44 protein-coding genes and 1 tRNA gene (2 of these 45 running past the window's edge) are annotated in these 57,671 nt (G+C 64.8%); 14 read left to right on the top strand and 31 right to left on the bottom strand.

Translation table 11 applies throughout. The annotated features are described in order from the left end of the window. From QW863_RS07880 to QW863_RS07825, 12 genes are all read right to left on the bottom strand, one after another. Positions 1–891, bottom strand: the 5' end (the start) of a protein-coding gene (locus QW863_RS07880; protein WP_315714566.1) for an ABC transporter ATP-binding protein. Its footprint begins 1,182 nt before the window's first position; only the first 891 of its 2,073 coding nucleotides appear in the window; the start codon lies at positions 889–891; the stop codon falls past the left edge of the window. 238 nt (positions 892–1,129) lie between these two features. Continuing rightward, entirely contained in the window at positions 1,130–3,193 is a 2,064-nt protein-coding gene (locus QW863_RS07875) for an FAD-dependent oxidoreductase (RefSeq protein ID WP_315714567.1), read from the bottom strand. A gap of 338 nt (positions 3,194–3,531) precedes the next feature. Then, positions 3,532–7,731, bottom strand: coding sequence for a DNA-directed RNA polymerase subunit beta' (rpoC, locus tag QW863_RS07870; RefSeq protein ID WP_315714568.1), 4,200 nt, complete (start codon positions 7,729–7,731; stop codon positions 3,532–3,534). Positions 7,732–7,862: 131 nt separating this feature from the next. Then, positions 7,863–11,981: a DNA-directed RNA polymerase subunit beta gene (rpoB, locus tag QW863_RS07865; RefSeq protein WP_315714569.1), complete on the bottom strand. Its 4,119-nt coding sequence runs from the start codon at positions 11,979–11,981 to the stop codon at positions 7,863–7,865. Positions 11,982–12,530: 549 nt separating this feature from the next. Next, positions 12,531–12,908 carry a 50S ribosomal protein L7/L12 gene (gene rplL / locus QW863_RS07860; protein ID WP_172108050.1) on the bottom strand — a complete coding sequence of 126 codons (378 nt, stop codon included), beginning with the start codon at positions 12,906–12,908 and terminating at the stop codon, positions 12,531–12,533. Between the two features lie 60 nt (positions 12,909–12,968). Beyond that, positions 12,969–13,487: a 50S ribosomal protein L10 gene (gene rplJ, locus QW863_RS07855; RefSeq protein ID WP_008963452.1), complete on the bottom strand. Its 519-nt coding sequence runs from the start codon at positions 13,485–13,487 to the stop codon at positions 12,969–12,971. Positions 13,488–14,200: 713 nt separating this feature from the next. Next, positions 14,201–14,848, bottom strand: coding sequence for an Isoquinoline 1-oxidoreductase subunit (locus QW863_RS07850; protein ID WP_315714570.1), 648 nt, complete (start codon positions 14,846–14,848; stop codon positions 14,201–14,203). Then, a complete protein-coding gene (locus QW863_RS07845; RefSeq protein ID WP_315714571.1) occupies positions 14,845–17,025 on the bottom strand; it encodes a xanthine dehydrogenase family protein molybdopterin-binding subunit in 2,181 nt (726 codons plus the stop codon). The genes QW863_RS07850 and QW863_RS07845 overlap by 4 nt, the downstream gene beginning before the upstream one ends. Positions 17,026–17,027: 2 nt before the next feature. Further along, a complete protein-coding gene (locus QW863_RS07840) occupies positions 17,028–17,492 on the bottom strand; it encodes a (2Fe-2S)-binding protein (RefSeq protein ID WP_315714572.1) in 465 nt (154 codons plus the stop codon). A gap of 164 nt (positions 17,493–17,656) precedes the next feature. Beyond that, entirely contained in the window at positions 17,657–18,607 is a 951-nt protein-coding gene (locus QW863_RS07835; RefSeq protein WP_315714573.1) for a 2-hydroxyacid dehydrogenase, read from the bottom strand. Between the two features lie 35 nt (positions 18,608–18,642). Beyond that, positions 18,643–20,355: a bifunctional protein-serine/threonine kinase/phosphatase gene (locus QW863_RS07830; RefSeq protein WP_315714574.1), complete on the bottom strand. Its 1,713-nt coding sequence runs from the start codon at positions 20,353–20,355 to the stop codon at positions 18,643–18,645. Between the two features lie 38 nt (positions 20,356–20,393). After that, the gene (locus tag QW863_RS07825) at positions 20,394–21,653 is read right to left on the bottom strand and encodes an MFS transporter (protein ID WP_315714575.1); all 1,260 of its coding nucleotides are present in this window, start codon (positions 21,651–21,653) and stop codon (positions 20,394–20,396) included. Between the two features lie 601 nt (positions 21,654–22,254). On the opposite strand from QW863_RS07825, the gene nirB reads away from it, so the two are divergent. From nirB to QW863_RS07810, 3 genes are read left to right on the top strand one after another with little or no spacing between them, the layout of a single operon-like run. Then, positions 22,255–24,714 (top strand): nitrite reductase large subunit NirB, encoded by a 2,460-nt coding sequence (gene nirB, locus QW863_RS07820; RefSeq protein ID WP_315714576.1) that lies wholly within the window; start codon positions 22,255–22,257, stop codon positions 24,712–24,714. Further along, complete coding sequence (nirD, locus tag QW863_RS07815) at positions 24,711–25,037, top strand: nitrite reductase small subunit NirD (protein WP_315714577.1); 327 nt, start codon at positions 24,711–24,713, stop codon at positions 25,035–25,037. Before nirB ends, nirD begins: the two co-directional genes overlap by 4 nt. Before the next feature lie 10 nt (positions 25,038–25,047). Further along, the gene (locus QW863_RS07810) at positions 25,048–27,732 is read left to right on the top strand and encodes a molybdopterin-dependent oxidoreductase (RefSeq protein WP_315714578.1); all 2,685 of its coding nucleotides are present in this window, start codon (positions 25,048–25,050) and stop codon (positions 27,730–27,732) included. A 132-nt stretch (positions 27,733–27,864) separates the two neighbouring features. Here QW863_RS07810 and rplA read toward each other — a convergent pair whose 3' ends face one another. The 4 genes from rplA to secE form a co-directional block, all read right to left on the bottom strand. Continuing rightward, the gene (gene rplA / locus QW863_RS07805) at positions 27,865–28,557 is read right to left on the bottom strand and encodes a 50S ribosomal protein L1 (RefSeq protein WP_315714579.1); all 693 of its coding nucleotides are present in this window, start codon (positions 28,555–28,557) and stop codon (positions 27,865–27,867) included. A 6-nt stretch (positions 28,558–28,563) separates the two neighbouring features. Beyond that, complete coding sequence (rplK, locus tag QW863_RS07800; protein ID WP_012045056.1) at positions 28,564–28,992, bottom strand: 50S ribosomal protein L11; 429 nt, start codon at positions 28,990–28,992, stop codon at positions 28,564–28,566. A gap of 235 nt (positions 28,993–29,227) precedes the next feature. Next, a complete protein-coding gene (gene nusG, locus QW863_RS07795; RefSeq protein WP_284423110.1) occupies positions 29,228–29,785 on the bottom strand; it encodes a transcription termination/antitermination protein NusG in 558 nt (185 codons plus the stop codon). After that, positions 29,785–29,976: a preprotein translocase subunit SecE gene (secE, locus tag QW863_RS07790; RefSeq protein WP_006611822.1), complete on the bottom strand. Its 192-nt coding sequence runs from the start codon at positions 29,974–29,976 to the stop codon at positions 29,785–29,787. The genes nusG and secE overlap by 1 nt, the downstream gene beginning before the upstream one ends. Positions 29,977–30,401: 425 nt before the next feature. Between secE and QW863_RS07785 the strand changes: the two genes are divergently transcribed. Beyond that, complete coding sequence (locus tag QW863_RS07785; RefSeq protein WP_315714580.1) at positions 30,402–31,637, top strand: ABC transporter substrate-binding protein; 1,236 nt, start codon at positions 30,402–30,404, stop codon at positions 31,635–31,637. An 89-nt stretch (positions 31,638–31,726) separates the two neighbouring features. On the opposite strand, the gene QW863_RS07780 is transcribed toward QW863_RS07785, so the two are convergent. After that, a tRNA-Trp gene (locus QW863_RS07780) sits at positions 31,727–31,802 on the bottom strand. Positions 31,803–31,952: 150 nt separating this feature from the next. On the opposite strand from QW863_RS07780, the gene QW863_RS07775 reads away from it, so the two are divergent. Beyond that, positions 31,953–33,188, top strand: coding sequence for a serine hydrolase domain-containing protein (locus QW863_RS07775; RefSeq protein ID WP_315714581.1), 1,236 nt, complete (start codon positions 31,953–31,955; stop codon positions 33,186–33,188). Between the two features lie 87 nt (positions 33,189–33,275). Here QW863_RS07775 and QW863_RS07770 read toward each other — a convergent pair whose 3' ends face one another. Both QW863_RS07770 and QW863_RS07765 read right to left on the bottom strand, forming a co-directional pair. Continuing rightward, on the bottom strand, positions 33,276–34,043 hold the full coding sequence (locus QW863_RS07770; protein WP_315714582.1) for an SDR family oxidoreductase: 768 nt from the start codon (positions 34,041–34,043) through the stop codon (positions 33,276–33,278). A gap of 174 nt (positions 34,044–34,217) precedes the next feature. Beyond that, positions 34,218–34,925 (bottom strand): histidine phosphatase family protein, encoded by a 708-nt coding sequence (locus tag QW863_RS07765; protein WP_315714583.1) that lies wholly within the window; start codon positions 34,923–34,925, stop codon positions 34,218–34,220. 147 nt (positions 34,926–35,072) lie between these two features. Between QW863_RS07765 and QW863_RS07760 the strand changes: the two genes are divergently transcribed. After that, positions 35,073–35,858 (top strand): SDR family oxidoreductase, encoded by a 786-nt coding sequence (locus QW863_RS07760; protein WP_315714584.1) that lies wholly within the window; start codon positions 35,073–35,075, stop codon positions 35,856–35,858. A gap of 958 nt (positions 35,859–36,816) precedes the next feature. Here QW863_RS07760 and QW863_RS07755 read toward each other — a convergent pair. After that, positions 36,817–37,773 carry an aminoglycoside phosphotransferase family protein gene (locus tag QW863_RS07755; RefSeq protein WP_315714585.1) on the bottom strand — a complete coding sequence of 319 codons (957 nt, stop codon included), beginning with the start codon at positions 37,771–37,773 and terminating at the stop codon, positions 36,817–36,819. Between the two features lie 302 nt (positions 37,774–38,075). Between QW863_RS07755 and QW863_RS07750 the strand changes: the two genes are divergently transcribed. Next, entirely contained in the window at positions 38,076–38,357 is a 282-nt protein-coding gene (locus QW863_RS07750) for a hypothetical protein (protein WP_315714586.1), read from the top strand. Between the two features lie 116 nt (positions 38,358–38,473). Here QW863_RS07750 and QW863_RS07745 read toward each other — a convergent pair whose 3' ends face one another. Both QW863_RS07745 and QW863_RS07740 read right to left on the bottom strand, forming a co-directional pair. Beyond that, a complete protein-coding gene (locus tag QW863_RS07745; RefSeq protein WP_315714587.1) occupies positions 38,474–39,532 on the bottom strand; it encodes a phosphotransferase family protein in 1,059 nt (352 codons plus the stop codon). Between the two features lie 280 nt (positions 39,533–39,812). Beyond that, entirely contained in the window at positions 39,813–41,048 is a 1,236-nt protein-coding gene (locus QW863_RS07740; protein WP_315714588.1) for an acyl-CoA dehydrogenase family protein, read from the bottom strand. 231 nt (positions 41,049–41,279) lie between these two features. On the opposite strand from QW863_RS07740, the gene QW863_RS07735 reads away from it, so the two are divergent. Both QW863_RS07735 and QW863_RS07730 read left to right on the top strand, forming a co-directional pair. Beyond that, positions 41,280–41,942, top strand: a complete 663-nt coding sequence (locus QW863_RS07735; protein ID WP_315714589.1) for a TetR/AcrR family transcriptional regulator — start codon at positions 41,280–41,282, stop codon at positions 41,940–41,942. A 51-nt stretch (positions 41,943–41,993) separates the two neighbouring features. Beyond that, the gene (locus QW863_RS07730; protein ID WP_315714590.1) at positions 41,994–42,227 is read left to right on the top strand and encodes a hypothetical protein; all 234 of its coding nucleotides are present in this window, start codon (positions 41,994–41,996) and stop codon (positions 42,225–42,227) included. A 269-nt stretch (positions 42,228–42,496) separates the two neighbouring features. On the opposite strand, the gene QW863_RS07725 is transcribed toward QW863_RS07730, so the two are convergent. Beyond that, positions 42,497–43,723, bottom strand: coding sequence for a CaiB/BaiF CoA-transferase family protein (locus QW863_RS07725; RefSeq protein WP_315714591.1), 1,227 nt, complete (start codon positions 43,721–43,723; stop codon positions 42,497–42,499). Between the two features lie 346 nt (positions 43,724–44,069). Here QW863_RS07725 and QW863_RS07720 point away from each other — a divergent pair, with 346 nt between their 5' ends. Continuing rightward, positions 44,070–44,636 (top strand): hypothetical protein, encoded by a 567-nt coding sequence (locus QW863_RS07720; RefSeq protein ID WP_315714592.1) that lies wholly within the window; start codon positions 44,070–44,072, stop codon positions 44,634–44,636. A gap of 120 nt (positions 44,637–44,756) precedes the next feature. Here QW863_RS07720 and QW863_RS07715 read toward each other — a convergent pair whose 3' ends face one another. Next, positions 44,757–45,497 carry an NUDIX hydrolase gene (locus QW863_RS07715; protein ID WP_315714593.1) on the bottom strand — a complete coding sequence of 247 codons (741 nt, stop codon included), beginning with the start codon at positions 45,495–45,497 and terminating at the stop codon, positions 44,757–44,759. Between the two features lie 106 nt (positions 45,498–45,603). Between QW863_RS07715 and QW863_RS07710 the strand changes: the two genes are divergently transcribed. Both QW863_RS07710 and QW863_RS07705 read left to right on the top strand, forming a co-directional pair. Then, positions 45,604–46,641, top strand: coding sequence for an SPFH domain-containing protein (locus QW863_RS07710; RefSeq protein WP_315714594.1), 1,038 nt, complete (start codon positions 45,604–45,606; stop codon positions 46,639–46,641). After that, positions 46,628–47,560, top strand: coding sequence for a sugar kinase (locus QW863_RS07705; RefSeq protein ID WP_315714595.1), 933 nt, complete (start codon positions 46,628–46,630; stop codon positions 47,558–47,560). The genes QW863_RS07710 and QW863_RS07705 overlap by 14 nt, the downstream gene beginning before the upstream one ends. Before the next feature lie 322 nt (positions 47,561–47,882). Here QW863_RS07705 and QW863_RS07700 read toward each other — a convergent pair whose 3' ends face one another. The 4 genes from QW863_RS07700 to QW863_RS07685 all read right to left on the bottom strand — a co-directional run bounded on the left by QW863_RS07700 (position 47,883) and on the right by QW863_RS07685 (position 53,166). After that, complete coding sequence (locus QW863_RS07700) at positions 47,883–49,844, bottom strand: alpha amylase C-terminal domain-containing protein (RefSeq protein ID WP_315714596.1); 1,962 nt, start codon at positions 49,842–49,844, stop codon at positions 47,883–47,885. A 20-nt stretch (positions 49,845–49,864) separates the two neighbouring features. Beyond that, complete coding sequence (locus QW863_RS07695; RefSeq protein ID WP_315714597.1) at positions 49,865–50,236, bottom strand: tRNA-binding protein; 372 nt, start codon at positions 50,234–50,236, stop codon at positions 49,865–49,867. 503 nt (positions 50,237–50,739) lie between these two features. Further along, positions 50,740–51,732, bottom strand: a complete 993-nt coding sequence (locus QW863_RS07690) for an AraC family transcriptional regulator (RefSeq protein WP_315714598.1) — start codon at positions 51,730–51,732, stop codon at positions 50,740–50,742. Between the two features lie 441 nt (positions 51,733–52,173). Then, entirely contained in the window at positions 52,174–53,166 is a 993-nt protein-coding gene (locus QW863_RS07685) for an AraC family transcriptional regulator (protein WP_315714599.1), read from the bottom strand. A gap of 662 nt (positions 53,167–53,828) precedes the next feature. Between QW863_RS07685 and QW863_RS07680 the strand changes: the two genes are divergently transcribed. Then, positions 53,829–54,203, top strand: a complete 375-nt coding sequence (locus tag QW863_RS07680; protein ID WP_315714600.1) for a hypothetical protein — start codon at positions 53,829–53,831, stop codon at positions 54,201–54,203. Between the two features lie 16 nt (positions 54,204–54,219). Beyond that, the gene (locus QW863_RS07675; RefSeq protein ID WP_315714601.1) at positions 54,220–54,552 is read left to right on the top strand and encodes a hypothetical protein; all 333 of its coding nucleotides are present in this window, start codon (positions 54,220–54,222) and stop codon (positions 54,550–54,552) included. A 291-nt stretch (positions 54,553–54,843) separates the two neighbouring features. On the opposite strand, the gene QW863_RS07670 is transcribed toward QW863_RS07675, so the two are convergent. The 3 genes in view from QW863_RS07670 to QW863_RS07660 are tightly spaced (at most 34 nt apart) and all read right to left on the bottom strand, a layout consistent with a single transcriptional unit that may run on beyond the window. Then, positions 54,844–55,818 (bottom strand): oligopeptide/dipeptide ABC transporter ATP-binding protein, encoded by a 975-nt coding sequence (locus QW863_RS07670; RefSeq protein ID WP_315714602.1) that lies wholly within the window; start codon positions 55,816–55,818, stop codon positions 54,844–54,846. After that, positions 55,815–56,804, bottom strand: coding sequence for an ABC transporter ATP-binding protein (locus QW863_RS07665; protein WP_315714968.1), 990 nt, complete (start codon positions 56,802–56,804; stop codon positions 55,815–55,817). Before QW863_RS07665 ends, QW863_RS07670 begins: the two co-directional genes overlap by 4 nt. A gap of 34 nt (positions 56,805–56,838) precedes the next feature. Beyond that, positions 56,839–57,671, bottom strand: the 3' portion of a protein-coding gene (locus tag QW863_RS07660; RefSeq protein ID WP_315714603.1) for an ABC transporter permease. Its footprint extends 85 nt past the window's final position; the window shows 833 of its 918 coding nt (coding positions 86–918); the start codon falls outside the window, past its right edge — the gene reads right to left on this strand; its stop codon occupies positions 56,839–56,841.

Below are 57,671 nucleotides of genomic sequence, written 5' to 3'. Positions count from 1 at the left end.
GGCTTGCGCCGCGATGTTCTCCTGGATCACGCCGAGCAGCGACGCTTCGTTCAGTTTCTGCTCGTAATTGGCCTGAACCGCCTTCGGCGTCAGGATACGCGGGCCGATCAGGGTGATCGGAAACACCAGCAGCGCGATCGCAGCGAGCTGCCAGTTCAGGAACAGCATCAGAATGATGCCCGCAATCAGCTCGAGGAACGGCAGCACAGCGCTGTTGGCGAAACTCTTCACGACGTTCTCGAACGCCGACATGTCGACCGAGAAGCGCGACAGGATCTCGCCGCGCTTGGTACGCTGGAAATAGGCGGCCGGCAGGTTCTGCACGTGATCGAACAGACGGGTGCGAACGTCCGAGATGACGCAGGCCGCGAGCCGCGCATCCCAGCGCTCGTAGAGCACGGCAATGATCGAGGTGAAGATGCCCGCAGCGGCGAGCACGCCGAGGATGCGATAGAGCGCCTCGAAATCCTCTTCGCCGAGCGCATCGTCGATCAGGAACTTGAGGCTGAGCGGCATGATGACGTTGAACAGCGTCTCGATCAGGACGCCGATCGACACGAAAGCCAGCATCTTCTTGTATCTGGCGAGCAGCGGCGAGACGAAGCCGTAGATGGTTGCAAGCGCACCTGCGGCCTCGCGGGCCGTGTAGACGACGAGATCCTCGTCGTCGTCATCATCGTCGAGGTCGAGGCCGGCCTCTTCACCGTCCTCCTCGTCATCGTCCTCATCGTCGCCGACGACGTCAGCCGTCTCTGTCGCCGACGTCTTCGCTGTTCCGGGTTTTGGAACGGCAGGCACGGCCGCCGCCGGCCCCCGCTTGTCCAAATCATCGGCAGGATCAGCTGCCGTTGCGGACGTCTGATTTCGCGGCGGTGAAGATTTGGGCGCCATTCAACGAACCGATCCTGCACGGCCAGTATGACCGTAACGGATTAAAGCGGCTCGGCTTTACCACCTGTGTCCGCCTGCCGCCAGCATTCTCGCCATACGGTGCCGCACCCGCCGCGACCAAGACGCGGCCCTGTCACGCAACCAGCACGGTCACAAGCGCCGCGGACGCAAGACAGCATCGAGATGCCGGTCAACGCCCGCGGCCCTGCCTCGAAGTGCCGGCGGCTGTGCCGCGAGCCTAGTCTTCGTCCTCGACCTTGTCGAAGAACGAATAGCGCAGGCTGTCGGCGTCGGCGTACCACTGGCCGGGCCCCTTGTTGGCCGCGAGCGTCGCTGCCCACACCTCGTCGGTGCAATCGCGGCGGTGCATGGCCAGATCGAACCCGTTGCCGAAGAACAGCTCCGACCACTCCCACCAGGTGCCGAGCTTCTTGACCCCGCGCAGCAGGTCGTAGCGGTCGACCAGCGCCGGAGCCATGTCCGAGGTGATCGAGCCGAACACGAGGCCGGTCTTGACGACGCGGTTGAGCTCGCGGATCGCGCGCGCAACCTGCTTGTCACCGAGATGGCAGAGGCTGGTCTCGAACACGAAATCGAACTCACCGGTCTTGAATGGCATATCGGTGATCGAGCCGAGCTTGTTGTATTTCCTCAGCGCCTTCGGCGTCTTGCCATGGATGTAGCGGTTGTTCTCGATGCCCCAGGCATCGATGCCGCGCTCGCGGAGCGCTCCCACCAGTTCACCGCTCGCGGAGCCGGCGACCAGGAGCTTGTAGCCTTTGCCCTTGCCGGCCCGGTTCCAAACGATCTTGATCAGGCTGGTCAGATAGTCCGGATCGGTGAACTGCGACCACGCTTCGCTGTACGGCCCCTGCCCGCGATAATTGTCGAAATAGTCACGGTCGATCTTGTCGGACAGCGGCGTTTCGGCCTGCGAGCGGGCGCGGCGCAGCCGCATCATTTCGGTCAGGATGATGTCGGTGGCGGCGTCCGACGAATCGAGCAGCCCGTTCAGGGTCGAGTCGAACAGGTAGTCCCCGACCACGACGATGCCGGGGTGCTCCTTCGGCTCAGGCCGGTGATTGGTCATGACGTCGCGTACCGGCAGACCGCCGGGCAGCGCGTTGACGGACGACAGCCAGCGGTGGATCTTGCCTTCCATGAAGTGTGCGCGCGCGTCGCCGAGCGCCGCAGGGAGCGACTTCAGCGCGGCATCGATCAGCTCCTGGTCCGAGAGGTTGGCGAAGGCGAGCGCATCCGAGCCCGCGATCAGCCAGTTGAGCACGCCGTGCTTGCCGACATCGTGGCGCGAGCCCTCGTTGTAGATGCAGCAGCCGCCGAACGCCTCCGACATGAACCAGGAGCCCGGAATCTTCTCGCCCCAGAACGGCTCGTCGAACAGGATCGAGACGCGCAGATAATGCGCGGGACGATCGAAATAGGCGATGTGCTTGACCATGGACTGGCGCAGCTTCTCGCCCTCCCAGCCGACCGTCGACAGCCAGGAATGCGGCAGGCACACCAGGACGAGATCGAACTCGCGCGTCTCCGGCCCCTTGCCGTTCATCATGTTGAGCCGGTAGCGACCCGCCTCGGTCTTGCCGATGCGGAGCACGCGATGATTGAGCTGGATGTCGGCATCGACCTCGGAGCGCAGGCACTCGATCAGTTGCTCGTTGCCGTTCTGAATCGAGTACAGGCCGATATAGTCGTCGATATCCATGACGAAGTTCTTGAGCGCATTGAGGCCGTTGGTGTTGTGGGCCTCGGTCGCGAGGTCGGAGCGCGACATCACCTTGAAGAAGCGCTTGGCCGTGGGATCCTCGACCTCCTCGTCGAGCAGCTCTTCGCAGGTCTTGTAGGCCCAGGGGTGCTCGTTATCGTGGGCGCCGACGCCCTCGTAATATTCGACCGGCGACATCACGTCGGTACAACGCTTGCGGAACGCCTCGACCGCAGCGGCCGTCTTCGGGCCGTATTTGCGGCGCAGCCCCGGCACGTCGTCGAGCAGCTCGCCGTCGAGTTGCACCTGCAGCGCATCCATCGGAATCGTCTGCAGCCCGAAATGCTGGATCAGCTCGCGCAGCGGATCAGGGCCGGTCATCGAGTAGTCGTAGATTTCTGCGACACCAGCCTCATACATCGCCGGTGCGGTATCGAACTTGCGCGTCACGATCTTGCCGCCGAGCCGGTCGGATGCCTCGTAGATCGTCACCTTGCAGAGATCGCCGAGTTTGCGCCTCAGATACCAGGCGCTCATCAGGCCACCCGGACCGCCACCAACAATCGCAAGGTCAAGCATCGAAGTTCCGCCATCTCCGGCTGTCAGCGACGTTGCCGGTCGTCCATACAGGGGTCCTGCCACCCTCGGGGCTCGATCGGCCATAGCGTAACCGGCCCGCAAAAGATTTGCGCCGGAGCAAATCGGCGCATCGCCACGGGAATCGACGGAAATCAGCTCAGCGGATCTGATGCTTCCAAAAGCGCCTCTGTCCCTGAAGGGAAGATGAACAACGGGGCAGCAGCGCGGCAACAGGAGAAGAAAATGTCAAAAAAAGGCCGGCAAACGCCGGCCTTTTCTACGCGCGATGAACGCACGGCAGACCCCGACACCGTCGGGGTCATGCCGCAACCGTCCGTTTACTCCGCCGGCGGCAGCGCGAGCGGCTGAGGCTCGGGCTGCGCCGGCACGATCGCCGCCTGCTTCTCGCGCTCGTCGAGAATCAGCTTGTCGCGCTTCAAAGCGACTTCGCGGATGCGGGCCATCGAGGCGCCGGTGCCGGCCGGGATCAGGCGTCCTACGATGACGTTCTCCTTGAGACCCTCGAGTGGATCGATCTTGCCGTTGACCGCCGCCTCGGTGAGGACGCGGGTGGTCTCCTGGAACGAGGCCGCCGAGAAGAACGACCGGGTCTGCAGGCTCGCCTTGGTGATGCCGAGCAGAACCGGAGTGCCTGTGGCCGGCTTCTTCGCCTCCTCCACGGCCTTCGCGTTCAGCAGGTCGAACTCGATCTTGTCGACCTGTTCGCCCGAGATCATGTCGGTATCGCCCTGGTCGGTGATCTCCACCTTCTGCAGCATCTGGCGGACAATCACCTCGATGTGCTTGTCGTTGATGAGCACGCCCTGCAGCCGGTAGACCTCCTGGATCTCGTTGACCAGATAGGCCGCGAGCTCCTCGATGCCCTTGATCGCCAGGATGTCGTGCGGCGCCGGGTTGCCTTCGACGATGAAGTCGCCCTTCTCGACGATGTCGCCATCCTGCAGATGGATGTGCTTGCCCTTCGGGATCAGGTACTCGCGCGGCTCCTCGGTCTTGTCGACCGGCTCGATCGAGATGCGACGCTTGTTCTTGTAGTCGCGACCGAACCGGATGGTGCCGGCGATCTCGGCGATGATCGCGGCATCCTTCGGCTTACGCGCTTCGAACAGCTCCGCCACCCGCGGCAGACCGCCGGTGATGTCGCGCGTCTTGGCGCTTTCCGTCGAGATACGCGCGAGGATGTCGCCCGGCTTCACCGTCGAGCCGACGTCGACCGACAGAATCGCGTCGACCGACAGCATGTAGCGGGCATCGCCGCCGCGGGCGAGCTTGAGCACCTTGCCGTCCTTGCCCTTGATCACGATGGCCGGACGCAGATCCGCGCCACCGCGCGTTCCACGCCAGTCGATGACCACGCGCTTGGCGATACCGGTGGACTCGTCGAGCGTTTCCGAGATCGACAGACCCTCGGTCAGATCCTCGAACCCGATCGTACCCTCGGCTTCCGTGAGGATCGGACGGGTGTAAGGGTCCCACTCGGCGATGCGCTGGCCGCGCTTGATCATGTCGCCGTCGTCGACATGCATGCGCGCGCCGTACTGGATGCGGTGCGTCGCACGCTCGGTGCCGTCGGGGTCGACGATCGTCACGACCATGTTGCGGACCATCGCGATCAGATGACCCTCGCTGTTGCGGGCGATCGCCTTGTTCTTGATGACCACCTTGCCTTCGAAGTTCGATTCCACGAAGGACTGCTCGTTCAGCTGCGCCGCACCACCGATGTGGAAAGTGCGCATCGTCAGCTGGGTGCCGGGCTCACCGATCGACTGCGCGGCGATGACGCCGACGGCCTCACCGTGGTTGACCGGCGTGCCGCGCGCCAGATCGCGGCCGTAGCACATCTTGCAGATGCCGTTGACCAGCTCGCAGGTCAGCGCCGAGCGGATCTTCACCTCCTGCACGCCAGCCTGCTGGATGGCGTCGATGTGGCTCTCCTCCATCAAGGTGCCGGCCTTGACCAGCACCGCGTTGGTCGCGGGATCGCGCACGTCGTCGCAGGGCACGCGGCCCAGGATGCGCGAGCCGAGCGAGGCCACGACCGTGCCGGCATCGACGATGGCGCGCATCTTGATGCCGAGATGGGTGCCGCAATCGTCCTGCGTGATGATGCAGTCCTGCGCGACGTCGACCAGACGACGGGTCAGGTAGCCCGAGTTCGCGGTCTTCAACGCGGTGTCCGCGAGACCCTTGCGGGCGCCGTGGGTCGAGTTGAAGTACTCGAGAACCGAGAGACCTTCCTTGAAGTTCGAGATGATCGGCGTCTCGATGATCTCACCCGACGGCTTGGCCATCAGGCCGCGCATGCCGGCGAGCTGACGCATCTGGGCCGGCGAACCGCGGGCACCGGAATGCGACATCATGTAGATCGAGTTGATGTCGGCATCCGCCCCCGTCGCCGTCTTCTTGGTGACGGAGATCTCCTTCATCATCTCCTTGGCGATCTCTTCGCTGGCCTTCGACCAGGCGTCGACGACCTTGTTGTACTTCTCGCCGTGGGTGATCAGACCGTCATTGTATTGCTGCTCGAAATCCTTCGCCAGCGTACGGGTGGTGTCGACGATCTTCCACTTGCCCGCCGGCACGACCATGTCGTCCTTGCCGAACGAAATGCCCGCCTTGAAGGCGTTGTAGAAGCCGAGCGCCATGATCCGGTCGCAGAAGATCACCGTCTCCTTCTGGCCGCAGTGACGATAGACCTGATCGATCACGCCCGAGATCTCGCGCTTGGTCATCAGCTTGTTGATGACCTCGAACGTGACGCGCGGATGCTTCGGCAGGAGATTGCCGAGCATGACGCGGCCCGCGGTGGTTTCGATCCAGCGCTTGGCGATCTTGCCGGTCTCGTCCATGCCCTCCCAGCGATACTTGATCTTGCTGTGGAGATGGATGGCCTTGGCGTGCAGCGCATGCTCGAGCTCGGCCATGTTGCCGAACGCCATGCCCTGGCCGGGCATGCCCTCGCGCATGATCGAGACGTAGTAGAGGCCGAGCACGATGTCCTGCGACGGCACGATGATCGGCTGACCGTTGGCCGGATGCAGGATGTTGTTGGTCGACATCATCAGGACGCGCGCTTCCAGCTGCGCTTCGAGCGACAGCGGAACGTGCACGGCCATCTGGTCGCCATCGAAGTCGGCGTTGAAGGCCGAGCAGACCAGCGGATGGAGCTGGATCGCCTTGCCCTCGATCAGCACCGGCTCGAACGCCTGGATGCCGAGGCGATGCAGCGTCGGCGCGCGGTTCAGGAGCACCGGATGCTCGCGGATGACCTCGTCCAGGATGTCCCAGACCTCCGGACGCTCCTTCTCGACCAGCTTCTTGGCCTGCTTGACCGTCGTCGACAGGCCCTTGGCGTCGAGCCGCGAATAGATGAACGGCTTGAACAGCTCGAGCGCCATCTTCTTCGGCAGGCCGCACTGGTGCAGGCGCAGCTCGGGACCGACCACGATGACCGAACGGCCGGAGTAGTCGACGCGCTTGCCGAGCAGGTTCTGACGGAAGCGACCCTGCTTGCCCTTGAGCATGTCGGCGAGCGACTTCAGCGGACGCTTGTTGGCGCCGGTGATGACGCGGCCGCGGCGGCCGTTGTCGAACAGCGCATCCACCGCCTCCTGAAGCATGCGCTTCTCGTTGCGGATGATGATGTCGGGCGCGCGCAGCTCCATCAGCCGCTTCAGGCGGTTGTTGCGGTTGATGACGCGGCGATAGAGGTCGTTGAGGTCGGAGGTCGCGAAACGGCCGCCGTCGAGCGGCACCAGCGGGCGGAGGTCCGGCGGGATCACCGGAACCACGGTCATGATCATCCATTCCGGCTTGTTGCCGGAGTGGCGGAACGCCTCGACGATCTTCAGGCGCTTCGCGAGCTTCTTGTGCTTGATGTCGGAGTCGGTCTCCTGCATCTCGGCACGCAGCGTCTGCTCGAGCTTCTCCAGCTCGAGGCCGCGCAAGAGCTCACGGATGGCCTCGGCGCCGATCATGGCGGTGAAGCTGTCCTGGCCGTATTCGTCCTGCGCCTTGAGGTACTCGTCCTCGGACAGCAGCTGACGGTCCTTGAGCGCGGTCAGACCCGGCTCGAGAACGACGTAGTATTCGAAGTACAGGATCCGCTCGAGATCCTTCAGCGTCATGTCGAGCAGCAGGCCGATGCGCGACGGCAGCGACTTCAGGAACCAGATGTGCGCGACGGGAGCGGCGAGCTCGATATGGCCCATGCGCTCGCGCCGGACGCGCGACAGGGTCACCTCGACCGAGCACTTCTCGCAGATGATGCCCTTGTACTTCATCCGCTTGTACTTGCCGCACAGGCACTCGTAGTCCTTGATCGGCCCGAAGATGCGGGCGCAGAACAGGCCGTCGCGCTCGGGCTTGAAGGTACGGTAGTTGATCGTTTCCGGCTTCTTGATCTCGCCGTAGGACCAGGACAGAATCTTCTCCGGAGACGCAATCGAGATCCGGATCTGGTCGAAGACCTGAGCCGGCGTCGTCGGATTGAAGAGATTCATAATTTCTTGGTTCATCGTATTCTCCTCGCGGGCCGATCGGGGGTCGGCCGCAAATTCGAAAATCTCTCAACGGGCGCCTTGTCCTGACCCGCGGGGGAAGGCGCCGGCACCCGGCCGTCCGAGACGGCCGGGCATGACCTCTTGAACTACTCGGCGGCTTCCGACGTCGGCGCCGGTCCGAGCTTGGAGTTGTGCAGGTCGACGTTGAGGCCGAGCGAGCGCATTTCCTTGACCAGCACGTTGAACGATTCCGGAATACCGGCCTCGAACGTGTCGTCGCCGCGCACGATCGCCTCGTAGACCTTGGTGCGGCCGGCGACGTCGTCCGACTTCACCGTCAGCATCTCCTGCAGCGTGTAGGCCGCGCCGTAGGCTTCGAGCGCCCACACCTCCATTTCGCCGAAACGCTGGCCGCCGAACTGGGCCTTGCCGCCCAGCGGCTGCTGGGTGACCAGCGAGTACGGGCCGATCGAACGCGCATGGATCTTGTCGTCGACCAGATGGTGCAGCTTCAGCATGTAGATGTAGCCGACCGTCACCTTGCGATCGAACGCATCGCCGGTGCGGCCGTCATAGACCGTCGACTGACCGGATGCGTCGAGGCCGGCGAGCTTCAACATCTCCTCGATGTCGGCCTCCTTGGCGCCGTCGAACACCGGCGTGGCGATCGGCACGCCGCGGCTCAGATTGTGACCAAGCTCGATCAACTCGTTGTCGTTGAGCGACTTGATGGTCTCGTCATCGCCGTAGATCCGCTTCAAGGTCTCCTTCAGCGGCTTGACGTCCTGCTTCGACAGGTAGGCATCGACCGTCTGGGCGATGCGCTTGCCGAGGCCGGCGCAGGCCCAGCCGAGATGGGTCTCGAGGATCTGCCCGACGTTCATGCGCGAGGGCACGCCGAGCGGGTTCAGCACGATGTCCGCATGGGTGCCGTCCTCGAGGAACGGCATATCCTCGATCGGCACGATCTTGGACACGACGCCCTTGTTGCCGTGACGGCCCGCCATCTTGTCGCCCGGCTGGATCTTGCGCTTCACGGCGACGAAGACCTTGACCATCTTCATCACGCCGGGCGGCAGCTCGTCGCCACGCTGCAGCTTCTCGACCTTGTCGAGGAAGCGCTGTTCCAGCCCCTTCTTCGACTCGTCGTACTGCTTCCGCATGGCCTCGATCTCGGCCATCAGCTTGTCGTTCGGCGAGGCGAACAGCCACCACTGCGACTTCGGATACTCGTCGAGCACCGCACGCGTGATCTTGGTATCCTTCTTGAAGCCCTTCGGCCCCGAGATGCCCTGGCGGCCGTCCAGCATGTCGGCGAGACGGCTGTAGACGTTGCGGTCCAGGATCGCCTGCTCGTCGTCACGGTCCTTGGCCAGACGCTCGATCTCTTCCCGCTCGATCGCCAGCGCACGCTCGTCCTTGTCGACGCCGTGACGGTTGAAGACGCGGACCTCGACGATCGTGCCCTGCACGCCCGGCGGCACCCGCAGCGAGGTGTCGCGAACGTCGGAGGCCTTCTCGCCGAAGATGGCGCGCAAGAGCTTTTCTTCCGGCGTCATCGGGCTCTCGCCCTTCGGCGTGATCTTGCCGACCAGGATGTCGCCGGCGCGCACCTCCGCGCCGATATAGACGATGCCGGCTTCGTCGAGGTTCTTCAGCGCCTCTTCCGACACGTTCGGAATGTCGCGCGTGATTTCCTCCGGACCCAGCTTGGTGTCGCGGGCCATCACCTCGAATTCCTCGATGTGGATCGAGGTGAAGACGTCCTCCTTCACGATCCGCTCGGAGAGCAGGATGGAGTCCTCGAAGTTGTAGCCGTTCCACGGCATGAACGCGACCAGCACGTTGCGGCCGAGCGCGAGCTCGCCGAGATCGGTCGACGGACCGTCAGCGATGATGTCGCCCTTCTTGACGATGTCGCCGACCTTCACCAGCGGACGCTGGTTGATGCAGGTCGACTGGTTCGAGCGCTGGTACTTCATCAGCCGGTAGATATCGACGCCCGACTTGGTCGGATCGAGATCTTCCGTGGCGCGGATGACGACGCGGGTGGCGTCGATCTGGTCGATCACGCCCGAGCGGCGCGCCGCGATCGCGGCGCCCGAGTCACGGGCAACCACGCCTTCCATGCCGGTGCCGACGAACGGCGCCTCGGCGCGAACCAGCGGCACCGCCTGGCGCTGCATGTTCGAGCCCATCAGCGCGCGGTTGGCGTCGTCGTTCTCGAGGAACGGGATCAAGGCCGCGGCAACCGAAACCAGCTGCTTCGGCGACACGTCCATGTAGTCGACCTTGTCGGGCGTCATCGGCACGACTTCGCCGGCATGACGGCAGACCACGAGGTCCTCGGTGAAGCGGCCCTTGGCATCGAGCGGCACGTTGGCCTGCGCGACGCGGTAGCGCCCCTCCTCCATGGCGGACAGATACACTACCTCGTCGGTGACGCGGCCGTCCTTGACCTTGCGGTACGGCGTCTCGACGAAGCCATACTTGTTGACGCGGGCGAACGTCGCCAGCGAATTGATCAGGCCGATGTTCGGACCTTCCGGCGTCTCGATCGGGCAGATGCGGCCGTAATGCGTCGGATGCACGTCGCGCACCTCGAAGCCGGCGCGCTCGCGCGTCAGACCGCCCGGTCCGAGCGCCGACAGGCGGCGCTTGTGGGTGATCTCCGACAGCGGGTTGGTCTGGTCCATGAACTGCGACAGCTGCGACGAGCCGAAGAACTCGCGCACCGCGGCGGCGGCCGGCTTGGCGTTGATCAGGTCCTGCGGCATCACGGTGTCGATGTCGACGCTCGACATGCGCTCCTTGATGGCGCGCTCCATGCGCAAGAGACCGATGCGGTACTGGTTCTCCATCAGCTCGCCCACCGAGCGGACGCGGCGATTGCCGAGATGGTCGATGTCGTCGATCTCGCCCTTCCCGTCGCGCAGGTCGACCAGGGTCTTGATGACCGCCAGGATGTCTTCCTTGCGCAGAGTGCGCTGGGTGTCCGGCGCATCGAGCTCGAGGCGCATGTTCATCTTGACGCGGCCGACCGCGGAGAGGTCGTAGCGCTCGGCATCGAAGAACAGCGACTGGAACATCGCCTGCGCCGAATCGAGCGTCGGCGGCTCGCCCGGACGCATCACGCGGTAGATGTCGAACAGCGCGTCCTCACGCGTCATGTTCTTGTCGGCCGACAGCGTGTTGCGGATGTAGGGGCCGACATTGACGTGGTCGATGTCGAGCAGCGGCAGGTCCTTGTAGCCCTGCTCGTTCAGCACCTTGAACAGCTTGTCGGTGATCTCCTCGCCGGCCTCGGCATAGATCTCGCCGGTCTTCGGATTGACGAGATCCTCGGCGATGTAGTTGCCGAGCAGCTCCTCGTCCGACATGCGCAGCGCCTTCAGCCCCTTCTCCTGGAGCTGGCGGGCGGCGCGAACGGTGAGCTTCTTGCCGGCCTCGAGCACGACCTTGCCGGTGTCGGCGTCGATCAGGTCGTTGACGGTCGAATAGCCGCGGAAGCGGTTGGCGTCGAACGGAACGCGCCAGCCTTCCTTGATGCGCTTGTAGATCAGCTTCTTGTAGAAGGTCGACAGGATCTGCTCGCCATCGAGACCGAGCGCGAACATCAGCGACGTCACCGGCAGCTTGCGGCGACGGTCGATGCGCGCGAACACGATGTCCTTGGCGTCGAACTCGATGTCGAGCCAGGAGCCGCGATACGGGATGACGCGGGCGGCGAACAGCAGCTTGCCCGACGAGTGGGTCTTGCCCTTGTCGTGGTCGAAGAACACGCCCGGCGAACGGTGCATCTGCGAGACGATGACGCGCTCGGTGCCGTTGACGATGAAGGTGCCGTTCATGGTCATGAGCGGAATGTCGCCCATGTACACGTCCTGCTCCTTGATGTCCTTGACCGACTTCGCGCCGGTCTCCTCGTCGATATCGAACACGATGAGGCGCAAGGTCACCTTGAGCGGCGCAGCGAAGGTCATGCCGCGCTGACGGCACTCGTCGACGTCATATTTCGGCGGCTCGAACTCGTAGCGGACGAACTCCAGCATCGAGGTGCCGGAGAAGTCGGAGATCGGGAATACCGAGCGGAACACCGCCTGCAGGCCCTCATCCGGCCGGCCACCCGTGGGCTCGTCCACCATCAGGAACTGGTCGTAGGACGCCTTCTGAACCTCGATGAGGTTCGGCATCTCCGCGACTTCCTTGATGTGTCCAAAGAACTTGCGAACGCGTTTGCGACCGGTGAATGTCTGCTGCGCCATCGTGGCCTCTCATTTCGTCGCCCGGAGGGGCGAACCTTCCGAAACAGCGGCTGCCACCGCCCCTTCGGGTTGAATTTCGATCCATTTCGAGGATCTGAGGCCCAGAGCCGGAACGGAAATGTCCCAGATCTGTTCTTCAGACCAGCAAAACGCAAAACGACGCGCGAGGCGCGAGGACGCACCCGCTCGTCACAACCATCTCGTCACGGACTGCAAAAGCCCGAAATTGCCTATCTCCCAACGGCTTACGGACGGAGACGCCACTCCACCGATCAACCGGCTTTTCGTGCTGCCGACCCAATATGGGTTGACAATAATCGAGATTCGAGAGCGAAGCCCCTAAATCTCCACACTTTTCCGTGTTCGGCCCACAACGGACGGTTCCGTTGCACGCCTTTTGCAGTGATTCCGAGCCGCGCCCAATACCCCTGCAAAACTCCTTGTCCACATGATGACCGGGCGATGTTACCACCCGGTCATCATAATCTGTCGAAAGCCCCCGGACCCGCCCATGGCAGCCCGGGGACTTCGTTCGCGCAATCGAAGCGATTACTTGAGCTCGATCTTGGCGCCGGCCTTCTCGAGCTGAGCCTTGATCTTCTCGGCCTCGTCCTTGTTGACGCCTTCCTTGACCGGCTTCGGAGCGCCCTCGACCAGGTCCTTGGCTTCCTTCAGGCCCAGGCCGGTGATGGCGCGGACTTCCTTGATGACCTCGATCTTCTTGTCGCCGGCCGAAGCCAGGACAACGGTGAACTCGGTCTTCTCTTCCGCCGGAGCGGCAGCGGCGCCACCAGCGCCCGGAGCGGCGACGGCCACGGCGGCCGCGGCGGACACGCCCCACTTCTCTTCCAGGAGCTTCGCGAGCTCAGCAGCCTCGAGAACGGTGAGGGCCGAGAGGTCGTCGACGATCTTCTGCAGGTCAGCCATTGATGTAGTCCTTTAGTGTGGTTCGGTTCGAAACCAGGTTGTGAGTGTTTGCGAAGGGCGTCAGGCCGCTTCGCCCTTTGAGGCATGAGCCTGAATGACGCGCGCGACCTTGGCCGCGGGAGCGTTGGCGAGCTGGGCCAGCTTGGTCGCCGGAGCCTGGATCAGGCCGACGAGCTTGCCGCGCAGTTCGTCCAGCGACGGCAGCGAGGCCAGAGCCTTCACGCTGTCGACATTCAGGACGGTTGAGCCCATCGAGCCGCCGAGAATGACGAACTTTTCGTTCGCCTTGGCGAATTCGATGGCAACCTTGGGCGCCGCGACAGGATCGTTCGAAGTTGCGATCACGGTCGGCCCCTTCAACAGGGGACCGATGCCGACGACGTCCGTGCCTTCAAGAGCAATTTTGGCGAGACGGTTCTTCGAGACCTTCACCGATGCGCCAGCCTGCTTCATCTGCTTGCGCAGGTTCTGCATCTGAGCCACGGTGAGGCCGGAATAGTGAGCGACGACGGCAACGCCCGTGGTCTTGAAGACCTCGTGCAGCTGCTCGACCGCCTCTTTTTTTGCCGCTCGTTCCACAGCAAGCTCTCTCCGGTTGGCGGCCTTCGCCCGAAAGCGGGACCGCCGGGTTGCACCCGCCGTCCCACCAAACCTGACCTCCGGACGGAAGAACCCGAGGACACGAAAGGCAAAACGGCGATGAATAGCCTGCCCTTCCGAAAGCCCTGAGAGCCCGCGGAGTGTCGAGGTTCGAACCAAACCTGCATGCCACCACGACAAAGGCAGTGGACATGCCGAAATCCGGTCTTCACCCGTCTATGCAGGCTGGATGATTAAGCCATTGAGGAAACTGGATTTCCGCGCCGGCGCCTGCAGTCTCGGACAGGATTCGGAGTGATCGGCGAACCGACCTCCCCTGCGGCATTCGAGAGCAGAAAGATCCTTCTTCCTTCCGAGAAATCCAAACGGATATCCTCAAAAGGAATGCTGGCTCCTCTCAACTTTCGGAATGCGCGCACAGGCGCGCCAGCAACAGCCGGCCCGCCTGGAAGCCGGTTCTTTAACGGGTCCATTGCGACTTGCCAAGACCCCAAGAGCAAAAATCGCACCAGTTGGGCCATGCCGTGGAGCCGGGTGGGAGCCCCGTCGCCCGGATGAGCGACAGCCGGCGCGCGGGACGCGCGTCGGCGATAGCGACATGCGGGGTCTCACGTGCTCTGCCGGAAACCCCGGATGTCGGCAGCGCTCATCAGGGCCACGGGGCATTGCACGCGCAGGGGCACAATCCCGCCTCAGCCCTTCGGACAGGCCGCTCCGGCGTCGGCCCAGGCCTTGATCAGCTCGCCGAACTGCTTCTGGGTTCCCGGGGCCGGGGTCCGCCCAGCTCCCGGATTCCAGCCCCAGCCGACCAGCTCATCCTCAGCCATATGGTGAATCAGCTGCGCCATGGTCTTGCCGCCGTTGCGATTTGGATCCTTGATCTGTGCGCAGATCTGGCCGAGCGACTTGCCCTGCCAAGCCATCTCGATCGGGGCCAGCTGCCACTTGGGATTACCGGGCACGCGCGCCGCGTCGAAATTGGCCTCGTGGTGGCAGGTCGTGCAGGCGAGCCCGCCGGGCGCACCCATGCCAGCCTCGCCGCGGACCACCAGCGGCTGATGCGGAATCATCCTATCGGTCTGGGTCGGCCGGTCGCCGGCCGGGTGGCAGTTCATGCATCGCGGCGACTGCAGCACCTTGCCGGCCTCTTCGAACAGCGCCACGGCGCGCTCGTCCTTGCTCTTGATCCTGGCGAAGTCCGCCACCGGCTTGAGCCCGCCGGCGACGTGCGTGGCCTCGGGCGCCGCATCGGCGCGCCGCAGTGCCGGCAGGGCTACGATCGCAACCGCAGCTAGGCTGCCAGCGAGCAGCGCCATCGTCGCCGTTCTGAACGGGCTCATGCGGTGTCTCCCGGCCGGATCGGCAGTTGGGTCGGGCGCGGCAGACCCAGCCTGGCCATGGCGTTGGCGACGGCAGGTCCCAGCGGCGGCACGCCGGGCTCGCCGACTCCCGAGGGTTTCTCGGTCGACGGCACGATCGCAACCTCGATCTGCGGCATCTCGTGGATGCGCAGCGAGCGGTAGGTGTCGAAATTGCCCGACACCGGTCGTCCCTCGTCGAGCGGCTGCTGCGCATAGAGGATGTGGCCGAGCGCAAAGCCGATGCCGCCCTCCATCTGGGCGCGGATGATGTCGGGATTGACTGCGACGCCGCAGTCGACAGCGCACCACACCTTGTGCACGACCGGTCCGTCGGCCCCCATCGACAGCTCGACCACCTGGGCGACGTAGGTGTTGAAGCTCTCGACCACGGCAACGCCGCGGGCGCGGCCCGCCTCGAGCTTGGCGCCCTTCCAGTCCGCGAGCTCGGCGACCGCCTTGAGCACACCGGCGTGACGCGGCTTGTCGGCCATCATCGCCAGTCGTCCCTCCACAGGATCCTGGCCGGCGGCTTCGAGCAACTGATCGACGAACGCCTCGACGGCGTAGCCAGTATGGGTGTGGCCGACCGAGCGCCACCACAGCACGGGCACGCCGACATCGACCTGATGCAGGTCGCAGCGGAAATTCGGCACCTGGTAAGGGATCTCGTTGGAGCCCTCATAGGCCGTCGAATCGAGGCCGTTCTTCATGGTCATCGCCTCAAACGGCGAGCCCTTCATGATCGACTGCCCGACGATCGTATCCGACCACGCCACGATCTTGCCGTCGCGGACCACACCGCGCATTCGGTGCAGGCTGAATGGTCGGTAGTAGCCGCCGCGCATGTCATCCTCACGGGTCCACACCAGCTTGACCGGACGTCCCGGCCCGATCGCCTTGGCGACCTGCGCCAGCTCCATGGCGACGTGGGTCGACTGCTGCGCCCGCCGGCCGAAGCTGCCGCCGGCGAGAATCGTCTTGAGATCGACTTTGGCGATGTCGAGCCCAAGCACCTGCGCGATCACGGCGTGATCAGGCGTCGGAAACTGGCTGCCATAGCGCGCCGAGGCGGTATCGCCCTTCCAGTGAATGAAGGCGTTGATTGGCTCCATCGGCGCATGGGCCAGATAGGGAAAGACGAACTCGGTCTCGATCAGCTTGCCGCCCTTGGCGATCTCGGCGTCAACGTCGCCCTCCTGCTTCACCAGGGCGCCCTGCTTCTTCGCACGGGCGCGAAACTCCTCCAGCAGTTGCGCCGTGCCGCGCGTCTCCGCCTTGCTGTCGTCCCAGGTGATCTTGAGAAGGTCACGTGCCGTCTTCGCCGGCCAGAACCCCTCGGCATAGACGGCTACACCGTTCGGCACCTCCTTGACGTCGACCACTCCCGACACGGCCTTGGCCGCCGACGCGTCGAACGACGCCACCGTGCCGCCGAACCGCGGCGAGCGCGCCACCAACACGGTCAACGTCCCCGGATCCTTGATGTCGAGCGTGTACTCGGCCGAGCCGTTCGACTTCGCCACGCTGTCGAGCCGGGTTACAGCGCCTTCCTTGCCGATCAGCTTGAAGGCGGAGGAATCCTTGAGCTGCGGGTTCGCCGGCACCGGCTGTTGCATCGCCTTGGCGGCCAGCGCGCCGAAACCGCTCTGCTTGCCGGAGGGATGTCTGACGATGCCTTTGTCGACCGTGATCTCCTCAGCCGGCACCTTCCATTCGTCGGCGGCCGCGGCCACCAGCATCGCGCGCGCGGCAGCGCCGACCTTGCGCATCTGCTCGTAGGAATTGGCGATTGCGCTGGAGCCGCCGGTACCCTGCACCCCGAACAGCAGGTTTTTGTAGAGCACCGGATTCGAGGGCGCATGATCGGCGCGCATCTGCGACCAATCGGCATCGAGCTCCTCGGCCACCAGCGTGGCCATGCCGGTGAACGGGCCCTGCCCGAACTCGATGTGCTTGCAGAGAACGGTGACGGTGTCGTCCTGGCCGATCACAAGGAACGTGTTCGGCGCGATGTTGACGGACTTCGCCGCGTCTTGCGCGTAAGCGACACCATTGCGGGCGACATAGGTGGCGAGCGCCAGCCCCGCTCCCGCCTTCAGCAGCGAGCGGCGGGACAATGTCGGAGCGGACGTGGCGGGCTTCATATGCACATTCATGATCAGCCCTCCAACGTCTTGGCTGCGGTATGGATGGCAGCGCGGATGCGCACATAGGTGGCGCAGCGGCAGATGTTGCCGTTCATCGCGAGATCGATGTCCTCATCGGTCGGCTTGGGATTAAGGCCGAGCAGCGCGACCGCGCTCATGATCTGGCCGGACTGGCAGTAGCCGCATTGGGGCACGTCGAGTGCCGCCCAGGCCTTCTGCACGGCCGCACCTTCCTTGCCGCTCAGCCCTTCGATGGTGGTGATCTCGCTCTTGCCCACCGCCGACACCGGCAGCGAGCAGGAGCGAACGCTCTGGCCGTCGAGATGCACGGTGCAGGCACCGCACTGCGCCACGCCGCATCCGTATTTGGTGCCGGTCAGCCCGGCATTGTCCCGGATCGCCCATAACAAGGGCGTATTCGGGTCGACGTCGATCTGATGCTCGCGCCCGTTGATCTTGAGGGTGAACGCCGCCATGCCGCTCTCCTGAATTGCAGGAGAGGAACTTAGAAGCGTTTGAAAATCACTCGCAATTCACAGAGGCGTGCAGTGCGTCAGAATATTTCTGCACCACGCGTGGAACTTATCTGCGGTCTGCGCGTTTGGCGTTGCGGTGCTGGGGGAGCGCCATCTGCGCTTGCCTATCCGACCCGAAACGGCAGTGGCTCCCCTGCAAAGAACGCCGTGAGATTGGCCACCACGCATTCCTGCATCGCCACGTGAGACTCGCGGGTGTTGCCGCCGATATGCGGCGTGACCACCACGTTCTGCAACGACGTCAGCCCATCCGGGGCGTGCGGCTCGGTTTCGAATACGTCGAGCCCGGCGCCAGCGATGATGCCGTCCTTCAGCGCTGAAAGCAGCGCCCTTTCGTCGATCACGGAGCCACGCGAGATGTTGACGACATGGCCGTCGGGCCCGATCTTCTTCAGGAGATCGGCATCGACGACGTGCGTGGTCTCCGCGCCGGCGCGGACCGCGATCATCAGCACGGTGCACCATTCGGCCAAGGCATCAAGGCTTGAAAAATACTGATACGGCAGATCGTCGTGGCGCGTGCGGCTGAAATAGCCGACCTCGGTCTCGAAAGCGGCGACGCGCGCGGCGATCTTGCGGCCGATTTCGCCCATCCCGTAGACGCCGACCTTGCAGCCGGACAGACCAGGCGGCGGCTTCAACAGCGGCGACGGCCGGGCCTCCACCCAGCCACCGGTGCGCACATAGGAATCCGCCGCCGTCAACCGCCGCACGCTCGCCAGCATCAGCATGAGCGCGATATCGGCGACCGCTGCAGCGTTCGCGCCGGGACTATGGCCGACCACGATATTGCGCGCCGCGGCCGCCTTCAGGTCGACGCCATCATAGCCCGTGCCGTAACAGACGATGGCCCCGAGCGCCGGCAGCCGGTCCATGTCGTCGGCCCCCAGCGGCGTGCCGCCGGCCGTGATCAGCGCCCGGATCCGCGCGACCTCGTCCGCCGGAAACACCTCGTGCGCCGGCTTGCCGCCGCTGTCGAGCAGCTCGAAGCGATCGGCGAAGCGCTGGGTCAGCGACTTCGGCAGGCGGGAATAGATCAGGACCTTCTCGGGCATCGGGATTACCTATTCGGGCGGTCGCACGTCGCCACTCAGTGTCGCGTCAGCAGGCTCAGCAGAATGATGATGATGATGAATTGAAGCGCGCAGAGCATCCTCCAGAACAACAGCGGATTGCGGTCGTGAAGCGAGCGACGCTTGGCGATCGCCGGACCCGCCCATGACGCACCGTTCTCCAACTCGTGGGCGAATTCGATGGCATCACCGTAACGCTGTGCAGGATCGACGTTCAACGCCTTTCCGATCACGGCGTCGAGCCAGGCCGGCAGTTCCGGTCGGTAGCGTGAAATCGGCACCGGTTTGCCGAAGCGCGGGCGCGAGAACGGCTCGATCTCGCCGAACGGATAAGAGCGCGTGAACATGCGGTAGACGGTGACGCCGAGGGCGAACAGGTCGGACGCTTCGTCACCCGGCTTACCGGCGAACAGCTCCGGCGCCATGTAGCTCGGGGTCCCCGGAATATCCTCGGCCGGAAAGTCCTCGAACCGCGGCACGCGCGCGACCCCGAGATCGATCAGGCGCAAGCCGCCGTTCTCGAGCAGGATCACGTTGTCCGGCTTGATGTCGCGATGGATGATGCCGGCCCGGTGCAACGCCACCACCGCGCGCACGAGCTTGGTCGCGATCGCGGTGCCCTCCGCAAGCGACAATCGGGGCGGCCGGTTCAGACGCTGCTCGAGCGTCTCCCCCGCGTAGAATGGCATTGCCGAATAGAGCCGGGTCTGGCGCTCGACGGGAAGCTCGATGATCTCGCCGATCCAGATGCTGCGCACACGCGCGGCGACCCAGGCTTCGCGAATGAACGCCAGGCGGAACGAACCTTCGCTCGCGACGCGCGGATGCGGAAATTTCAGGACGACCTCCCGGTCACCCTGCCCCGCGTCGATCGCCTTGAACAGCCGGGAGTAGCGGCCATCGGACAGGAGTTCGCCAAGCCGGAATCCGTCGATCACGTCACCGGGCGAAGGCAGCTCGCCGATCGGCAGGGACGAGATCGAACCGGTGAGCTCGTCGCGGTCAGCGGGCGGAAGATCGACGACGTCGAGCACCAGCGCCGTCGAATTGTCATTGCTGCCGGCCGCGAGCGCGGCGGCGACGATCCCGCGCGCGGAATCGTCCGGGGGCGTGCGCTCGGCGAGGATCTCCTGAAGGCGCGAATCCGGCAGGATGCCGTGGATGCCGTCGCTGCAGATCAGAAACCGGTCGTGCTGACGCATGCCGAGCGTCGTGTAGTCGAAGCGGGCGAACTGCTCGAAACCGATGCCCCGGTTGAGAACGTGGGCAAGGTCAGCGCGGCCCGCGACATGGTCGGTCGTCAGACGCTCGAGGCGCCCTTCGCTCAGGCGGTAGACGCGAGTGTCCCCGACGTGGACGACGTGGCAGGTTCGCCGCGACAGCACCACCGCGGAGAAGGCGCAGCTCATTCCATGCAACTCGGGGTCGACGCGGCCCTGCGCATGGATCCAGCTATTGATGGCTTCCAGCGCACGCGCGGCTCGGCTTCGCACGCCCGCCGTCTCGGGCAGAGAATGATAGGCATCGATGAAGCCGCGGACGGCGAGCTCCGCCGCCTCGCGCCCACCCTTGTGGCCGCCGACGCCGTCGGCGACGGCGGCGACGATATCGCGATCCGTCGCCCCCTGCAGGCCAAGGCGGGCGCCGACGTAATCCTCATTGTTCGGTCGCTTGCCGGTCTCGCTAGCGAAGCCGACGCGAACCTGAAGATTGCGATGCGCGCCGGCCACGCCTGAACACCTTGCCTATGGAGCGACGGCGCGTCGGGTCAGACGCGCGCGCCGGAAACGGCGCCCCACGTGGTGCGCCAACGGACCTTGACCATGGCAAGTCCGACGAAGCCGAGCAATGCCAGCAAACCAAAGAACAGGAAGCCGGCGCCGAATCCGCCGGTCATTCCCTTGGCCGTGCCGAGCGCCTGGGCGAGGAAGAATCCGCCGATGCCGCCTGCGCAGCCGACGAGACCGGTCATCAGGCCGATCTCGTGGCGGAAGCGCAGCGGAATGAGCTGGAACACCGCGCCGTTGCCCATCCCGAGCGCGAGCACGCCGACCGAGAACAACAGCACCGAAATCCACGCAATGCGTGGCATGTTCATGAGCTCCCAGCCCGCCTGGGTCGGCGCAGCCGGCCCTTCCGGCATGAAGGCGATCACGACATAGGCGGCGACCACAATGCCAAACAGGATCGAGAGCGACCGGATGCCACCGATCCGGTCCGCAATGAGACCGCCCACCGGACGGAAGCCGGAGCCGAAAGCGACGATCAGCGCCACCAGCAATCCGGCCGCCACTCCGGAGACATGATACTGCACCGAGAAGTACAGCGGCAGGGCGTTGGCGAGGCCGACGAAGCCGCCGAAGGTGATGAAGTAGAAGAACATGAACCAGCGGCTGTCGGGATCGCGCAGCAGGCCGCCATAGGCCTTGAGCGAGACCGGCTTGCGTTCACCGGGCGCATCCTTCGCGGCGACGATGTAGTAGATCAGGACCATGACCATCGGGATGAGCAGCACCCCGAAAACGGCCTGCCAGCCCCAATGTTCGGCGATGGTCGGCGCGAGCAGCGTGTCGAGCACGACGCCCATGTTTCCGGCCCCTGCGATCCCCATCACGATGCCCTGATACTGCGGCGGATACCAGCGGCTGGCCTGAGGCAGCGCGACGGCGAACGAGGCGCCGCCGATGCCGAGCACGACGCCGAACAGCTCGACGGCCAGCTTGCTGGGGAGTCCGAAATAGGCAACGCAGGCGGTCGCCGTCATGACCACCAGCTGCGCGATCACGCCCGTGCGCTTGGCGCCGATGATGTCGGCCAGAATGCCCATGGGAACACGCAGCAGCGCGCCTGCCAGCACGGGGATCGCGACCAGCGTGAACTTTTCGTTGACCGCAAGATTCATGTCGCGGGCGACATAGACGATCAGCGGTCCGAGTGCGACCCAGGCCATGAAGCTGATGTCGAAATAGAGGAAAGCAGCCAGCAGTGTCGGCCAATGACCGGCCTTCTTGAAGTCGTCGAGCTTCATGGTCTCAAACCTCGTGACGCAGGCGCGCGCGAGCAGGCTCGGCAGGAGCTGCGTAAAAGGGACAAATTGTCGGGTGAGTTGAGCGGCGGTCTCGTCGTTGAGATACGCCCGGTCCTGCCCGCCTTTCAGCAAGTTTCGCACCAACTTTGGTGATTCACGTTTTTCTCAACCCGTACCGGCGCTTGGGACTTCGAAGCCGCAGTTCTACGGATCGCTGATGCTCAACATGAACGCAGAGCCCGCCTGCACCGCGCGCACACTGATGGCTTTTTGAGCGCCCGCCGAAGCCGACGCGATCGGTACTCGAACGGAAGGGCCTCCATCGAGGATGCACATAATCTGATCTGCCGCGGCTACTATTTGAGCGCAGGTGTCGCCAGCGGCGCGCGCAAGCGGCGGCTCAACCCTTGAATTACCGCGATTTCCGGCGACGACCCGAATGGCACGAGATTTGAATTAGTTGGCTCGCGACCGTCATTGGCGACGATCAGCTCTGCCCGCAGTTGGGCCTCCCCCAAAATTCAAACATGACCACAGCGACCGATGGGCCGATGCCCGTTCGCGTCGCCGCTGGATGTCGCTGGCATTCGAAAGGCAGACCATGCTCGACAAGACGATCAAGCAGAAACTGGTGGTGATCGGCAACGGCATGGCCGGCATTCGCACGGTGGAGGCACTGCTGGAACGGGCGCCTGATCTCTACGACATCAGCGTCTTCGGCGCCGAGCCCTACGGCAACTACAACCGCATCCTGCTGTCGCCGGTGCTCGCGGGCGAGAAGACCGTCGACGACATCATGCTGAACACGGAGCAGTGGTACGAGGACAACCAGATCACCCTGCGCAAGGGCGAGACGGTCACGATGATCGACCGCCGGAGCTGCGAGGTGGTCACCGAAACTGGCGAACGCTATCCTTATGATCGGTTGCTGATCGCGACCGGCTCGAGCCCGATCGTTCTTCCGGTCCCCGGCGCCGCCCTGCCCGGCGTCATCGGCTTCCGCGACATCAAGGACGTCGAGCACATGGTCGAAGCCTCGACGCGACATCGCCACGCGGTCGTGATCGGCGGCGGCCTGCTCGGCCTCGAAGCCGCCAATGGTCTGATGAAGCGCGGCATGAAGGTCACGGTCGTGCATCTTCTCGACACGTTGATGGAGCGCCAGCTCGACCCGGTCGCCGGCGGCATGCTGCGCAAATCGCTGGAGGAGCGCGGGCTGGAGTTCAAGATGCCGGCGCAGACGCAGGCCATCCTCGGCGAAACGCACGTCACCGGCGTCCGCTTCACCGACGGCACCGAGGTCGCGGCCGATCTCGTGGTGATGGCCGTGGGCATCCGTCCCAATATCGAACTGGCAAAGAAGGCCGGGCTGTACTGCGAGCGAGGCATCGTGGTCTCCGATACGATGCAGACCTATGACGGTCGCATCTACGCCGTCGGCGAATGCGTGCAGCACCGCCGTCAGACCTATGGTCTGGTGGCGCCGCTGTTCGACCAGGCGAAGGTCTGCGCCAATCATCTGGCGATGAAGGGATTCGCCACCTATGACGGGTCAGTGGTCTCGACCAAGCTGAAAGTCACGGGCATCGACCTGTTCTCTGCCGGCGACTTCGCGCCGGGACCCGACAAGGAGGAGATCGTCCTGCAGGATGCCAATCGCGGCGTCTACAAGCGGATCATCCTGCGCGACAAGAAGATCGTGGGCACCGTGCTGTACGGCGACACCATCGACGGGCCCTGGTATTTCCAGCACATGCGCGACGGCACCGATGTCTCCCACATGCGCGAACGTCTGGTGTTCGGCTCGGCGCATCTCGGCGACGGTGGCCACGGCGGACAGAACTCGGTTGCCGCCATGAGCGACGAGGCCGAAATCTGCGGCTGCAACGGAGTCTGCAAGGGCGCGATCGTCAAGGCGATCAGCGAAAAGAAGCTGTTCACGCTCGACGACGTGCGCGCCCATACCAAGGCGTCGTCCTCATGCGGCTCGTGCACCGGCCTGGTCGAGCAGGTGCTGGCGTTCACGCTCGGCGGCGACTACTCGGCGGCGCCCAAGGTGAAGCCGGTCTGCGCCTGCACCGACCACAGCCATGACGACGTCCGGCGCGTCATCATCGAACAGCAACTGAAGTCGATCCCCGCTGTCATGCGGTTCATGGACTGGAAGACGCCGAACGGCTGCCATTCCTGCCGGCCCGCCTTGAACTACTATCTGCTCGCGACCTGGCCCGGCGAGTATCGCGACGACCAGCAATCCCGCTTCATCAACGAGCGCGTTCACGCCAACATCCAGAAGGACGGCACCTACTCCGTGGTGCCGCGGATGTGGGGCGGCGTGACCACGCCCGGCGAATTGCGCGCGATCGCCGACGTCGCCGACAAGTTCAACATCCCGACCGTCAAGGTGACCGGCGGACAGCGTATCGATCTGCTCGGGGTGAAGAAGGAAGATTTGCCGGCGGTATGGGCCGATCTCAACGATGCGGGTATGGTCTCCGGCCACGCCTATGCCAAGGGTCTGCGCACCGTGAAGACCTGCGTCGGGTCGGAATGGTGCCGCTTCGGCACCCAGGACTCCACTGGCCTCGGCATCAAGATCGAGAAGTTCATGTGGGGATCATGGACGCCCGCGAAGGTGAAGCTCGCCGTCTCCGGTTGCCCGCGCAACTGCGCGGAATCGACCTGCAAAGATGTCGGAGTGATCTGCGTCGATTCAGGCTACGAGATCCATTTTGCGGGCGCCGCCGGCCTGCACATCAAGGGCACGGAATTCCTGACCAAGACCGCGACCGAGGACGAGGCGCTCGAGATCATCGTCGCGCTGACCCAGCTCTATCGCGAGCAGGGCTGGTACCTGGAACGGATGTACAAATGGTGCGACCGCGTCGGCTTCGACAACATCCACAAGCAGGTGGTCGAGGACGTCAAGAACCGCAAGGCGCTGTTTGAACGCTTCGCCTATTCGCAGCAATTCTCGCAGAGCGATCCATGGGCGGCGCGCGCCCGTCGCGGCGTCGATCGCAACGAGTTTACGCCGATGGCTGAATTGGAGCTCGCATGACCACCTGGTTTCAAGTCGGCCCGCTCGACGACATTCCCCCGCTCGGCTCGCGCGTCGTGCGCACGCCGCGCGGCAACATCGCGGTCTTCCGCACCGATGGTGACGAGGTGTTCGCGCTGGACGATCGCTGCCCGCACAAGGCAGGCCCCTTGTCGCAGGGCATCGTCCACAACCGCCGCGTGACATGCCCGCTGCACAATTTCGTCATCGAGCTCGCGACCGGACAGGCCGTGGCACCCGACCAGGGCTGTACGCCATCCTATCCCGCAAAGGTCGAGGATGGCGTGGTGTGGTTGTCCCTGCAGCAGACGGCCGCGGCCTGAACGGTATCGCATGAGCGTCAGGACGACATGCCCCTATTGCGGCGTCGGTTGCGGCGTCGTCGCCGATCGGGACGACTCAGGGACCATCAGCGTCCGCGGCGATCCGCAGCATCCCGCCAATCTCGGCCGGCTGTGCGGCAAGGGATCGGCGCTGGCGGAGACGATCGATCTCGGGGGACGTCTGCTCGAGCCGGTCGTGAACGGACGGGCAGCCGGCTGGGATGAGGCGCTCGACCTCGTCGCGAGCCGTTTCACCGAAATCATCCGCGACCATGGACCGGATGCCGTCGCATTCTATGTTTCGGGGCAGTTGCTGACCGAGGACTATTACGTCGTCAACAAGCTCGCCAAGGGCTTCGTCGGGACCGCGAACATCGACACCAATTCGCGCCTGTGCATGGCGTCGAGCGTCGCGGGCCACAAGCGCGCGTTCGGCAGCGACACCGTTCCGGGCTGCTACGAGGACCTTGAGCAGGCCGGCCTGCTGGTCCTGGTCGGCTCCAACGCCGCGTGGTGCCATCCGGTGCTGCACCAGCGCATGCTGGCGGCCAAGGAGCACAATCCCGGCTGCCGTATCGTCGTTGTCGATCCGCGGAGGACCGCGACCTGCGAAGGCGCCGACCTGCATTTGCCGCTGCGTTCCGGAAGTGACGCGGTGTTGTTCAACGGCCTGCTCGCCTATCTCGCACGCGGCGGCTATGCGGACGACGGCTTTGTCAGTGAGGTCACCAGCGGCGTTGAATCGGCGCTGCAGGTCGCCGGCCGGCAGACAGTCGCCGAGACCGCGGCGGCCTGCGGGCTGAGCGAGGGCGCGGTCGAGCTGTTCTTTTCATGGTTCGCGAAGACGGAGCGCGTTGTCACGCTCTATTCCCAGGGCGTCAATCAGTCGAGCAGCGGGGTCGACAAGGTCAATGCGATCATCAACTGCCATCTCCTGACTGGCCGTATCGGCCGTCCCGGCATGGGACCGTTCTCGCTGACCGGCCAGCCCAACGCGATGGGGGGCCGCGAGGTGGGCGGCCTGGCCAACCAGCTCGCCGCGCATCTCGATATCGAGAATGCCGAGCACCGCGAGCTGGTGAAGCGATTCTGGCGGTCACCGGTGGTCGCGCCAAAAGCGGGGCTGAAGGCGGTCGAGATGTTCGATGCGATTGCCGATGGCCGCATCAAGGCAGTCTGGATCATGTCGACCAACCCCGTGGTCAGCCTTCCCGACGCCGATCGGGTTCGTGCCGCGCTGGATCGCTGCGCGTTCGTGGTCGCGTCCGATTGCATGCGCGACACCGATACCAACCGGCACGCCGATGTCCTGCTGCCCGCGCTCGCCTGGGGTGAGAAGGACGGCACAGTCACCAATTCGGAGCGACGGATCTCGCGGCAGCGGGCGTTCCTGCCCGCGCCAGGCGCAGCGCGCGCGGATTGGCGCATCATTTGCGACGTCGCCCAGCGGATGGGGTTCGCCGGTTTCGAGTATGGCAGCGCGGCCGAGATCTTTCGCGAGCACGCGGCGCTGTCCGGCTTCGAGAACAATGGCGCGCGCGACTTCGACATCTCGGCGCTGAGCACGCTCGACAGCCGCGCCTATGAGGCGCTGGCGCCGATCCAATGGCCCGTGACGCGGGATTTTCCGACCGGCACGGCGCGGATGTTCGAGAACAGGCAATTCTTCACCGGGGATCGCAGAGCCCGTTTCGTGGCTGTCACGCCCCGAGCGGCGCGGAACGCCACCAGCCGCGACTATCCGCTGGTCCTGAACACCGGGCGCATTCGCGACCAGTGGCACACCATGACGCGGACGGGAAAATCCGCGCGGCTGCTCGCGCACGTCTTCGAGCCTTGCGCCGAATTCCACCCCGAGGATGCGCGCCTGGCCGGTCTGGAGAACGAGGCGCTGGTGCGGCTTACGAGCCCCTGGGGCAAGATGGTGGCGCGCGTCGCGATCTCGACCGAGCAGCGGCGGGGCTGCGTGTTCGTTCCGATGCATTGGAACGAGGAGTTCGCCGGCGCTGGCCGTGTCAACGCGCTGGTCAATCCCGCGACTGATCCGCTGTCGGGTCAGCCCGAGTCCAAGCATACGCCGGTGAAGGCGGAGCCCTATGCGCCGAACTGGCACGTCTTCATCCTGAGCCGGCAGGAGATCCGCCGTCCGCCATGCGAGTACTGGGTGCAGGGCAAGGTCGGAGCGTGTTTCCGGCTCGAGCTTGCCTTCGACCAGCGGCCTGCGAGTTGGCGCGAGTGGGCCGCCGAACAGCTTGGGATCGCCGGAACGGAGATCGATTGGATTGCGTATCGCGACCCGGCCGCCGGCCGGTTCCGCTACGCAGGCGTATCGGATGGCCGGCTGCAGGGCTGCGTCTTCGTCGCGCCCGACCAGCGGCTGGGATCGCGGTCGTGGCTGATCGGCCTGTTTGCCGAGCAGCGGCTGTCACCGAACGCCCGCAACGCCCTGCTCGCGGGCCAGCCATTGGCGGCCGCCGACGACATCGGTGCGGTCATCTGCTCCTGTTTCGGCATTGGTCGTAACCAGATCTCGTCGGCGATCCAGAACGGCGCAGGGAGCGTCGAGGCCGTCGGCCAACGTCTGAAGGCCGGGACCAATTGCGGCGCCTGCAAGCCCGAGATCGGCAAGCTGCTGGCGGCTGCGAGGCCCAGCATGCGATCCGAGGCCCGGACATCCGAAGGCGCCCGGGGCTGAGCCTCGTTGTGTTTTGCGCCGGCCCGGCTGCAATTTTGCAGCGGGCGTGCCGCTCACTTGGGGTGCGGAAATGCGAAGGGCGGGATCGATTGCCGATCCCGCCCCACTGAATGCTGACGATGTCCGAAGGTGTTACGCGAGCAAGGTGCCCGGCTCGACCTTGACGCCCGGGCCCATCGTCGAAGACACGGCGACGCGCTGGACGTAGGTGCCCTTGGCGCCGGCCGGCTTGGCCTTCACCACCGCATCCGCCAGCGCCTTGATGTTCTCGACCAGCTTGTCCTCGGCGAACGAGGCCTTGCCGACGCCGGCCTGGATGATGCCGGCCTTCTCGACGCGGAACTCGACCGAGCCGCCCTTGGCGCCCTTGACGGCGCCAGTGACGTCCATGGTTACGGTGCCGATCTTCGGATTCGGCATCATGCCGCGCGGACCGAGCACCTTACCGAGACGGCCGACCAGCGGCATCATGTCGGGGGTGGCGATACAGCGGTCGAAGTCGATATTGCCGTTCTGCACCTTCTCGACTAGGTCCTCCGCGCCGACCACGTCGGCGCCGGCGGCCTTGGCTTCCTCGGCCTTCGCGCCGCGGGCGAACACGCCGACGCGGAGCGTACGGCCGGTGCCGTTCGGCAGCGTGACGACGCCACGGACCATCTGGTCGGCGTGGCGCGGATCGACGCCGAGGTTGATCGAGACCTCGATGGTCTCGTCGAACTTCGACACGGCCCGCTCCTTGATCATCTTGATCGCGTCAGCAAGCGGGTAGAGCTTGGTGCGATCGATGCCCTCGCGGGCCTTCTTCAAACGCTTTCCGAGTGCCATGGCGCCTTACCCCGCAACTTCCAGACCCATCGAGCGGGCGGAGCCCTCGACCATCTTCATGGCCGACTCGATCGAGTCGCAATTCAGGTCCTTCATCTTCTTCTCGGCGATCTCGCGCACCTGCGCCTTGGTCACCTTGCCGGCCTTGTCGCGACCCGGGGCCTTGGAGCCCGACTGGATCTTGGCGGCCTGCTTGAGGAAGTAGGACATCGGCGGGGTCTTCATCTCGAAGGTGAAGGACCGGTCCGCATAGATGGTGATGACCACCGGGATCGGGGTGTTCTTCTCTTCCTTCTGGGTCTGGGCGTTGAACGCCTTGCAGAACTCCATGATGTTGAGACCGCGCTGACCGAGCGCCGGGCCGATCGGCGGCGACGGATTGGCCGCGCCGGCCGGAACCTGAAGCTTCAGGTAACCGGTTACTTTCTTTGCCATTATGACTCTCCAATGCGTTCGCGATTCTGCCTGATGCGAACGCAACGCCTTGGGGCGACAAAACCCGTCAGGCGAGGTTTGGGACCGTGGTCCGGCGCGCTTGGCCCGGCTGGCAAAGCCGGTCACGCCTCCCACGAACGAAATCGCCCCCCGTTCGGGGAGCGAAGCGCGCCCGATACACGAGATCGGACGAAAAGGAAAGCCCGGGACGCCGAGAGAGCCGGCAGCCCGGCCCTTAACCGACGATCTTCTCGACCTGGTTGAATTCCAGTTCGACCGGCGTCGCACGGCCGAAGATCGACACCGCGACCTTGACGCGCGAGCGGGCCTCGTCGATTTCCTCGACCACGCCGGAGAACGAGGCGAACGGGCCGTCGGCGACGCGGACGTTCTCGCCGATCTCGAACGACACCGAGGATTTCGGCCGCTCCACGCCTTCCTGCATCTGGTTCAGGATGCGCATCGCCTCGCCTTCGGAGATCGGCATCGGCTTGTTCTCGGCGCCGAGGAAGCCGGTCACCTTGGGCGTGTTCTTGATCAGGTGGAACGCCTCGTCGGTCAGCTTCATCTTCACCAGCACGTAGCCGGGGAAGAACTTGCGCTCGGCGTCGATCTTGCGGCCGCGGCGCACCTCGGTGACCTTCTCGATCGGCACCAGCACCTGCTCGAACAGGTCCTCGAGATTGCGCTGCTTGGCCTGCTCGCGGATCGACTCCGCGACCTTCTTCTCGAAGTTCGAATAGGCGTGGACGATGTACCAGCGCTTGTCGGAGCTTTGCGTTGCGGTTGCCATCAGTGGATGCCCAGCACGAGGGTGATGAGATAACGGATGATCTGATCGGCGGCGAAGAAGAACACCGAGGCCAGCGCCACCATCACGAACACCATGATCGTGGTGATGGTGACCTCGCGACGGCTCGGCCACGAGACCTTGGCGGTCTCCGAGCGCACTTCCTGCAGGAATTTGAACGGGCTGGTAGCCATCGTCAGGGGTCCGCGTCCGTCATCGGACGATTGAAGAGTTGACTGGGAAAACCGAACAGCCGTCCTTGGCCCACCCTCTTGTCGGAGAGATGAGCCGAATCCACGGGCTCGCTTGTTCGGGGAGTGAAAAGCCGCGCCGGATATCCGCTTTTATCGCGGGCCGGCTGCAGGTTGCCAAGATATCTACTGTCGGGCCGGCCAAAGGTCAAGATATGGGCATGCCGGGCGTCGGCGGCCATTCCCGCGTCAGGCCCCCGCCTGGTCCGCCACAACGCGGCTTTTCGTGCCGCGGCAGGCCATTTCCGCACCACGGCAGGTTGAGCAGTTGCCGCGACGAAATGCCCGCGGTGGAGCGGCTCCTGCTCTTGCCGGGCCTGCGCCACCCGCTCATTCTCGTCCGCACGAGAACAATCCGGAGGAAACCCATGACCTTTGCCCCGCGCAAGGGACGGACGCGCCTTGCCGCCGTCAGCCTTGCTGCTCTCGGTCTTGCCGCTCTCGCTCTCACCGCCGTCCCTGCCTGTGCACAAGCCCCGCTCAAGATCGGCGTGCTCGGCGACTTCTCGTCGGTCTATTCGGACATTGGCGGCCAGGGCAATCTCGAGGCGACCAAGCTCGCGGTCGAGGCGTTCGGCGGCAGCATGTTCGGCAAGCCGATCGAGGTCATCAGCGCCGACCCGCAGAACAAGGCCGACATCGCCGCCGCGATCGTGCGCAAATGGTACGAGAACGAGGCCGTCGACATGGTGATCGACATGCCGACCTCGGCCACCGCGCTGGCCGGCATGGAGATGTCGAAGCAGTTCGAGAAGCTGATGATCGTGACGGATGCCGCGAGCTCCGACATCACCGGCAAGTCCTGCTCGCCCTACACCGTGCACTGGACCTACGACACTTATGGAAACGCGCACACGGTCGGCAGCGCGATCGTCAAGAACGGCGGCAATACCTGGTTCTTCATCACCGCCGATTATCTGTTCGGCCATTCGATCGAACGCGACACCGGCGACGTCGTGCGCGCCGCCGGCGGCACGGTGGTCGGCAGCGCCCGGCATCCTCTCAACAACCAGGACTTCTCGTCCTTCCTGCTGCAGGCGCAGGCCAGTAAGGCCAAGATCATCGGCATGGCCAACGGCGGTGGCGACACCATCAACACCATCAAGCAGGCCGCCGAGTTCGGCATCGTCGCCGGCGGCCAGAACCTCGCCGGCATCGTGATGTTCATCTCCGACATCCACAGCCTCGGCCTGAAGCTGGCGCAGGGCCTGATCATCACCGAGGCCTATTACTGGGACCTCAACGACCGCACCCGCGCGTTCGGCAAGACGTTCTTCGAGCGCATGAAGCGGATGCCGACCATGAACCAGGCCGCGACCTACAGCGCCACCCTGCACTATCTCAATGCCGTCAAGGCCGCCGGCACCCGCGACACCAAGCCGGTGCTCGCGAAGATGCGCGAGACCCCGGTGCGTGACGCCTTCACCGACAACGGCATCCTGCGCGAGGATGGCCGCATGGTGCACTCGATGTTCCTGTTCGAGGTGAAGAAGCCCGAAGAGTCGAAGGGCCCGTGGGACTATTACAAGGTGCTGGCGGAGGTGCCCGGCGACCAGGTGTTCCGGCCGATGAAGGACGGCAACTGCCCTTATGTGAAACAATAAGAGGTCGCCGAAATGCATTCGGGGCTCGCGCGCTGCGGGCCCCGACCTCACCTGTCTCGTCCATTTTTGGCTTAAGTGCTTGATCTCGCTGGCAGGAGTGGAGAGGCTCGAACTCCCAACCCCCGGTTTTGGAGACCGGTGCTCTACCAATTGAGCTACACTCCTAGCGAGCCGGGACAGTGTCGCCGGTTCGCGCGCTTTGAAGCATAGACCTCCCCCCGAATGCAAGGGTGCAATGGGGCAAATCGACTGGTCAGACCACAACTTCCGCGCCAGACTTGATGCAAACCGACAACAGGACTTCAGGGAGAGCCCATGACCCCGCCGACTGCCGCATCCAGCGCGCACCTTTCCGCGCTCCGCTCGCTGACGCCGCCGCTGCCGGATGACCGCCCCGAGGCGCTGGGCCTGTCCCAGGCTCGGCTGCAGCGAGCTTCGGATGCGTTCAAGCGCGAGGCCGACAAGGGAACCATCCCCGGAGCCACCCTGCTGGTCGGCCGCCGCGGCCGGATCGGCTGGTTCGACGCCATCGGCCGGCAAGCGCCCGACGCCGACACGCCGATGCGGCCGGATTCGATCTTCCGCATCTTCTCGATGACCAAGCCGATCGTCTCGCTCGGGATCATGATGCTGGTCGAGGACGGCGAGCTGTTGCTGTCCGACCCGGTCGCCAAGTTCATCCCGGAATTCGGCGAGCAGAAAGTGGGCGTCGAGACCGGCGGCAAGCTGGAGCTTGTCCCGGTCGCCCAGCCGATGACGGTCCAGGACCTGCTGCGCCACACCTCGGGCTTGGCGTATGAGCACACCGGCACCGGGCCGGTGCACCAACTCTACCAGCAATCGCGAGTGCGCAGCCGCAAGATCACCAACGCCGAGCACGCGACGATCGTCGCCGGCCTGCCACTGATCTGCCAGCCGGGCGCCGAGTTCAACTACAGCCGCTCGACCGACATCCTCGGGCGCATCATCGAGGTCGTCTCGGGCCAGACGCTCGGCCCCTTCCTTTCCGAGCGCATCCTCGAGCCGCTCGGCATGAAGGAGACCGGCTTCTCCACCGCCGAGGCGAATGCTGGCCGGCTGGCCGAGCCGTTCGCCAAGGACCCGTGGACCGGCGAGGCGGTCAATCTGTTCAAGATGACCGAGCAGCCGCTGATGGAATCCGGCGGCGGCGGGCTGGTGGCGACCACGATGGACTACGCCCGGTTCTGCGCGATGCTGCTCGGCAAGGGCAGCCTCGACGGCACCCGGCTGGTCGGCCGCAAGACGCTGGAGCTGATGGCGTCGGACCACCTCGGTCCCCATGTGAAGACGCAGGGCACGCTGCTGTCGCCCGGTCACGGCTTCGGCCTCGGCTTCGCGGTGCGCCGCGAGGCTGGCATCGCCCCCTTCCCCGGCTCGCCCGGCACCTTCTTCTGGAGCGGCATCGCCGGCACGTTCTTCTGGATCGATCCGAAGGAGGAGCTGTTCTGCGTGTTCATGGCGCAGGCCCCCGGACAACGCGACTATCTGCGCACGCTGGTGCGCGACGTGGTGTACGCGGCGGTGGAATGAGGGCGGCGCGCAGCAAATGCTGTCGTCCCGGCGGACGACAGTTGAGAGTGTGGCGGCATCATCGCGCACCACACCCGTGTGTCCCCCTCAACTGATCGTCGCGCCGCCGTCGATCACCATGGTCTGGCCGGTCATGAAGTTGCCCGCGGCGGAGCCCAGGAAGACCGCAGCACCCGCGATCTCGTCGGGGATGCCGATGCGGAGCAGCGGCGAGCGCGCGGTCGAGGCCTTGAGGTTCTCCGGATTGTCCCACAGCGCTTTGGCGAAATCGGTCTTGATCAGGCCGGGCGCGATGCAGTTCACGCGCACATTGTGCGGGCCGTATTCGCAGGCGAGGTTGCGCGCGAGCTGCATGTCGGCAGCCTTGGAGATCGCGTAGGCACCGAGGATGGTCGAGCCCTTCAGACCGCCGATCGACGACACGATGATGATCGAGCCGTCCTTGCGCGCGATCATCTGCGGCACGACCATGCTGATCAGCCAGTTGTTGGCGACGATGTTATTGTCGAGGATCTTGCGGAACTGATCGTCGGAGATGCCGGCGAGCGGCCCGTAGTAAGGATTCGACGCCGCGTTGCAGACCAGCACGTCGATCTTGCCGTAGATGCGGTTGGCCTCGTCGACGAGGTTCTGCAGGTTCTCCTTGCTGGAGATGTTGGCGGCGACTGCCGCCGCCGTGCCTGCACCGAAGCGGTCATTGATCTCGCGCGCCACCTGGTCGCAGACATCGGCCTTGCGCGAGGAGATCACCACCTTGGCGCCGTGCTCGGCCATGCGTTCGGCAATGGCGAGCCCGATGCCACGCGTGGATCCGGTGATGACGGCGACCTTGCCGGTCATGTCGAACAGGGTCATGGGGAGTTCCTCCTACTTATTTAGCTGTTGTCGGTTTCGAAATTGGCACGGCGACGTCCACGAGACTTTTCCGCGGTGCCAGTGACTGCGCCCTCTCCCACAAGGGAAGAGGGTGCACTGCCCGTGTGGCGGGCGAGATTTTTGAATGACGCGCATAGCAACTCACTACTCGTTTCACGCCAGCTTGCTCGTCGTCACCTCCGGCCCGGCCGGCTGGTGCATCGCGCGGTGCGCGACGTCCGCGATCCAGGGCTGCTGATTGACCATCGGCAGCCGCCAAGTACTCGTCTCGCCGGCCACGATGTGGTCGAGCCGGGTCACCGAGCAATTGTCGATGTCGAAGGCGAGCCCCTTCTCGACCAGGCCGCCGAGCGCCAGGCCAACAGCCGCCTTGATGGTGCCGCCATGGCCGACGGCGACGACGTCGCGGCCGGCTTCCGAAACCGTGATGCGCGCAATCGCCGCTGTCACGCGGGTGTACAGATCCATGTAGCTCTCGCCGCCCGGCGCCGGCTCATCGATGTCGGCGAACCAGTGGCTGCCCGCGGGACGGCTGGCCAGGAACGCGGCGCGGTTCATGCCCTGCCATTGCCCGAGATGCTGCTCGGCAAAAGCGGCCTCCCTGATCATTGCTGCGGGACGCGGGAATCCGGCGGCCCAGATCGCCTCCGCCGTCTGATGCGTGCGCATCAGATTGCTCGCATACCACACCGCGCTGCGCGGCAGGATTTTCGCGACCGCCTCGAACACCTCGCGATCGGAGGTATCGCAGGCGATGTCCGACTGGCCGTAGATGTTGCCGCCGTCGCTGCGCACCGGCGCGTGACGCACCCACCACCAGCGCGTGGTGACGACAGAAGGTTTCGTTCCATCAGCCGACATCGCTCAGACCCTTCCCTCCGCTCGTCTCCCGCTGTACGTGAAGGCCCAGATCGTCTCAAGCCGCTTGGCGATCTCAGCACGTTTGAAACGGCGTTTGAATTCCGTTGCGCGGCACGCAACTGATCACAATTGAAGCAGGGAGGAAACATGGGCCGCCTCGAAGGCAAATCCGTCATCATCACCGGCGCCGGCAGCGGCATCGGCCGCGCTGCATCGCTGATGTTCACCAGGGAAGGCGCGCGGCTGATCGCCGTCGATCGCAGCGAAGGCGTCAAGGAGACGGTCGAACTCGTCAAGCAGCAGGGCGGCATCGCGGAGGCCGTGATGGCCGACGCCGGCTCCGAGGCCGACGTCAGCGGCTTCATCGATCGCGCCGTTGCGACCTATGGCAAGCTCGACGTCATCTGGGCCAATGCCGGCATCTCCGGCGGCTTGATCCCGATCGCCGAGCAGACCGTCGAGCACTGGCAGGAGATCCTGCGCATCAACCTGATCGGCCCGTTCCTCGCGGTGAAATACGCGATGCCGCACATGGTACGGCAGCAGCGCGGCGCCATCGTCTGCACGGCCTCCGTTGCGGGCCTGAAGTCGGGCGCCTCGGGCCATCCCTATGCCGCGAGCAAGGCCGGCGTCATCAGCCTGGTGCAGACCACCGCCTACTCGCTGTCCGGCACCGGCGTTCGCATCAACGCGGTCTGTCCCGGCCTGATCGAGACCGGCATGACCAAGCCGATCTTCGACGGCGCCAAGGAGCGCGGCACCGAAGGCAAGATCGGCCAGCTCAATCCGCTGAAGCGTGCCGGCCAGCCGCACGAGATCGCCGCAATGGGCCTGTTCCTCGCCAGCGACGAGGCCTCCTACGTCAACGGCCAGGCCTTCCCGGTGGATGGCGGCCTGACCGCGTCGATGCCGTATGCAGGCAAGCCGATCTAGCGCTGTCGCCTTTTGGCGGCGCGCCGACATGGCCGCTCCTCTCTCATCCGTCATGGCCGGGCCTGTCCCGGCCATCCACGTCGATCGGCATGCACGCAGCGACGTGGATGCCCGGGCCTTCGCCGCGCCGAAGCGGCTTCGGCCGCGCAGGCGGGACAAGCCCGGGCATGACGAGCTTGGGACGACGGCCCTCGCGTCAAACAATCACTTCGCTCTCGAACGACAGACATGAGTACGCCCTCCCGCGACGCCTTCGCGCCCGAGTGATCCCGATAGTCACCGCCCCTCAAGCGAAGGGCGCAGGGAAGGCCAGGCGTCGGCTGACGCCTGCGGCCCGCCTGCGAGAAAAAATGCAGGCGGCAGGTACCACAGGTGCAGCCGGACAACGCCCGGCCTTCCCTGCGCGATGGTCTTCACGCTTATACGCAGTCTGCCTGGTGCGCCGGGCTTTCTGGCCACCATTGTCCGCGCGGCGCGCGAGCGCCGTCGCGACGTAGCACCAGCATCGGGGTGCCAGCACGCTGCGACTTCACGTCCGCGCCATGCCGTTCGTCCGCGCATCCCTCCGGACACGCTGCGACATGATCGCGGCCACCGCTCCCCGCCCCGCGTGTCGTGACGATCGCGCGCAACGCCCCTTCGGTGGGACGGGATGAGCGCATCAGATCACAAATTCCGAAAAAGCGAAAGCGAAATCTTTTAGCCTTCCGGACTGGACGAGACCATCACATTGACCGCGCTCGCGAACTTTCTTCATCGGCGACGATGATTGCAGTCATAACCGCAGCCTGCGCGGGGCCGACAACGCCACGCTCACATGCCGATTTGCCCGACGGGCAAGCGTTGGCCGAACGGACCTGGATCATGATGCGTTTCCAAGGAAACGCATCATGATCGGATCTCTTTGTTTGAGCATGATCCTTTCGGAAAACCGGTTTCCACTTTTCCGGATCATGCTCTAGCCGCTCACAAGGCGGTCGAGGTCCTCGATGAGCGGCGCGAGCTTTTCGGCCGCCCCAAACTGCCGATACCAGCACCACAGCTCCAGCGAGAACAGCAGACGATAGATCGCGAGCGTCGGCTCGATCTCCGTTCGGCTCATCGGACCATAGCCGCCCAGAAACGCCTCGCGCTGCTCCGGCGAGAGATAGTAGATCGCCTTGGCGACATCCTTGAGCGGGTCGCCGGCCAGCGCGCCCTCGAAATCGACCACACCGGTGAGCTCGACCCGGCCCCCGGTGACGCGCGCAAGCACGTTCCCGGGATGAAGATCATTGTGACACAGCACCGGCGCGCCGCAGGCGGCGAACAGATCACTCGCGTCGGCCACCTGGCGCGCGATGCGCGCGGCGAGATCAGCCGGCCCGCCGCGGCTGCGGAATTCGCCCAGTTTGCGTTCGAACTGAGAGGTGAGATAGCTACGATTGTCGGCATGGCCCGACATGATGCCGTCGGCGCCGATGTAGCCAAACGCATCCATCGCGATGTCGTGAAAGGCACGCGACAATCGACCGACCTGCTCGAAAGCCTCACGCCGCTCCGGCGCGGACAGCGCTTGTTCGAGAGGACCGAGCGGATCGCCGTCGAGCCGGCTCATGATCACGTAGTCCAGGCCGATCAGCTCGCGCGAGGCGTCCGCCGCGCGCAGCCGCGGCGCCGGCACCGGCAGGCGGTTCCGGACCAGATCGAGCAGGCGCGCCTCCTTGCGCATCTTCCAGCTCATGCTGTCAGGATAGATCTTCAGCACCAGCGACGGCTGGCTGCCTTGCAGAGCCAGCGCATACACGGCACTGATCTCCCCACCATGCAACAGCGACACCGAAGCGACCCGCGCGTCGATCTCCGCGCGCGCAAGCATCGCATCGGCGGTTGCGGGATCGACCTCGAGATCCGGGCGAATGGACACCGGCGACATGGCAGCAAAGCTCCGCTCGCGGGACATTCTTGCGAGATGGCAAGCGACGACAGTGCCTAGCTGCGCGCGCCCGTCGTGGTCAAGCTCCCGGCAGTCAGGTCAATGCGCCGCGCGGACCAACCCGTGTCGATGGAGCGTGGCGGCAAGACCATCGCGTCGCCATGAGCCACGCTCGGGTTCAAGCATGCCCCCCTAATGACCGGCGATTTTTTACGCCCACGTCCTCGAACCCCCTTCTCCGAGCCGCCGTCGAACCTCGCAAGCGGACCATTCCGGCCTCGCCGAAACGAAGGATGGTTAACATGTCGAGACTATCGAAACTCGCGCTGCTCACCCTGATGGCCGCCACGGCGGCTGGCTCGCTGGTGACGAACGCAAGCGCCCGTGAATTCCAGTGGCCGGGCTGTGAGCTCGTCTCCTGGACAGCCTGCGGCACCGAGGTCCAGGTGCAGCAAGCCATGCGCCGTCAGAGCCGCGACACCTCGCCGATCTACATGAAGCAGACCGATCCGCGCTACAGCGGCGCGATGACCACGGCCGGTGGCGGCGGTGGAGGTGGTGGCGGCGGCGGCGGTGGGCGGTGATTGGCCTAGCCGGCGCGCGGAATTCGTAGCCCGGATGGGCGGAAACGACATCCTGGTTCATCGCCGCAGCGCGTGTGACCCCGGATGTCGCTTCGCTCATCCGGGGCTACAGGAGACTACACCGCCCCCGCCTTCTGCGCATAGGACCAGGCCTGCTTGGTCATGGGCACCATGCGCTTGACCGACTCGATCGCCTTGTCGTTGGCGGCGGTGCCGTCGCGGATGCGGCCGATGATGCCCTGCAGGATGCCGGCGAGCCGGAACAGATTGTAGGCGAAGTACCAGTTGAGATCGGGCAGCTCGGTGCCGGTGACCCCACGATAGATCTCCGCCGCCTCTTCCATGGTCGGGATGTTCAGCGCTTTCAGGTCGACGCCGTCGAGGCCCGGCATGATCCACTGCATCAGCAGATAGGTGAAGTCCGCCATGGGATCACCAAGCGTCGACAGCTCCCAGTCGAGCACCGCGATGACGCGCGGCTCGGTCGCGTGGAAGATCATGTTGTCGAGCCGGTAGTCGCCATGCACGATCGAGACGCGCTGCTGCGCCGGCAAGGTGCGCGGCAGCCACTCGATCAGCTTCTCCATTTCCGGCAGATGCTCGGTCTCGGAGGCGCGATATTGCTTGGTCCAGCGGTCGACCTGGCGAGCAAAGTAGTTGCCGGGCTTGCCGAAGTCGGCGAGGCCGATCGCCGCCGGATCATAACTGTGCAGCCTGGCCAAGGTCTCGATCTTGCTGGTGAAGATCGCGCGCCGCTCGGGCGCTGCGACATGCGGCAGGGTCGGATCCCAGAACACCCGGCCCTCCTCCATCGACATGATGTAGAAGGCAGCGCCGATGACGCTGTCGTCGTTGCACAGTGCATAGGCCTTGGCGACCGGAAAGCCCTGCTTGCCGAGCGCGGCGATGACGCGGAATTCGCGATCGACTGCGTGCGCCGACGGCAGCAGCTTGCCGAACGGCTTTCGCCTGAGCACGTAGGAACGCGCCGGCGTGTTCAGACGATAGGTCGGGTTCGACTGGCCGCCCTTGAACTGCAGCACGGTCAGCGGGCCCTGATAGCCTTCGACATGCTCGGCCATCCAGGCCGCGAGCTTGGCCTCGTCGAAACGATGCCGCTCCTCGACCGGCTTGGTGCCGGAGAATTCTTCGTCCTTCTTGACGCCGTCGGCCACGACGAGGCTCCCTTCTCACGTGTTCGTCATTCCGGGGCAGCCCGCAGGGCTGAACCCGGAATCTCTATCTTGGCGGACCCATCTCTGGATTCCGGGTTCGACGCTGCGCGTCGCCCCGGAATGACGCAAGTGGTGAGTCACCGCTCGGCATTAGAATTCGTAGGGTGGGCAAAGCGAAGCGTGCCCACCCTGTTGGCTTGAACTCGAAAGTGGGTGGGCACGCATCCGCCCCCGCGCTCTGCGCGGCGACGGACGCTTTGCCCACCCTAGAAGTCGACGCTCAATGCCGCGGCTCGTTGGCGTATTTCTTCATCTCGAGCCGGGCAATGGCGCGGTTGTGCACCTCGTCCGGGCCGTCGGCAAGACGGAGCGTGCGGATGTTGGCGTAGTCCTTGGCGAGACCCGCATCATCCGACACGCCGGCGCCGCCGAACGCCTGGATGGCGTCGTCGATGATCTTCAGCGCCATGTTGGGGGCAGCGACCTTGATCATCGCGATCTCGCCCTGGGCGGTCTTGTTGCCGACCTTGTCCATCATGTCGGCCGCCTTGAGGCACAACAGCCGGCACATCTCGATGTTGGTCCGGGCCTCGCCGATGCGCTGCTCCCACACCGAATGCTCGATGATCTTCTTGCCGAAGGCCTGGCGCGTCATCAGCCGGCGCACCATCTTCTCCAGCGACTCCTCGGCCTTGCCGATGGTGCGCATGCAGTGATGGATGCGGCCCGGACCGAGACGGCCCTGCGCGATCTCGAAGCCGCGGCCCTCGCCGAGCAGAATGTTTTCCGCCGGAACGCGGACGTTCTCGAGCAGCACCTGAGCGTGGCCGTGCGGCGCGTCGTCGAAGCCGAACACCGGCAGCATCTTCTCGACCTTGATGCCGGGGGTGTCGAGCGGCACCAGGATCTGCGACTGCTGCTGATGCTTGGCGGCCGACGGATCGGTCTTGCCCATCAGGATCGCAATCTTGCAGCGGGGATCGCCGACGCCCGACGACCACCATTTGCGGCCGTTGATGGCGTAATGATCGCCGTCACGCACGATCCGCGTCTCGATGTTGGTGGCATCCGACGAGGCCACGGCCGGCTCCGTCATCAGGAAGGCCGAGCGGATCTCGCCGTCCATCAGCGGGCGCAACCATTTGCGCTTCTGCTCCTTGGTGCCGTAGCGGATGAACACTTCCATGTTGCCGGTGTCGGGCGCCGAGCAGTTGAACACCTCGGACGCCCAGGAGATGCGGCCCATCTCCTCGGACAGCAGCGCATATTCGAGATTGGTGAGGCCGGCGCCGCGGAACTCGTCGTCCTCATGCGGCGACGGCGGCATGAACATGTTCCACAGGCCTTCCGCCTTCGCCTTGGCCTTGAGGTCCTCCAGGATCGGGATCACCTTCCAGCGGTCGCCCTCGGCGTCCTGCTGCTTGTAGATCGGCACCGCCGGGCGGACATGCTTGGTCATGAAGCTGCGCACGCGCTCCAGCCATTCCTGCTGCTTCGCCGACATCGTGAAGTCCATGGGACTCTCCTTGGGTGTTTCCTCTGAAACTTTGGCCGCAGTGTCGGCCCGCCCACGGCGTCCGTGCAAGTGTGATCTTGCGCGACACGACCGCGCGAACCGTCGCTGCAGCGCCGAAATGTCGCCCCACGGAAGAACCGTGATTGACATTGCGGCCGTCTCAAACAATAGTTTCATACAATTGTTTGAAACGCAACTCCCCACCCCGCTTCATCGTTCGGGAGGACGAGCATGGCGACCGACCAGACCCGGACTGCGATCCTGATCGCCGCCGAGCGGCTCTATGCCGAACGCGGCTTCTCCGACGTGACCTTGCGCGACATCGTGGCGGAGGCGAACGTCAATCTCGCCGCGGTGAACTATCATTTCGGCTCCAAGGACGAGCTGATCGCCGAACTGTTCGTGACCCGCTCGATCGCGCTCAACCGCGAGCGCCTGCGCGAATTGCGTGAAGCCGAGGATGCGGGCGGCGGTCGCGCCGACATCTCCGACATCCTGCGCGCCCTCGTGGGCCCGATCCTGCGCGGCTGCCTTGGCCCTGAGAACCAACGCTCGGCGGTGGCGCAGTTCATGATCCGCGCTTCGATCGAATCGGTGCCGCCAATTCGCCGCATCAAGACCAAGGAAATCGACCATTTGCGCAAATTCGCCGGCGCAATGCAGCGCGCCCTGCCCGACAGCTCCGAGGTCGATCTGTTCTGGGGCCTGCATTTTGCGCTCGCCATGGCGCATCACACCATCCGCGAGAGCGAGCGCCTCACCAAGCTCTCCGACGGCCGATGCGACCTCGACGATGTCGAGGATGTGATCGCGCGGGTGGTGCGCGGCGCCGTGCTCGGCTTGACCACGCGCGATCAGACGGCAAAGTCGAAGGCCAGGATTGCAGCGCGCTGAGCGCCGATCGCCACAGATGACGTCGCCACCAATGACAATGGAACTCGCCCGATGACGGTCCGTTCGCGATTGATCCTGGCCGCTGCGGCCAGTGCGCTCGCCATGATGATGGCGAGCGAGCCGGCGCTGGCGCGCGGCGCCGCCGCCAGCATCATGAACTCGCCCGGCTATCAGCGCCGCTTGCAGGAATCCCGGCAGCAGCTCGGCACGCCGCCGCCCTTCGTCGCAGAGCCGCGCTACCACCGGCCCAAGGCGAAGCGGCACCGTCGCCACCACGTCCACTGAGCCGTAGAGTGGGCAGAGCGGCCGCCGCAAGGCGGCCGCGTGCCTGCCCGCAAGCGTCCGCTCATCCGGGCTATGCGCGGAAGCCCGGCTGTCTCCCCGTCATTGCGAGCGCAGCGAAGCAATCCAGAGTGGTGGGCGGGACCCTGGATTGCTTCGCTGCGCTCGCAATGACGCAGAGAGGGCGTGGACTCCGATGCGCAGCACGACATGCGGGACGATCGGCGCGTCGCGAGCCCCGCAATGACGGGAGAGAACGGCCGCCGCAGCAGCTACACCACGCCCTGTTGCTTGAGCGCCGCGATCTTCGCTTCATCATAGCCGAGCCCCGACAGCACGTCCTGCGTATGCTCGCCGAGCAGCGGCGGCGCGCGATACTCGGTGATCGGGGTACCGGAGAAGGTCAGCGCGTTGCGGATCAGGGACAGATGCGGCTCGAACGGGTGTTCGACCTTCACCTCCATGCCGCGCGAGCGGACATGCGGATCGGCGAACACGTGCGCAAAATCGTTGACCGGCCCGCACGGCACGCCCGCCTTCTCCAGCTCCTCCAGCCAATGCGCCACCGAGTTCTTCAGGAACAGGCCGGCAAAGATCGCCATGATCTCCTTGCCGTTGACGACGCGGTCGTTGTTCTTGACGAATTTCGGGTCGGTCGCCAGTTCTGGCGCCCCTAACACCGCGCAGGTGCGCGCGAACTGCGCGTCGTTGCCGACCACCAGCATCAGTTCGCCGTCGGTGCAGCGGAACACGCCGGCCGGCATGCCGCCATTGCCCCAGGTGCCGCGGCGCGGCGGCGACTTGCCGTTGATCAGGAAGATCTGGGCATAGTGCGACAGCGAGGCAATCACGGTGTCGAACAGGCAGACGTCGATGTGCTGGCCACCACCGCCATTGACGTCGCGGTGATACAGCGCCGAGACGATGCCGATCGAGGTGTTCATGCCGGTCATGTAGTCGACGATTGAGGGACCGACCTTCATCGGCCCCGCCCCCGGTTCGCCGTCCATGTGGCCGGTCACGCTCATCAGCCCGCCCATGGCCTGGAAGACCGCATCGTAGCCCGCCCGCGGTGCATACGGCCCGGTCTGGCCGAAGCCGGTGACCGAGCAATAGATCACCTCGGGATTGACGGCGCGGATCGCCTCATAGTCCAGGCCATAGCGCTTGAGATCGCCGACCTTGTAGTTCTCCATGAACACGTCGCAGTCCTTGGCGAGCGCGCGGATGATCTCCTGCCCCTCCGGCGAGGCGATGTTGACCGTGACGGACTTCTTGTTGCGGTTGGCGCAGATGTAGAAGGAATTGTTGTTGTTGGCCTTGCCATCGGGGTCCCTGAGGTAGGGCGGACCGAACGCGCGCGCATCGTCGCCGGTGCCGGGCCGCTCGATCTTGATCACCTCCGCGCCGAGATCGGCCAGCATCTGCGCGGACAGCGGTCCGGCCAGCACGCGGGTCAGATCGAGAATCTTGATGCCAGAAAGCGGCAGGGCCGACATGGAGTTCCTCCGGGAGCTTTATTCCTTGTGGCGGACATCCCGAGCGAGAGCCCCGCCTGTCACCCGCGGATACACCATTTCCCGCGCCGGAGCATTGCGCTGGCGGCATGCCGCCTTGCCGCGGACCGTCGCCCGCATGAGCGCAGCGACATCCGGGGTCGCCACCGGCGCTCGTGCCGAACCCGGATGTCGCTGCGCTCATCCGGGCTACGCAGCCATGCTGACTTTCTTGCTTCGTTTTGTGTGCAGCCTGCGGCGGGACACATCCAGAAACACGGAACAAGGAGCTGTTAAGCGTTCCGGTCGCACCTGGGCGCAGGTTTGATGTCGCACCCCGGAGCACGCCATGACGTCGATCTCTGCATCCTCCATGAGCGGATATTCGCCGCTCGACCTGCTCAAGCAGGAACTCACCAAGGAAGTCTCGGCCGGCAAGGTCAGCTCCGCCGACCAGACTGCGCTGTCCTCGGCGCTCGACGACATCGATTCCGCGTTGCAGAGCGGCAGCTCGTCTTCATCGTCGAGCTCCAGCGCGCCGCCGTCGCCCAAGGAGATGCAGTCGAAGATCGACGATCTCATCCAGAGCGAGGTCGACAGCGGCAAGCTGACCTCGGACCAGGCGACCGAGCTGAAGAACGTATTTGCCAACGCCTTCTCCGGCGGTCCGGGCGGCGCGGGTGGCGCCGGCGGTCCGCCGCCGGCGCCACCGAGCGATGAGTCCAGCACCGACACCACGTCGAGCACCTCCTCCTCGTCGTCTTCATCGTCCTCGTCCCAGGTCGAGGAGCTGTTGAAGAAGCTGCTCGAGGCGCTGCAGAGCTCGAACAACAGCAAGACCTCATCCTACAGCGCCAGCGGCACCAGCTCGTCGAGCTCGACCAGCAAGTCGCTGGTGGTGGATTTCTCGGCCTGACCGGCGAGAGATGGAGCCGTTTGGCCCGGATGAGCGCAGCGACATCCGGGTTCTCCGAGACTCCGCGTGAGACCCGCATGTTGCTTCGCTCATGCGGGGCTGGAAGAGGCGACCACGCCGTCAATCCGGCGCGTTGAACGTTCTGGCGAAATACACCGGCGCCGCCGCCGCCTTCAGCCGATAGAGCTGCGCCGGACGGTTCGGCCCCTTGCGCATCTTGGCGATCGGCTCGATGAGGTCGGCCGAGAGCATGCGGGTGCGAAAGGCGCTCTTTTCCAGCGGACGATCGAGCACGATCTCGTAAGTCCGCTGCAGCTCGGGCAGTGTGAACTCCTCCGGCATCAGATAGGCCGGCAGCGAGGTGTACTCGACCTTGTTGCGCAGCCGCTGCACGGCGGCCTGCAGGATCTCGGCATGATCGAACGCGAGATTCGGCTTCACGCTCATGCCCACGAGCGGAAACCATTGCGCATCGGCCGCGAGCGCGGCCTCCGCCGCTGACGCCGGGATCAGCGCAAAATACGCGTGCGTCGCCGACCAGCCGCGCGGATCACGGTGCGCACTGCCCCAGCTGCCGAGCTGCTCCAGATAGGTGCTGATCACGCCGGTCTTCTCGGCAAGCTTGCGCCGCGCGCAGGCTTCGAGATCGCGATCCTTGTCGACATCGACGAAGCCGCCCGGGAGCGCAAACGCGTCCGGGAACGGCTCTCCCTCGCCGTGGCCGCGCCGCACCAGCAGCACGTGCAGCGCCTCCAGCCGGATCGCGAAGATGACGATGTCCACCGTGGTCAGCGGCCGCGGAAAATCCAGTCCGCCCGCCCTCGCAGCCGCTCCGCCGCCCTGCCCCTGCCGTGCTGCCATACCGTCCGCCCCCGAATTTGTCCCTTGACACTAGCATACTTAGTTGTACTGTCCAACTTACTAAGTTGGCGTGACACACTTATCCATTGAACGTCAGGAGGCCGCCATGTTCGGCTTACGCTTCATCAAGGCCCAACCCACCACCTATCTCCTCAAGTACCGCGCCGGCAGCGTGGTCGAGGAAGGTGCCGGGCTCTCCACCTTCTATTACGGGCCCGCCACTTCCCTGGTCGCGATCCCCATCGGCAGCCGCGACGCCGCCTTCATCTTCCAGCAGATCGCCCGCGACTTTCAGACGCTGACGATCCAGGGCCAGGTGACCTACCGCATCGGCGAGCCGAGGAAGGCGGCGGCGATGCTCAACTTCACGCTCAAGCGCGACGGCAAGACCTACGAGTCCGATGACCCGGAGGAGCTGCCGCAGCGCGTGCTCGGCGCGGTCGAGGTGCTGGCGCAGCAGGCGGTCAAGGACATGACCCTGAAGGAAGCGCTGCGCGCCTCCGACCGCATCGCCGAGACGATTGCGGCCGGATTGAAGCGGCGCGCCGACATCGAGGCGCTAGGACTGGAGATCCTTGGCGTCGCCGTGCGCGCGGTGAAGCCGACGCCGGAGACCGCCAAGGCGCTGGAGGCCGAGGCGCGCGAGGCGATCCTGAGGACCGCCGACGAAGCCATCTTCGCGCGGCGCAATTTCGCCGTCGAGCGCGAGCGGGCGATCCGCGAGAGCGAGCTCGACACGGAGATCGCGGTCGAGCAGAAGAAGCGCTCGATCCGCGAGACGCAGATGGATGCGGAGGCCAGCGTCGCCGCGAAGAAGAACCAGCTGCGCGAGGCCGGCATGGTCGCCGATATCGGGCTCGAGGCCAGGCGGAAGGATTTCGTGTCGCTGAATGCGGCGAACACCCGCACTTTGGCGGATGCCGAAGCCTATCGCGTCGGCGCGCTGATGAAGATCTTCGAGGGCGTCGACACCCGCGTGATCCAGGCGCTGGCCGCCACCGGCATGCAACCCGGCCAGTTGATCGCGCAGGCGTTTTCGGGCCTCGCCGAAAAGGCCGAGAAGATCGGGCAGCTGAACGTCTCGCCGGAGCTCCTGAACAGCCTGATGCAGAAGCCCGCGGAGGCCGCCCGTGTCCGGCAATGACCGCAAGGTGGTGCTGGTTGTCAGGAGAACGCGGCTCGAGGAGCTGATCACCAGATTCCTCACCGCGGACCAGGCCCGCTTCTATGTCGAGCATCTCGGCGCCGACTTCTCCGACTACGAACGCGAGCACGCGGCCTACCAGGCCGCGCGCTTGACCAGCGTCCAGACGCTGGAGCGCTGGGGCCGCTACCAGATCGTCGACCGCGGCTTCCTGCCGAACTTCATCTTCGGCCCCGCCGACATCGTCGCGGCGCTCGGCCCCGACGGGCTCGTCGCCAACACCATGAAATATCTCGACGGCCAGCCGCTGCTCGGCCTGAACCCGGACGCGGCCCGGCATGACGGTGTGCTGCTGCCGTTCGCGCCGGCCGATCTCGCGAGCTTGCTGCCGGAGGTTGCTGCCGACCGGCGCGCGGCCAAGGCGGTGACCATGGCGCGCGCGAGCCTCGCCGACGGCCAGGTGCTCCATGCGGTCAACGACCTCTTCATCGGCGCGCGCACGCATGTCTCGGCCCGCTACGAGATCGCGACCCGCGAGCATCAGGAGCGGCAGTCCTCCAGCGGCCTGATCGTCGCGACCGGACTCGGCTCGACTGCGTGGTTCAAGAGCATCGTCACCGGCGCGCTGGCGATCGCCGGCAACTTCGGCAGCCCCACGACGGGCGGCGACTACACCGCCCTGCCCTGGGACGCCCGGAGCTTGCGCTTTGCCGTGCGCGAGCCGTTCCCGAGCAAGACGTCACAGACATCCCTGGTCTGCGGAGGGCTGAACGGCGCCGAAACACTGCGCCTGCGCTCGCTGATGCCCGAGAACGGCGTCATTTTCTCCGACGGCATCGAGGCGGATCACCTCGATTTCAATGCGGGGACAGAAGCGGTGATCGGGATCGCGGAGCGACAGGGCCGGCTGATCGTGTAGTCCGATTCAGCAGGTAGATCTGCTCATGACACGCCCCGCTCTCACCACGTCATTGCGAGCGCAGCGATGCAATCCAGAGTCCCTCCGCAGAGAAAGTCTGGATTGCTTCGCCGCGCTCGCAATGACGGAGGAAAGACCAGCGTTCATCTTCCACAGGTCGTCGCTGCGGGCGCGCTGCCGTAGGGTGGGCAAAGCGGCCGCCGAAGGCGGCGGCGTGCCCACCTTCCATCCGCGAACGCATCAGCAAAGATGGTGGGCACGGCGCCATGACGATCTCGATCGTGGACAGAGTGCGGATGCGCCTTGGCCCACCCTACGGCCGTCACGCCCGCGCAAACACCAGTACGCCATTCGCGGGGATCGTCACCATCGCCGAGCACGGCTGGCCGTGCAGCGGCGGGCCGCCTGCGCTGACCGCGCCATTGTTGCCGACCACATCCGGATTGACCCAGTTGTCATAGACGTCGCTGTTGAATACCTCCTTCCACTGCCCCGCTGCCGGAAAGCCGATCGCGTAGTCGCGCCATGGCGTCTCGCTGAGGCTGACGATCACCATCACGTCGTCGCCCTGGCCGTCCCAGCGGTGGAAGGCGAGCACGCGGTTGCCGTCATGGACGTGGACGATGGCGCATCCCTCCGCGGTCAGCGCCGGATGGGTGCGGCGGATCGCGATCAGCTCGCGCGTGAAGCGCATCGCATCAGCGGTGATCTTGTCCTCGCCGTCGAGCAGCCCCCAACTGATCGTCGTGTCGGGGTTCGGCGTGTCGCTCCATGGTTTGTCCTCGAACAGTTCCTGGCCCATGAACAGCATCGGGATGCCCGGCGCGGTCAGCAACAGGCCCGTGGCGACGCGGCTGCGGCTGCGCGCATACCAGCAGCGGCTGTCGACGGGATCGGCGAGGCGCGGGATGCGCGGCTCGCGGCCGGCATAGACGATGTCGTGGTTCTCGATCGAGTTGACCGCGCGCCAGCGCTTGTCGAGGCTGAGATCGGCGATCGCCGCGGCGATCGGCTGCATCGGGACGACGGCGCCCGCGCCGCCGGCCGCGCTCGCGACGGCGCCGCGCACCGCGAGCCGCAATCCGTCGCTCCAGGTCGCATCGAAGCCGGCGCCGCCATGCGCGATGTCCCTCACCACCCACGGGTTCACCGGCCAGTATTCCGCGATCTGGATCGCATCCGGCTTCTCCGCGCGCAGCGCTTCGGTGAGCTGCTGGCAGGTCGCCCAGCCGCCGAAGCGGTCCATCACGCTGACCTCGTCGAAACGCAGGCCGTCGGCGTGATACTCGCGATAGAACATCACGGCGTTGTCGACGAGATACCGCCGCACGTCGGCGTTCCAGTAGGCGAACACCTGGCCGCCCGCCCAGCCCTGATCGGTGAAATACAGGCTGCGATTGGGATCGCCATAGGCCTGACGGTCGAAGAACCAGATGCTGCTCTCGTCAAAACCGCCGCCGGCGTGGTTGTAGACGACGTCGAACAGCACGGCGATGCCATGGACATGACAGACGTCGATCAGCGCGCGGAGCTGGTCGTCGCAGTGACGCACCACGCCGATATCGGCGTAAGGTGTCGCGCCGGCTGCGACGAGGATCTCGTTGGTGCGTTTGAAGTAGGCTGCGAGATGCGCGTCTTCTGCCTCCCCGTACTCGGTCTCCGGGCTGAACAGGTCGGTGCCGTTGTAACCCATGCTGAACATGGTCGGGAATTCCTGCACCGGCAGCAGCTCGATCGCGTTGACGCCGAGCTTCGCCAGATGCGGCACGCGCTCGATCACGTCGAAGAAGCAGCCGTCGGGATTGCCCGCCTTCATGTCGAAGGTGCCGACATGGAGCTGATAGATCACGAGCTCGTTGTTGGGCGGCGGCGTGTAGTCGGTGTCGTGCCAGGGAAAGGCGTGCGGATTGCGCAGCACCGAATGCGCCTGCGGAAACGGTGGATCGACCGTGAGCAGCCGTGCATGCGGGTCGCGCTTGTAGCCGGAGCTGCCTTCGCCCTCGACGAAGTACATATAGGCGTCGCCGTCCTTCAGAGACGGCACGAAGATTGCCCAATGGCCGTTGCCGATCGGCGCCAGCCGGCAGCTCGCGTCCTGCGCCCAGTCGTTGAACGGGCCGGAGACGTAGACCGCCTTGGCATGCGGCGCGAACACGCGGAAGGTGGCGCCGCCGGTCACCAGGGTGCCGCCCATGGGAGCCTTGAGAAGATGCATCTGCCTGAGCGAAATCCTGAGGCCTTCGGGGAACGGCGGCAGCGTAACAGGTTCGAGCAGCATATCCATGGCGGTCGGCTCTCCGCGCGTCAGAACAGCCGCGCGCCGTTCGGCACGCGCTTGTCGGGCTGGAACAGCACGACGTTGCCCTGTTCATCGGGAAAGCCGAGCGTCAGCACCTCGGACATGAACTTGCCGATCTGGCGCGGCGGGAAGTTGACGACGCCGGCCACCTGGCGGCCGACCAGGGTGGCCGGATCGTAGAGCGTGGCGATCTGGGCGCTGGAGCGCCTGGTGCCGATGCCGGGCCCGAAATCGATGGTCAGCTTCAGCGACGGTTTGCGCGCCTCCGGATAGGGCTCGGCCGCGACGATGGTGCCGATGCGGATGTCGACGGCCAGGAACTGGTCGAAGCTGATCCCTGCCGCCACCGGCGCTGTGGGATCATGGGCAAGATGCATGGCGGCCTCATCGAATGCGCGACCGCGCGGGAAGGCTAGCGGTGCCGACGCGGTCTGGGTCGGAATCTTTAATCGCCATAAGGGCTCCTGACAATGCACGCGCCCGGCGACGGCACGGCATATGGACGATTGGCTGTATTGGTGTGGCAGGCCGGTCGCAGCCTGCGGAGCCTTCAATCGCAGGCCAGGCAAGCGGGGGTGCAGCTGCCCCCCATCGCCGAGCGGGAGGTGCGTGAATCGCCATGGCATGTCGCTAGCGGCGAATGGCCGCGTGCACGCCTTGACCCGCCCTGCAGCATGTCCGCCGCCGAGCGCATGACTATGACACGTCGCCCGTAATGTCGCAGTTCGGTCGCTTTGCCTCCAGACCCAGCACGGTGGCCCAGCCTGGCTGCGAATACTGGACATCATCAGCAAGCTTCGCCGGGCACAACCTGCCCACCGCGCGTTGCTGGCCCCGGCGCTCTTTGGAATGGTCCTGCCCGGCGCCTCTGTCAGGCGAGCTAGGCGGCTCGCCGCCCGCGCGACAGAGTGTCGGATGGAAGCTCACCGAACATCTCGCGATAGTCTCTTGCGAAGTGTCCGAGATTTCCGAAGCCGCAATTGAAGGCGACTGCAGAGACGGAGGTGCGCTGATCTGCCCCCGAGAGCATCTGTTTTGCCTGTCGCAATCGCACCGTTTTTGCAAACGTCGTCGGAGAGTATCCGCGGCTTTTTTTAAACGCCGCATACAGCGCGCGGATGCTGACGCCTGTCTGCGATGCCAGCTCCTCGATCGTGATGGCGCGCCCACAAGAGGCCTCGATATACTCTTCGGTCAGCCGAACGATCCGCGGCGCGACGTCCTTTTCGTCTCTCTCCAACAGCTCGCTGAAATTGTGGCGGTGAGCCGACAGGAAGGAAACGATGAGAGCCTGCTCCAGTTCGGCCAGCACCGCGCGTGGCAGCTCTGTAGCCGTCGCATCCAGCTGATGAGCGAGGAACATCGTCAGATCGCGCAAAACCAGAGCGTTCGGCTGCACCGCAGCCGCCATGGGATCAAACCTGAGGACGCCAGCCGGCTTTGCGCCCAGGAGCGTCGTCAACGACCTTTCCAGCGCCCCCGTACTTATTCGAAGAATGAGCTGCGCATAACCTGGCTCGAACACAATCCTGATCGGTTCACCCGGCGGAATTATACAGGCCTGCCGCTCAGTTATCGCGATCGCCGTGCGATTTAGAACGGTCAAAGCTCTGCCTTTGAGGCCAATTTGCAGGCGCGCGAAGTCGCCCTCCGGGAACTTAACGACCGACGTTCCCCCGTCATATGAACAAAAGCCAAGGCCGATATTCGCAAGCCGAAGGTAGTTGCCCACCCCCAGGAAGCCATCTGGCTTGGTGACTGTGAAGCCAGTTGCCCCGTAGACGGTACGCAACGCGTGCTCCATCGCCTCCGGATCGTCTGTACGAATGACGGGAGCGCGGCTCAGCAGGCTTACGGATTGATCTAGGTTCATCGGAAGATGGTACCTCGGTTTGACCGAACTGATACTCCGGGAAAACACCGGTCAGCGGCGAGGTGTCGCAGTTCCATCTTCTTCATCGACGCGCTTCAATTTCCTTCCAGATTACTACTTGGCCTCATCTCATGAGGTCTGCGCTGGACGATGCGGCAACCCTCCCGCCTACCCCCGAGAGAATATCCGCCATGAAGTTGAAGCTCGCTACGCGTATATCCAGCAGCGACGTCAGGTGAACGTGACCCGAACAAGTTGAAAAGCGCGGCGCTTTCTACGAGACGAGAATATTCGAAAGACCTGACCCGCTTCTTGGCGCCTCGCCGCAGTCGGACGGCGTCATCATGATTGGCTCTCAGCTTGAGTTGGCGACCCGCGCTTTGCTTCGCCGCTGCCCAAGCGCTATTGGGACTGGCCTGACCGACGCTTCTGTAAGGCGAGCTAGGCGGCTCGTCGCGAGCGCAACAGAGTTTCGGATGGAAGCTCACCGAACATCTCGCGATAGTCTCTTGCGAAGTGTCCGAGATTTCCGAAGCCGCAATTGTAGGCGACTGCAGAGACGGAGGTGCGCTGATCTGCCCCCGAGAGCATCTGCTTTGCCCGTCGCAATCGCACCGTTTTCGCAAACGCCATCGGCGAGTATCCGCGGCTCTTCTTGAACGCAGTATAGAGCGCGCGGATGCTGACGCCTGTCTGCGACGCCAGCGCCTCGATCGTGATGGCGCGGTCCCAAGAGGCCTCGATATACTCCTCGGCCAGCCGGACGATCCGCGGCACGACATCCTTTTCGGCTCTCTCCAACAGCTCGCTGAAATTGTGGCGGTGAGCCGACAGGAAGGAAACGATGAGAGCCTGCTCCAGTTCGGCCAGCACCGCGCGCGGCAGCTCTGTCGCCGTCGCATCCAGCTGATGAGCGAGGAACATCGCCAGATCGCGCAAGACCAGAGCGTTCGGCTGCACCGCAGCCGCTATGGGATCAAACTTGAGGACACCGGCTGGCTTTGCACCGAGCAGCGTCGTCAATGTCTGCTCCAACGCCCTCGCGCTTATTCGAAGAATGAGCTGCTCATAACCTGGCTCGAACACAATCCTGTTGGGTTCGCCAGGCGCAACTATGCAGGACTGCCGCTCGGTTATCGCGATCGCCGTGCGATTCAGAACGGTCAAAGCGCTGCCTTTGAGGCCAATTTGCAGGCGCGCGTAGTCGCTTTCCGGGAACTTGACGACCGCCCTCGCCCCGCCATAGGCACAAAAGCCAAGGCCGATATTCGCAAGCTGAAGGTAGTTGCCCACCCCCTGGAAGCCATCTGCCTTGGTGACTGCGAAGCCAGTTGCCCCGTAGACCGTACGCAACGCGTGCTCCATCGCCTCCGGATCGTCCGTACGAATGACGGGAGCCCGGCTCAATAGGCTCACGGATCGGTCCAAGTTCATCGGTCTGTCCTCGCTCACGGCTCGCTTGAATACTGAAGAGTACGTCCTCCGGACTGATCCAAGTCAACTCCGAGAAACTCCCGTCACGCGGGAGGCGGCCAGGCGCCGCAGCTCGATCATGTTCCCGACTTCTCACATGTTAACTTGAGCAGGTAACTGGCTAGTGTTGCGGCTAATTCTGAGCAACGTTTGCAGAGTTTGGACTTGAGAATAACTTCAAAATCGCCGCGCGACGCGCTTCAATCTCGTTGAGATGAGCAGGCAGCAGGTTCTGTAGAGTGCGACCGTAAGAGAGGAGATGAACGTGGCGGCACGGGAACCGGCATCCCGGCGAAGTGGAACTCATGAGTTCCGTGCTGGACGAGGCGGTGATCCCCTGCCCAAGGCCGGGCAAAACTCCACCACGAAATCAAGACTCGCTAAGCGCATCCTCGCAGCGACAGACAGGGTTGAACGTGACCGAGCGAGCCGAGACCCGCGGCATTTTGGGGAGACGATAATGTTCGGAACACCAACACACCTAACCGGCGACGCTCGGCGCTTGAGATTCTCGATCTTGCGAAGCAGGTCACCGAAGCGATGAACTTATGCCCTTGTCACAACGCGAACCTGGCAACGTCCACACGCCTGTCGATATGAGGCGAGATGAAGTGAGTCCAATCATGCTGATCAAGACGGTCACGTTGCATTCTCTTAGTTATCTTGTAGGCATTACCAGTTCAGTGGCGGTGCACCAGGTCATCCCCTCGCCGGGCACAGCGAGCGTCTTCCAGTCTGGCACGGCTGCAATAGGTCATCAGCAGGTCGCCAATCGCTCGACCAAGAGCGATAAGTTGCCAATCAGGCAGGCAAAGCGTCAACTCAACGTGCCAAGTTTCAATTTCGGAACCAACTGTAAACCGCCGATTGATGTCCGTGGGCGCTGCTTTGCAGACGCCGGAGGGACCCGCAAGGTCGCGCTGTCCGTTCGCGGCCCCCTTCGCGGCATACCGATTGCTTTGAACCAAATTGGTCCTGATGCGACAGATCTCGTGTAGTGGTGGTGCAGGCAAAATGACCGATATTCGAGGCGGCGACCTGTCCAATCATTCGGTATTGAAATCGCTCAGCAGAATCCGCACAGCAAAGCTGCACCTCGATCGGCCGACGTCGCACCAATCGACAGAGGCCGCCCTGCTGTCGCAGATCGCGCTTTGCGACGTTCTGTTGGACGAAATTAAATCGGTCGCTTGCAGTCTGAAGCGGGCGAGAGCCGTACCCAGTGAGCCGACGTCTGGTCGCAACCGCGCGCGGCTGCGGTACCATTCCTCAAGACATGATCTGCAGCGACGACGCGCGGCGCAGCGATGCCGCGTGCCGTCGAAGTTTCGTTCGGTCGCCACCTAGCCCGGACGAGCGCAGCGACATCCGGGTTCGCCGACACGGCACGTAAGACCCCGCATGTCGCTGGCGCCGACGCGCGTCCCGCGCGCCGGCTGTCGCTCATGCGGGCTACGCGCTGCGCCCATATCCGCGCGAGAAACGCACCATCTCTCCTCCCTCATTGCGAGCTGCGCTCGCAATGAGGATTGGCGCGGCGGTCTCGTGCGTCAAGCTGTCATTCGCACCGGGCGCAGTGGGCAGGTCGCTTCGCGGCTTTCGCCGCGTAGCGCCTTTGCCCACCCTACGCTACTACAACTACGCATTCTCCAGATGGCACGCCACCCACTGGTCCTCGCCCTTCAGACGCAGCTCGGGCGCCTCCATTCGGCAGCGTTCGAATGCGAGCGGGCAGCGGGTGTTGAAGCGGCAGCCCTTGGGCGGGTTGACGGGGCTGGGAACGTCGCCCTTGAGAATGATCGGGGTGCGCTCGGCGCCGGGTTCGGGAATTGGGACGGCTGAGAGAAGCGCCCTGGTGTAGGGATGGCCGGGAGACGCAAAGATCTGCCGTCTGGGGGCGAGCTCGACGATGCGGCCGAGATACATCACGGCGACGCGGTGCGTCATGTGCTCGACGATGGCGAGGTCGTGGCTGATGAACAGCAGCGCGAGGCCGAATTCGCGCTGCAGGTCCTGCAGGAGGTTGACGATCTGCGCCTTGACGGAGACGTCGAGCGCGGAGACCGCCTCGTCGCAGACGATCAGGTCGGGCTTGGCGGCGAGCGCCCGCGCAATGCCGATGCGCTGGCGCTGGCCGCCGGAGAATTCGTGCGGACGGCGGTTCACGGCGTCGCGCGGCAGCCGGACGATCTCCATCAGCTCGGCAATGCGCGCATCGCGCTCGGCCGCAGTCTTGGCGAGGCCGAAATTGTTGATCGGCTCGGCCAGGATGTCGCGGATCCGCATCCGCGGATTGAGGCTCGAGAACGGGTCCTGGAACACGACCTGGACGCGGCGGCGCATGTCGCGCAGGCTGCCCGGGCCGAGATCGTCGATCCGCGTGCCGTCGAGCACGATCTGGCCGGCCGTGATGTCGAACAGGCGCAGGATGGCGCGGCCGACGGTGGACTTGCCGCAGCCGGATTCGCCGACCAGCGACAACGTCTCGCCGCGCGCGATCTCGAACGACACGCCGTCGACGGCGTGCACCCGGCTCTTGGCTCGCCCAAACAGGCCGCTGCGGATCGGGAAATGCTTCTTGAGGTCGTTGACCTGGAGCAGCGGCATGGTCATGCGGCGGCCTGCTCCTTGGCAGCGAAATGGCAGGCGGCGATGTGATGCTTGGCCTTCTGCTCCAGCCCCGGCGCATATTGGCGGCAGACGTCGGTGGCAAGCGCGCAGCGGCCGGCGAACACGCAGCCCTCGATGCGCTGCTTGAGGTCCGGCACCTGGCCGGGAATTTCCGCGAGACGCCTGGTCTCGCCCGACAGCGACGAGCCGAGCTTGGGCAGCGCGCCGAGCAGGCCCTGCGTATAGGGATGGCGCGGCGAGCGGAACAGCTCCCTGACCGGCGCTTCCTCGACCTTGCGGCCGGCATACATCACCATCACGCGCTCGGCGACCTCGGCCACGACGCCGAGATCGTGGGTAATCAGGATGATCGCGGCGCCGACGCGCTGCTTCAGCTCCAGCATCAGCTTGAGGATCTGCGCCTGGATGGTGACGTCGAGCGCGGTGGTCGGCTCGTCCGCGATCAGGAGCTTCGGGTTGCAGGCCAGCGCCATCGCGATCATCACGCGCTGGCGCATACCGCCGGAGAGCTGGTGCGGATATTCGCGCACGCGGCGTGCCGGCTCAGGGATGCCGACCAGCGTCAACATCTCCACCGCGCGCGCCTCGGCCTGCGCCTGATCGAGCCCCTGATGCAACCGCAGGGTCTCGCCGATCTGGCGGCCGACCGTCAGCACCGGGTTGAGGCTCGTCATCGGCTCCTGGAAGATCATCGAGATGTCGTTGCCGCGGAGCTGACGCATCTCGCGGTCGGAGAGCTTAAGAATGTCCCTGCCCTCGAGCTTGATCGAGCCCGCGATCTTGCCCGGCGGCTCCGGGATCAGCCGCATCATCGACATTGACGTCACCGACTTGCCGCAGCCGGATTCGCCGACGATGGCGAGCGTCTCGCCGGGGTTGACGTGGAAGGAGACGCCATCGACGGCACGGTTGATGCCGGTCGGTGTGCGGAAATGGACCTGGAGATTCTCGACCTCGAGCAGCGGCATCATTTGAGCTCCCGGCGATCTCTGACTGCGCTGCTCATGGGCTCTTCGCCATGCGCGGGTCGAGCGCGTCGCGGAGGCCGTCGCCGACAAGGTTGACGGCGAGCACGGTCACCGAGAGGAACGCGGCGGGGAAGAACACGATGAAGGGCTTGACCTGCCACAGCGCGCGGCCTTCGGCCATGATGTTGCCCCAGGACGGGATGGTCGGCGGCGTGCCGGCGCCGATGAAGGACAGGATCGCCTCGGTGATCATCGCGCTGGCGCAGATGTAGGTCGCCTGCACCAGCATCGGCGCCATGGTGTTGGGCAGGATGTGGCGCAGGATCACCATCGGCGTGCGCGTGCCCGAGGCGACCGCGCCATCGACATAGGGCTGCTCTCGCAAGCTCAGGACGACACCGCGCACCAGCCGCGCCACGCGCGGGATCTCGGCAATGGTGATGGCGAGGATGACGTTGCCGACGCTGCCACGCGTCAGCGCCATCAGCGCCACCGCGAGCAGGATCGGCGGTATCGACATCAGCCCGTCCATGCAGCGCATCAGGACGCCATCGGCCCAGCGCAGGAAGCCGGCGACAAGACCGATGGTGAGGCCGATCAGGGAGGCGCCGAGCGCCACCGCGAGGCCGACCGTCAGCGAGACGCGGGTGCCATAGAGCACGCGGGAATAAATGTCGCGGCCGAGCGCATCGGTGCCGAACCAGAAATCCGCCGACGGCAGCCGCGTGCGCTTGGCCGGCGCGATCGCGGTGGGATCGACGGTGAAGAGGAATGGCGCGAACACGCCGATGATGACGAGCAGCAGCAGGAGCGCGCCGCCGATCGCAACCGTCGGATGGTTGCGCAGGAAGCCGATGGCGCCGCGCC

Origin of the sequence: Bradyrhizobium sp. SZCCHNR1017 (assembly GCF_032381375.1) — a bacterium.
Classification (GTDB): Bacteria; Pseudomonadota; Alphaproteobacteria; order Rhizobiales; family Xanthobacteraceae; genus Bradyrhizobium.
Note: the sequence above shows the minus strand (reverse complement) of the source record. Positions and strands in the feature narration are given on the sequence as shown.

Bases quoted from the DNA above. Each gene is read 5' to 3' on its own strand.
- QW863_RS07875 (WP_315714567.1), bottom strand. From the start codon at position 3,193: ATGCTTGACCTTGCGATTGTTGGTGGCGGTCCGGGTGGCCTGATGAGC.
- rpoC (WP_315714568.1), bottom strand. From the start codon at position 7,731: ATGAACCAAGAAATTATGAATCTCTTCAATCCGACGACGCCGGCTCAG.
- rpoB (WP_315714569.1), bottom strand. From the start codon at position 11,981: ATGGCGCAGCAGACATTCACCGGTCGCAAACGCGTTCGCAAGTTCTTT.
- rplL (WP_172108050.1), bottom strand. From the start codon at position 12,908: ATGGCTGACCTGCAGAAGATCGTCGACGACCTCTCGGCCCTCACCGTT.
- QW863_RS07850 (WP_315714570.1), bottom strand. From the start codon at position 14,848: ATGAGCCCGTTCAGAACGGCGACGATGGCGCTGCTCGCTGGCAGCCTA.
- QW863_RS07845 (WP_315714571.1), bottom strand. From the start codon at position 17,025: ATGAATGTGCATATGAAGCCCGCCACGTCCGCTCCGACATTGTCCCGC.
- QW863_RS07840 (WP_315714572.1), bottom strand. From the start codon at position 17,492: ATGGCGGCGTTCACCCTCAAGATCAACGGGCGCGAGCATCAGATCGAC.
- QW863_RS07835 (WP_315714573.1), bottom strand. From the start codon at position 18,607: ATGCCCGAGAAGGTCCTGATCTATTCCCGCCTGCCGAAGTCGCTGACC.
- QW863_RS07825 (WP_315714575.1), bottom strand. From the start codon at position 21,653: ATGAAGCTCGACGACTTCAAGAAGGCCGGTCATTGGCCGACACTGCTG.
- nirB (WP_315714576.1), top strand. From the start codon at position 22,255: ATGCTCGACAAGACGATCAAGCAGAAACTGGTGGTGATCGGCAACGGC.
- nirD (WP_315714577.1), top strand. From the start codon at position 24,711: ATGACCACCTGGTTTCAAGTCGGCCCGCTCGACGACATTCCCCCGCTC.
- QW863_RS07810 (WP_315714578.1), top strand. From the start codon at position 25,048: ATGAGCGTCAGGACGACATGCCCCTATTGCGGCGTCGGTTGCGGCGTC.
- rplA (WP_315714579.1), bottom strand. From the start codon at position 28,557: ATGGCACTCGGAAAGCGTTTGAAGAAGGCCCGCGAGGGCATCGATCGC.
- rplK (WP_012045056.1), bottom strand. From the start codon at position 28,992: ATGGCAAAGAAAGTAACCGGTTACCTGAAGCTTCAGGTTCCGGCCGGC.
- nusG (WP_284423110.1), bottom strand. From the start codon at position 29,785: ATGGCAACCGCAACGCAAAGCTCCGACAAGCGCTGGTACATCGTCCAC.
- secE (WP_006611822.1), bottom strand. From the start codon at position 29,976: ATGGCTACCAGCCCGTTCAAATTCCTGCAGGAAGTGCGCTCGGAGACC.
- QW863_RS07785 (WP_315714580.1), top strand. From the start codon at position 30,402: ATGACCTTTGCCCCGCGCAAGGGACGGACGCGCCTTGCCGCCGTCAGC.
- QW863_RS07775 (WP_315714581.1), top strand. From the start codon at position 31,953: ATGACCCCGCCGACTGCCGCATCCAGCGCGCACCTTTCCGCGCTCCGC.
- QW863_RS07770 (WP_315714582.1), bottom strand. From the start codon at position 34,043: ATGACCCTGTTCGACATGACCGGCAAGGTCGCCGTCATCACCGGATCC.
- QW863_RS07765 (WP_315714583.1), bottom strand. From the start codon at position 34,925: ATGTCGGCTGATGGAACGAAACCTTCTGTCGTCACCACGCGCTGGTGG.
- QW863_RS07760 (WP_315714584.1), top strand. From the start codon at position 35,073: ATGGGCCGCCTCGAAGGCAAATCCGTCATCATCACCGGCGCCGGCAGC.
- QW863_RS07755 (WP_315714585.1), bottom strand. From the start codon at position 37,773: ATGTCGCCGGTGTCCATTCGCCCGGATCTCGAGGTCGATCCCGCAACC.
- QW863_RS07750 (WP_315714586.1), top strand. From the start codon at position 38,076: ATGTCGAGACTATCGAAACTCGCGCTGCTCACCCTGATGGCCGCCACG.
- QW863_RS07740 (WP_315714588.1), bottom strand. From the start codon at position 41,048: ATGGACTTCACGATGTCGGCGAAGCAGCAGGAATGGCTGGAGCGCGTG.
- QW863_RS07735 (WP_315714589.1), top strand. From the start codon at position 41,280: ATGGCGACCGACCAGACCCGGACTGCGATCCTGATCGCCGCCGAGCGG.
- QW863_RS07730 (WP_315714590.1), top strand. From the start codon at position 41,994: ATGACGGTCCGTTCGCGATTGATCCTGGCCGCTGCGGCCAGTGCGCTC.
- QW863_RS07725 (WP_315714591.1), bottom strand. From the start codon at position 43,723: ATGTCGGCCCTGCCGCTTTCTGGCATCAAGATTCTCGATCTGACCCGC.
- QW863_RS07720 (WP_315714592.1), top strand. From the start codon at position 44,070: ATGACGTCGATCTCTGCATCCTCCATGAGCGGATATTCGCCGCTCGAC.
- QW863_RS07715 (WP_315714593.1), bottom strand. From the start codon at position 45,497: ATGGCAGCACGGCAGGGGCAGGGCGGCGGAGCGGCTGCGAGGGCGGGC.
- QW863_RS07710 (WP_315714594.1), top strand. From the start codon at position 45,604: ATGTTCGGCTTACGCTTCATCAAGGCCCAACCCACCACCTATCTCCTC.
- QW863_RS07700 (WP_315714596.1), bottom strand. From the start codon at position 49,844: ATGGATATGCTGCTCGAACCTGTTACGCTGCCGCCGTTCCCCGAAGGC.
- QW863_RS07695 (WP_315714597.1), bottom strand. From the start codon at position 50,236: ATGCATCTTGCCCATGATCCCACAGCGCCGGTGGCGGCAGGGATCAGC.
- QW863_RS07690 (WP_315714598.1), bottom strand. From the start codon at position 51,732: ATGAACCTAGATCAATCCGTAAGCCTGCTGAGCCGCGCTCCCGTCATT.
- QW863_RS07685 (WP_315714599.1), bottom strand. From the start codon at position 53,166: ATGAACTTGGACCGATCCGTGAGCCTATTGAGCCGGGCTCCCGTCATT.
- QW863_RS07680 (WP_315714600.1), top strand. From the start codon at position 53,829: ATGCTGATCAAGACGGTCACGTTGCATTCTCTTAGTTATCTTGTAGGC.
- QW863_RS07675 (WP_315714601.1), top strand. From the start codon at position 54,220: ATGACCGATATTCGAGGCGGCGACCTGTCCAATCATTCGGTATTGAAA.
- QW863_RS07670 (WP_315714602.1), bottom strand. From the start codon at position 55,818: ATGACCATGCCGCTGCTCCAGGTCAACGACCTCAAGAAGCATTTCCCG.
- QW863_RS07665 (WP_315714968.1), bottom strand. From the start codon at position 56,804: ATGCCGCTGCTCGAGGTCGAGAATCTCCAGGTCCATTTCCGCACACCG.